Below are 57,671 nucleotides of genomic sequence, written 5' to 3'. Positions count from 1 at the left end.
AGCGGCGGCGTCAGCTTGTGCAGTTCGGGCATGCCGTTCGCCTTCGGACCCTGGAAGCGCACGACGGCGACGAAGTCCTTGTTGAGCTTGCCTTCCTTGAAGGCGTCCTGCAGTTCCTGCTGGCTGTGGAAGACGACGGCCGGTGCTTCAATGACGTGCCGGTCCTGCTTGACCGCCGAGATCTTGATGACGGCCTTGCCGAGATTGCCGCGGAGCATCTTCAGGCCGCCATTGGCCTGAAACGGCGCCTCGATGCTGGCGAGCACCTTGGGGTCGACGCTTTTTTCCGGCGCCGGTTCGCGCACGATCGTGCCGTCGTCGCCGAGGCGGGGATCGATGGTGTAGGCCTGCAGGCCATGGCCGAAGACGGTGCGCACGTCGTCGTGCAGCATGCCGTGCTTAAGCAGTTCCTTGATGAGGAAGCCCATGCCGCCGGCCGCGTGGAAGTGGTTCACATCAGCAAGGCCGTTCGGATAGACGCGCGCCAGCAGCGGCACCATTTCGGAAAGCTCGGCGATATCCTGCCAGGTTAGCTGGATGCCCGCTGCCCGCGCCATGGCGACGAGATGCAGCGTGTGGTTCGTAGAACCCCCGGTGGCATGAAGGCCGACGACGCCGTTGACGATCGAGCGTTCGTCGATCATCTCGCCAGCTGGCGTGAATTCGTTGCCCTGTGCGGTGATCGCCAGCGCCCGCTTGGCCGCCTCGCGCGTAAAGGCTTCGCGCAGCGGCGTGCCCGGATTGATGAAGGAGGAGCCGGGCATATGGAAGCCCATGATCTCCATCAGCATCTGGTTCGAATTGGCAGTGCCGTAGAACGTGCAGGTGCCTGGGCCGTGGTACGACTTCGATTCCGCCTGCAGCAGTTCGGCGCGTCCGACCTTGCCTTCGGCATAGAGCTGTCGCACGCGCGACTTCTCGTCGTTCGGAAGACCGGTCGTCATCGGGCCGGCAGGCACGAAGATGGCCGGCAGATGGCCGAAGGAGAGGGCGGCAATGACGAGACCCGGTACGATCTTGTCGCAGACCCCGAGGAAGAGCGCAGCATCGAACATATTATGGGAGAGGCCGACGCCGGCAGCCATGGCGATCAGGTCGCGGGAAAACAGCGAGAGCTCCATGCCCGGCTGTCCCTGGGTGACGCCGTCGCACATGGCAGGAACACCACCGGCCACCTGCGCGATGCCGCCGGCTTCCGCCGCTGCCTTGCGAATGATCGCCGGATAGTGCTCGAACGGCTGGTGCGCGGAAAGCATATCATTGTAGGAGGTGATGATACCGAGATTGGGTACGCGGTCGCCCGCGAGTGCGTCCTTCTCGGCGGGGGAACAGACCGCGAATCCGTGTGCGAGATTGGCGCAACCAAGGATCGAGCGGCTTACGCCCTTGGATGTCGCGTTGCGCAGGCGCTCCAGATAGAGTCCGCGCGTCGGTTTCGATCGTTCGACAATGCGGGCGGTGATCGCAGAAATGCGTGCATTAGCGGACATGGGAGGTATCCTGCCTTGGTTGCTCTTCAATGTTCGTTCGCGGCTTGCTGCCCGAAGGCTTATGGAGCCCAGTAGACTTCGACCGAGCTCGTTGCTCGCCGCAGGATGGCGCGGATCGGCATGTCTGCCTCTTCGCCGGCGCCCTCGGCCTTCGTCAGGACGCCCTTCTTGCTCTCGCCTTCGATATGAAGCACGAGCAGCCTTGCATCCTGAAGGCTGGAGAAGGTGAAGGTGAGCCGCGGCTCGCCCGCGCCGTCCGCCTCCATGGTAATGATACCACGCGGCGTCCCAGCGTCGAGGGCGACCTTCAGATTGCTGCCACCCGGGAAGAATGAGGCCGTGTGGCCGTCACCCCCCATCCCGAGGATCGCAACGTCAAAGGGATTGCTGATCGAAGCGGTCGCCTCCGTCGCAAGCTTCGCCGCGTCCTCGACCGACGCTGCCGCCTGGTACAGCGGCAGGAAGTGCGCGGCCTTCGCCTTGTTCTGCAGCAGGTTTTCGACCACCAGCAGATGGTTCGAGCGCGGATTGTCCGCAGGCACGAAACGTTCGTCGACCAACGTGATGGTCACTTTCGTCCAGTCGAGATCACGCGCCGAAAGCTCCTGGAAGAAGAGCTTCGGCGTCGAGCCGCCGGAAACGGCAAATGTCGCCGCTCCGCGTGCGTCGATGGCCGCGGAAAGCGACGCAGCGACTTTGTCTGCTAGGTTGCGAGCCAGTTCTGCGCCGTTGGCAAAAGCATGCATCGTCGCTGCCATCGTCTTTGATCCTACAGGTTGTCGTGCCAGGTGCGGCCGTCACGCTCGATGAGCGCGATCGATTGGCTTGGCCCCCAGGTGCCGGCGGTATAGCCCTGAACCTTCTGCCCGGTCGTTTCCCAACCCTTGAGGATCGGGTCCACCCACTGCCATGCAGCCTCCACTTCGTCGCGGCGCATGAAGAGCGTCTGGTTGGAACGGATGACGTCCATCAGCAGGCGCTCGTAAGCATCCGGGTTGCGCACCGAGAAGGACTCGGCAAAGCTCATGTCGAGCGAAACGTTGCGAAGACGCATGCCGCCCGGACCTGGATCCTTGATCATCAGTGACTGCTTGACGCCTTCGTCAGGCTGCAGGCGAATGATGAGCTGGTTCTGGTTGATACGGCCGGCGGATTGGTCGAAGACCGAGTGCGGGATCGGCTTGAAGGTGATGACGATCTCCGACATGCGACCGGCAAGACGCTTGCCGGTGCGGATGTAGAAGGGAACGCCGGCCCAGCGCCAGTTGCCGATCTCGGCCTTGATGGCAACGAAGGTTTCGGTGTTCGAAACGCCGCCTTCGAGCTCTTCCAGGTAGCCCTTGACTGGACCACTGCCGGAAGCGCCTGCGCGATACTGGCCGCGAACGGTGCTGGTCTCGACGTTCGATGCGTTGATCGGCTTCAATGCGCGCAGCACCTTCAGCTTCTCGTCGCGGACGGCTTCGGAGTCCATCGAGGAAGGAACTTCCATCGCGACGAGGCAGACGAGCTGCATGATGTGGTTCTGCACCATGTCGCGCAGTGCGCCTGCTGTGTCGTAGTAGCCAGCGCGTCCCTCGAGACCGACGGACTCGGCAACCGTGATCTGCACGTGGTCGATATGGTTGGCGTTCCACAGCGGCTCGTAGAGCGCGTTGGCAAAGCGCAGCGCCATCAGGTTCTGCACCGTTTCCTTGCCGAGGTAGTGGTCGATACGGAAGATCTGTTCTTCCTTGAAGACCTTGCCGATGGTGTCGTTCAGTTGCAGGGCGGAAGCGAGATCGCGGCCGATCGGCTTCTCGACAACAATGCGCGTCGACTTGGTGATCAGCTTGTGGTCATGGATCTTCTGCGAGATGTCGCTGAAGATGCCCGGCGCGACGGCGAGGTAGAAGGCACGCACGCGATCCTTGCCCTCATCCAGAAGCTTTTTCAGTTGATCCCAGCCGGCGTCCGAACGCGCATCGACAGGCACATAGTACAGGCGCTGCAGGAATTTCGCGACCTCGGCCTCGTCGTACTCACCCTTCTTGAGATGCTCCTTCAGGGCGTCCTGGGCAAACTTGCGGTATTCCTCGTTCGTAAGCGGGCTGCGCGAAGCGCCGATGATACGGGTCGGCTCGGAGAATTGCCCCTCGATCTGACGATGGTAAAGGGCCGGCAGCAACTTGCGTTCCGCAAGGTCGCCGCTGCCGCCGAAAACGACATAATCAAAGGGTTCAACGGGGATGATTTGGCTGCTCATGAGGATGTCTCTCAATCAGACGGGTTATTGGCTCTTTAATCTAATCGATTTAAAAAAGCCAGTGTGCGACGCAATGAATCTCTCGGAAAGAGGTTTTAGTTCGAATTGCCGCGCGATGAAATCCGCAATCTGACTAAAACTTGTCGCGCAGCGCAAACCAGGAGAGCGCCAGGAAAAGCAGCGGAGCACGCATGGCCGCACCTCCCGGAAATGCCGGAATATCCAGCGATTTGAAGAGCTCTAAATCCGCCGATCGTCCAAGCAGTGTTTCAGCATAGAGCTTTCCGCAATAATTGGACAGCATCACGCCATGCCCGGAATAGCCGCCGATGGACGTCACTCCAGGCATGACCTCGCGCACGAAGGGCTGCCGCGGCATAGTGATGCCGACCGAGCCCCCCCAGGCGTGCGTGATCTCGATATCCCGCAGCGCGGGGTAGATCTCCGCAATCTGTCGGCGGATGTGCTGCGTCATGTCGCGCGGGTTGTCGGCCGTATAGGCTTCCCGGCCGCCGAAGAGCAGCCGCCCGTCCCTGGACTTGCGGAAGTAGCGCACGACGAAGCGTGAGTCGGCCACGGCCTCGCCACCCGACAGCACCTCCGGATAGCGGTCGAGCGGAGCGGTGGCGCCGATGAAGGAGCGAATGGGCATCACGTGGCTTGCCGTCACCGGTTCGAGATTGCCGATGTAGCCGTCGCAGGCGATCAGTGCCCTGTCGGCGGTGATCGTGCCCCTCGGCGTCTCGATCATCACCTTGCCGCTGCTCTGACGAATCGCTGTCGCGCTCGTCATCTCGAAAACTTGCGCGCCGGCATTGGCCGCAACGCGGGCAAGGCCGATCAGCAGTTTCAGTGGGTGGATATGGCCCGTGCCGGTGTCGCGAACGCCGCAATAGTAGCGCGTCGAGCCAAGCCGTTCCTGGGTTTCGGCTTTGTCCATGAAGCGCATATGCGGGTAGTTGTAGCGCATAGCCGCGATCTCGGCATTTTCGTAGTAGTCCGGCTTGTAGCTCTCCTTGTGCGCCACGTTCATCTGCCCCGGCATGTAGTCCATGTCGATCTGATGGTCGGTGGCAAAATCCATGAGATGTTGTTTTGCGGCTTCGGCGAGATCGAACAGCGCGCGCGAACGCTCGTAGCCGATCTTGTCCTCAAGCTCTTCCGGCCACCAGCGCTGTCCGGTGCCGAGCTGGCCGCCATTGCGCCCGGAAGCGCCGTCGCCAAACCGGCACGCCTCGATGAGAACGACCGAGACGCCAGACCTGGCAAGGTTGTAGGCCGCCTGCAGCCCGGTATAGCCGCCGCCGATGATGGCGACGTCACAGCTCTTCGAGCCGTCCATTTCGGGGTAAGTCGGTCGCTCGCCGATCGTCGTTTGATACCACGAAATGCCGGGCGCAATCGGGCTCTGCCATCTCTCTTGCGATGTCATGACGCAGCCCTCCTTACACGTTCAGCAGAAGGAATTCGCGCTCCCAGGGACTGATCACCTGCATGAAGGTCTCGAACTCTCCGCGCTTCACGCCGGCATAGATGCCGAGGAACTCCTTGCCGAACACCTCCTCGAAAGCTTCCTCGTCTTCCATCAGCGCGACCGCTTCCAGAAGGCCGCGCGGCAGATCGATCGAGCCTTCGTTCGCCGTATCCTCGGTCGGCGCGGTCGGCTCGATGCCCTTGATGATGCCGAGCAGGCCCGAGGCGAGCGACGCGGCGAGCGCGAGATAAGGATTGGCGTCCGAACTCGGCAGGCGGTTTTCGACACGCCTTGCCTGCGGATCAGATACCGGCACGCGGAAAGCCGTCGTCCGGTTGTCGTAGCCCCAGGCATTGTTGACGGGCGCGGACATATCGGGCGTCAGCCGGCGATAGGAGTTTACGTAAGGCGCCAGCATCACCATGGAACTCGGCACGTATTTCTGCAGGCCGCCGATGAAGTGGAAAAATTCGCGCGACGCAGAACCGTCGGGGTTGGAGAAGATGTTCTTGCCGGTTTCCTGGTTCACGACCGATTGGTGGATGTGCATGGCCGAACCCGGCTGCCCCTGCATCGGCTTGGCCATGAAGGTCGCGTAGATGCCGTGCTTCATCGCGGCTTCGCGGATCGTGCGCTTGAACAGGAAGACCTGGTCGGCAAGCTCTATAGGGTTGCCGTGGCGCAGATTGATTTCCAGCTGCGCCGGTCCTTCCTCGTGGATCAGCGTATCGATCTCGAGGCCCTGCTTTTCCGAGAAGTGGTAGATGTCGTCGATCAGTTCGTCGAACTCGTTGATGCCGGCGATCGAATAGCCCTGACCGCCGAGGATCGCGCGGCCGGAGCGGCCCTTCGGCGGATGCAGCGGATAGTCCGGGTCGTCGTTCTTGGCAACGAGATAAAACTCGATCTCAGGCGCGACGATCGGCTTCCAGCCGCGGTCGCCGTAGAGCTTCAGTACGCGCTTAAGAACATTGCGAGGCGTGTAGGGAACCTCTTCACCATCCGCACTAACGATGTCGCAGATCACCTGCGCCGTCGGATCGGTTTCCCAGGGAACCACCGAAAGCGTCGAGAGATCCGGAACCAGCTTCAGGTCGCTGTCGCGCGGCTCGTAGCGGAAGCTTTCCGTCTCATCCGGATACTCGCCGGAGATGGTATGACGGTAGATCGCCGAGGGCAGGGCAAGCGAGGTGTTCGAGGTGAATTTCGAGCTCGGCATCATCTTGCCGCGCGGCACGCCGGCAAGGTCGGGGGTGATGCATTCGATGTCTTCGATGCCACGCGCCCGCAAGAACTGCGCTGCTTCCTTCCAGTTTGTCACGCCACGCAGGTGTCCGGGGTCCGGGGGGGTCTTCTTCGAGGCAGGTACGTTTCTGGCAGGCTTCAGCGTCGTCTTTTTTGGGGACATGACACACCGGTTTGGGTTGATCGTAAAGGCATCATAGCTGGAGTTTGGCAATTGGCGAGGGGGAGGGCACGTTGACTTTCGCCTCTTGATGGAAAAAGAAGACGGCTTTCGACAAGGGAAGTGGTTTTGCAGCGAAACAGCGATGTGATCGTCATCGGCGCAGGCGCCGCCGGCATGATGTGCGCCATTCGCGCCGCCCAGCGCGGCCGCACGGTCATTGTTCTGGACCATGCGAAATCGCCGGGCGAAAAGATCCGCATCTCCGGCGGCGGCCGCTGCAACTTCACCAACATAAACACCGCTCCGAAGAGCTTCCTCTCCGCCAACCCGCATTTCTGCAAATCGGCCCTGGCGCGGTTTACGCCGTCGGATCTCATCGCCATGGTCGATCGCCACCGGATCGCCTGGCACGAGAAGACGCTTGGTCAATTGTTCTGCGACGACAGCGCCAAGGACATCATCCGCATGCTGCTCGACGAGATGCAAGCCGCAGGTGCCGCCCTGCATCTGCGCACGGATATCGGCTTCGTTGAAAAGAGCGGCGAAGGCTTCCGCATCTCGACGTCGGAGGGCGCTTACGAATGCCGCTCGCTGGTCATGGCGACCGGCGGCAAGTCGATTCCGAAGATGGGAGCGACCGGCTTAGCCTATCGCGTCGCCGAGCAGTTCGGCCTTCCCATGGTGGAGACGCGGCCCGGCCTCGTACCGCTCACACTGGATCAGGCCACGCTCGAAAGCCTTTCCGAACTGTCGGGCATTTCCGCGCCTGCCGAAATCCGCCACGGCAAGACCGCATTCCGCGAAGCCCTGCTTTTCACGCACCGCGGTCTCAGCGGCCCGGCGATCCTCCAGATCTCCTCCTATTGGCGTGAGGGCGATGACATTGCCGTCGACATCGAGCCTGATGTCGATCTGTTGGAACACCTGAAGGCCGCGAAAAAGGCGAATGGCAGGCAATCCGCGCAGACCGCACTGGCCGAGATTCTGCCGAAGCGGCTGGCGCAATACCTGACCGAGCGGGAAGGCATCGCGGGTCACATGGCCGATCTTTCCGACAAGGTCTTGCTGCGCCTGGTCGACGCCGTGCAGAACTGGAAGATCAAGCCGTCGGGCTCGGAGGGTTATCGGACCGCCGAAGTGACGCTCGGCGGCGTCGATACGGCCGCACTCGATTCCCGCACCATGGCGGCGAAAGGCGTCCCGGGGCTCTATTTCATCGGCGAATGCGTCGATGTGACCGGCTGGCTCGGCGGCTATAATTTCCAGTGGGCGTGGGCTTCCGGCTTCGTTGCCGGCGAATCTTTGTAGGCAGGAAACAACCCGCTCGATTCAAGAGTTCTTAAGGAGGGTGCGCCATCCTGCCTCAATGACGGATGGAAAAGCACTTACTAAATAGAGCTTTACCAACAAGTCGTTTTGTTGGATTGTTATGTCAGAGATGAAGTGAGGTTCTGCAGATGAACAAGAACACTCGACGCGCCCGCGCCATTGCAATCGCTCAAGCCAAGCCCGACAACAAGCTCGTCGCCGTACGCTATTTCGCCATCTCTGCCAGTGCACTGGCCGCCGTCGTCGCTCTCCTCCTCGCACGTTGGTTCTGACATTCACAATCCATAGGTCAGCATGAGGCGCATTTGCGCGCCGGCCATCTCGCGGATAAATCGATTTGAACGCGGCTGTCCGTCCTTTTCGCTTATCCGAAAATTAAGACATCCTCTGCAAAACTCACTCGATGAATTTTGGGCGCTTCCGCGTTGGCGTGAGGCGAGCTGGCAATGAATGCCGACCGGACCTCGTGTCCGGGATTCCAATAGTTCCAATAAAGCAGCTCGATGCACTCGGTCGACGCCCCGCCAGGCGGCCGGCGGGAGGAGTGGTGTATGGAAGGCCGGAACCGCCATGTTGATTGATAGGATTCTTTCCCGTTTCAAGATCAAGACCAAGGTCATGATCTTTGTATTGCCCTTCGTCGTGAGCATCTCTGCCGTCGGCCTGACCGGCCTATATGCTTCCGGCTTGTTGCAGGGGCGTATGGAAATCTCCAACAGCGTCCTGCAGTCGCTGAGCGGGTTCAAGGATCTCTACGGCTCCATGGACGACTTCCTGCAGATCACCAGCCAGGAAGCACGTGACAAGCTTTATGGGGACATCAAGACACAGCAAAGCACGCTGAACGCCACGCTCAAGCAGATCGGTGACAATGGCGGCCGCGACAACCTTGTGGCCGCGACAGACGGCACTTCGGGGATCGCCGACACCGTTCGCAAGCTGTGGACCCTGCATGAGCAGGAGCTCGCTTTGCGCAAGTCGATCGACGACGCGCAGAAGGTGATGATCACAAGCCGCTTCAACGTGAACTACGATGCGCAGCAGCTTGAAGAAAACATCCGCAAGGACGAAGGCAACGCCACGGCAACGCTGCGCGCCGCCGATCGCCTGCTGAAGGGTGGCGATACACTTGCTACCGTTATGAGCGACTTCAACAAGGCCCAGTTGCCGGCCGACAAGCTGAAGGTCGTCACCGCCGCCATTGCTGCGATCACGAAGGCACAGCGGCTGATCGAAATTTCTGTGCCGCAGAACCAGAAGAGCATGACGCAGTCGCTGTCGCAGACGATCAGCGACGTGAAGGCGCAGGCAACTGCCGTCGACGCCGGCACCGATGAAGCGATCGCCAATCTCGGGCGGCTTGTCTCCCGCTTCCGTCAGATGTCGACCTATACGCAGTTGACAGCAACGCAGATGATGCGCGAGGCGACCACGACGTTCGTGGCGCTTGACAGCCGCATCGCCCAGACGAACTCAGTTCTCGAGGATACGCGTCGTTTGGAAAGCGCAATCTATTCACTGCAGCTCGTCTTGGGTGAATTCGCTGCCAAGCCGGGCAAGGAAAACCGCGTCCGCCTGCATCAGGAGATTGCGACGCTCGGCACCAACCTGAACACGCTGCTCGCCAGCGCGAAGGGTATGAACTTCGCGGAAGATATCGTCGCGGCCATGTCTCCGGCTCTTGCCTCGATGGACAAGGATGCCCAGAGCCTCGTCGATACGATTAACCAGCGCGTTGCCGACTACGCTTCCGCCCGCCAGCAGCTCGATGCCGTCTGGGGGCAGCTGACGACCTTTGCCGAACTGCAGAAGCAGAGCGCGGGCGCCGAGCGCACGCAGGCGAACGGCATTTCGGTACTGACGACCGGCCTTGGCATTCTGGTCTCGATCATCGGTGGTATCGCCCTGGTTCTGACGCTGCAGCGTCCGATCGGTCAGATCACCGCCGCGATGCGCCGCATTGCCGACGGCGCACTCGATACCAACATCTCGGGCGATCAGCGCCATGATGAAATCGGCGACATGGCTCGCGCGCTCGGCATCTTCAAGGAGAATGCAATCTCCAAGATCCGCATCGAGGAACAGAGCGATGAAGAGCGCGCCGCGGCCGAGCATGAGCGCCATCGCAACGATTCCGAGAAGCGGGAGATGGATCGCCAGATCGAGTTTGCGGTCAACGCGCTTGCCTCCGGTCTCGAGCGGATGTCGCAGGGTGACATTTCGACAACGATCGATACGCCGTTCATCGGGCGTCTCGAGCAGCTCCGCCAGGACTTCAACGGTTCGATGATGCGTCTCCAGGCAACCATGAGCCAGATCCGCGACAACGTCGAGATGATCCAGGGTAACGGCAACCAGATGGCTCAGTCCGCCGAAGATCTCTCCAAGCGTACCGAGCAGCAGGCTGCGTCGCTTGAGGAGACCGCCGCTGCGGTTGAACAGATCACGGTGACGGTCCGCTCCTCCGCAGAGCGTGCCAAGGACGCCGATCAGATCGTTCGACAAGCCAAGCGCAGCGCCGACGACTCGGCAGTCGTCGTCAGCAACGCCATCGACGCGATGGGCCGTATCGAAGATGCATCCCGCCAAATCGAGCAGATCATCGGCGTCATCGACGAGATCGCATTCCAAACCAATCTGCTGGCATTGAACGCCGGCATCGAAGCGGCGCGCGCCGGTGAGGCCGGCAAGGGCTTTGCTGTCGTCGCCATGGAGGTGCGCGAACTTGCGCAGCGCTCCGCCGCCGCCGCACAGGAGATCAAGGGCCTCATCAACAAGTCGACGACAGAGGTCAGCTCCGGCTCGCAGTTCGTACAGGAGACCGGCACGGTGCTCGCAAAGATCAGTGCCCAGATCGTCACGATCAGCCAGCACGTCGAGACGATCGCGCGTGCAAGCCACGATCAATCGAGCGCGCTGCAGGAGGTCAATGCGACCGTCAACCAGATGGATCAGATGACGCAGCAGAATGCCGCGATGGTCGAAGAGACGACAGCCGCGAGCCGCGAGCTTGCAACAGAAGCGGATCTGCTCCGGCGACTGATCCAGCAGTTCAAAATCGACGGTGACACGCAGGGCACGATCTATCGCGCCGCATAAGACGATCAAAAGTTATCGCCGAGCAAGACCCCGGATCGTTCGGGGTCTTTTTGATTTTTCGCGTTCCGCGCCCGGCGACGGCCGGCATGGGGCTCCATTTCAAATTCTTGACGATTGTCAACATTTTGAAGATTTTCTTTAAATTTTTCGAATTAGCCTGCGAGGCTCATGTCTCGGGGGGATATCTATGCTGCGCCTGTTCTCGGCTTCCATCGTTCGCCAGATCGTTGCCATCACGCTCGTACTACTCGTCTTCAGCACCGCGGCGATCGTCTGCGTCACCTACTACAATCTGAGCGCCTATGTGATGACGAGCGCCGTGTCCGACGCCAAGGATGCCAGCCGGACAATGGCCGTCCTCTACGGCGCCAGCGATCCGGCGGTGAAGATCGAGGTCAGCAACAACGCGCTCGCCGGCGTAACGGAAGAGAAGCTTCCCTCGCTTGGCGATCATGTTCTGGTCGATCGCACCGCGCAGTCGATTGCAGGGGTTGCCACCGTATTTGAACGCCAGGGCAGCGACTACGTCCGCGTTTCGACGAACGTGAAGAAGGAAAACGGTGACCGTGCCGTTGGCACGAAGCTCGCGGCCGATCATCCGGCGCAGGCGGCATTGGCGAAGGGACACGCCTACTACGGCCCGGCCGAGCTGTTCGGTCGCAAATTCATGACCAGTTATTTCCCGGTCAAGAATACAGCCGGTTCGAACGTTGGCATCCTCTTCATCGGCATCCCGATGGAGGTCTACTACAATAGCCTGCAGCAGCTGCTGACGCTGGTGGCGGGCGCTGGCGCGGCGGTATTGCTGCTCGTCGGCGTGGTCGCTTACTTCGCCATCCGGGCGTCCGTCAGGCCGTTGGAAGCGCTAACCGCTACCATCCATACGGTCTCTGCCGGAAATCTCGACGGGCCGATCCCCTGCGTGGAGAAGCAGAACGAGTTCGGCGCGATCGGACGCGCTCTGGCTCTCTTCCGCGACAATGCTCGCACCCGCCAGGCATTGGAAATGCAGGCTGCCGAACAGCGGCAGTTCAGCGATGACGAGCGTGCCCGCAACGATGCCGAGAAGCGCGCGCTAGACGGTCAGATCGACTTCGCCGTCAATCAGCTCGCCGCCGGCTTGGGGCGTCTGGCGCAGGGCGACGTCTCTCAGGCGATCCAGACGCCGTTTGTCGGTCGTCTGGAGCAGCTTCGCGTCGATTTCAATGCGTCGCTCGTTCGCCTGCAGGAAACGCTGGCGCGCATTCGTGACAACGCCGCTTCGATTCAGAACAATTCCGGCGCCATGCTGGCTTCCGCCGACGAGCTTTCGAAGCGCACGGAAGCACAGGCTGCCAATCTAGAAGAAACGGCGGCCGCCGTTGAGGAAATCACCGTAACAGTCACATCCTCTGCGGTGCGTGCACGCGAGGCGAACGATGCCGTATCCGTGACGAAGAAGAACGCCGATAGCTCCGGCGTCGTGGTCAGCGACGCGGTCGCGGCAATGGACCGCATCGAGGAGGCCTCGAAGCAGATCGAACAAATCATCGAAGTCATCGATGAGATCGCGTTTCAGACAAACCTTCTGGCGTTGAACGCCGGTATCGAGGCGGCGCGCGCCGGTGAGGCAGGCAAGGGCTTCGCCGTCGTTGCGCAGGAGGTGCGCGAGCTTGCGCAGCGCTCCGCAGACGCCGCGCGCGAAATCAAGAGCTTGATCGAGAAGTCGACGCGGGAGGTCCTGACCGGGTCCAACCTCGTGCAGAAGACCGGCTCGGTGCTCGCCGCGATCAGCCAGGACATCATCGCGATCAGCAGTCACGTCGAAACGATCGCGACGGCAAGCCAGGACCAATCGGCCGCTCTGCAGGAGGTCAATGGAGCCGTCAATGCGATGGACCAAATGACCCAGCAGAACGCCGCGATGGTCGAGGAAACGACCGAGGCGAGCCGCCAGCTCGCCACCGAAGCCGATGCGTTGATGGCGCTGGTTCAGCAGTTCCGCTTCGAAGCCACTCCCGATTATGACCGGGCGAGACACGCGGCCTGATCGCTGCGGGCGGATGAAGGCTTCGCTGTTCGGGAGCGAAGCGTTTTGGCGCTTAGCCTGGGAGCCGTGAGGAGGGTCGCAAAGCGGACCAAGCGGGAGCTGCCGACGCTCTCGTAGAATTCCTTTTCGGCTCTTGGCGTATACTTGTCGCGGCTGTCGTTCAGCAGATCTGCAATCTGTGCGATGGCGATTAGGGTAATCATGGCGATGTCCTTCTCTCTTGGGCATCGCCTTAGTTATTCCTCAAAATATGCTTTATAAACGCGAATTATCCCACTATGTTTTTCGTCAATGCAAAACACTCAGTGGGACTCTTTTCAGCTTTTTCTTCAGGTCGCCCGGTTTGGTGGGCTGACCGGTGCCAGCGCGTCGAGCGGGCTGAGCCCCGCTACGATCGGCCGTCGCATGCTCGATCTGGAACATGAGATCGGCAAGGCTCTCTTTGTCCGCAGTCAGACGGGCTACAGCCTCACGGTCGACGGCCAGGTGCTTCTGGATTATCTGCACGATATGGAGGCGGCGGCGCGCAAGGTCGACGGCTGGCGGCAGGCCGGAAGTGTCGGCGCAACGGTGAGGATTGCCGCCGGCACTTGGGTCGCGTGGCTTCTGACGGAGAATTTCGCTGCGATCCGCAAGCCCGGTGATGCCTTCGCCATCTCGTTGACCATCGGCGAAGCGCGCGCCAATCTCAATTACCGGGAAAGCGACATCGGTATCCGCGCCTTCGAACCGGAGGAAGGTAATCTTGCCGCCCGCCTGCTCGGCGAGGTGGCCTATGCGGTCTATACCAGGCGCAATGTCGACTCGACCGAGGATCGATGGGTGGCGGTCGCCGAAGAAGATGCGATCTCGAACTATCTCCGCTGGCCGCATCGCAACGCGGCCGGCTCGATCGTTGCGACCGTGAACCGGCCGCGCTCGCTGCCGGAGCTGGTGAGGGCATCTGCCGGCAAGGCGGTGTTACCGTGCTTCGTCGGCGACCTCGATCCCGAACTGCAGCGCCTCGGCGGCGAGCTGCCGGAATTGCGCCACCGGCAGTGGATCGTCATGAACAACGAAGATCGGCACCGGCCGGAAATCCGGACCGTTGCCGATCGCATGACGAAATTGCTGAAGAGCTATGTCGATCTCTTCGCGGGCAAGCGCTCCAGCCGAAGCTGAGAGCGCCGCCTGATCTCGCTCAGTTGCGCCCGGCGACGATGACGGGGATCAAAAGGTCTCCCCAGTTCCCGTCGCCGCCATGGTGTCTTGCCGAGCGGACAAGCTCGACCGATACGCCGGCATCGACCGCTTTCATGACCGACTGGTTCAGCCGGTGCAGGTCGTTGGCCAGCATGCGGATCGTCGTCTGCTGATCCGGCGTCATGCAGGTGGACTGTTCTTCAGCGCGTTCCTTGACGCGTGCAAGCGTAGGCATGGCATTCTCCTCCTTGGTGCAATCATTCTGCCGCTGGTTTGAACTGTGCGTGTTCGGTGGATTCCTTCATCGCCGTGGTCGACGAACGTCCGCCGGTGATGGCCATCGAAACGGCATCGAAGTAACCGGTGCCGACCTCGCGCTGATGCTTGGTCGCGGTGTAGCCGTTGATCTCGGCCGCGAACTCGGCCTCCTGCAGTTCGGAATACGCCGCCATCTGTCGCTCCTTGTAGCCCCGGGCGAGCTCGTACATGCCGAAGTTCAACTGGTGGAATCCGGCAAGCGTGATGAACTGGAACTTGTAGCCCATCGCACCGAGTTCGCGCTGGAATTTGGCGATCGTCGCGTCGTCCAGGTTCTTCTTCCAGTTGAACGACGGCGAGCAATTGTAGGCGAGCAGCTTGCCGGGATACACCTTGTGCACACCTTCGGCAAAGCGGCGGGCTTGCTCCAGATCTGGCTTCGAGGTTTCGCACCAGATGAGGTCGCAGTGCGGCGCGTAGGCGACGGCGCGAGCGATGCAGGGTTCGAGCCCGTTGCGAACCTGATAGAAGCTTTCGACCGTGCGGCCGGCATCATAATCGACAAAGGGTTGGTCGCGTTCGTCGATATCAGATGTCAGCAGCTTGGCGGCCTCGGCGTCCGTGCGGGCGATGACGAGCGTTGCGACCCCCATCACATCTGCGGCGAGACGAGCCGCATCGAGATTGCGGATATGTGCCGCAGTCGGGATCAGGACCTTGCCGCCGAGGTGGCCGCACTTCTTCTCCGACGCCAGCTGGTCCTCGAAGTGAACCCCGGCCACACCCGCTTCGATATAGGCCTTCATGATCTCGAAGGCGTTCAACGGGCCGCCAAAGCCTGCCTCCGCATCAGCGACGATCGGCGCAAACCAGGTCTCGACCGACAGGCCGTTCTGCTCGGACGTCTCGATCTGATCGGCGCGCTGCAGGGTCCGGTTGATTCGCTTGGCGAGTTCAGGGCCGGCGTTTGCCGGGTAGAGTGATTGATCCGGATACATGGCCGAGGCGGTATTGCTATCCGCGGCGACCTGCCAGCCCGAGAGGTAGATTGCCTTCAATCCGGCACGGACCATCTGCATCGCCTGATTGCCCGAGAGCGCGCCGAGCGCATTGACGAAATCATCCTGATGTAGAAGCTGCCACAGCCGCTTGGCGCCCATTTCCGCAAGCGTGTAACGCAATTCCACGGAGCCACGCAGCCGCCGCACGTCGTCGACCGAGTACGGCCGCTCGATGCCATTGAATCGCTCTGTTGAAACGTCTCGGTGCAGCTTGTCAAATGCTGTCATGTCATGCTCCTTGCAGATTGTGGATCAGTTTGGATGATTGACAGAATTTACAAAACACGGAAGAAAACCAGAGATATCTATAGAAACGAGGTGAGAAACGAGTTACGATGCAAAACGGTTGACAAGGTTGTTCTGTAAATTTGTAAATTATTGTAAATTCCGGTTCGCAGCGTTTTGTAAAGGATTGTTACATGGCGGAGCGCAAGATTTTTGCGGGACCGAAGGTCCGGCGCATTCGCAACGGCCTCGGCCTGACGCAGTCTGCGATGGCCGAGGAGCTTGGCATCTCTCCTTCCTATCTCAATCTTATCGAGCGCAATCAGCGGCCGCTGACGGTGCAACTGCTCCTGAAGCTGTCGTCGGTCTACAAGGTTGATCTGGAGGAGCTGAGGGACGAGAGCGGCGGCAGCCTCAATCAGCTCAGGGAGATTTTTGCGGATCCACTCCTGGCCGGCGAACTTCCCGGCGATCAGGAACTCGTGGAGGTCGCAGAAGCTGCGCCCAACGCGGCAAGCGGCATCATCAAACTTTATCGCGCTTATCGCGAGCAGGCGGCCCGCTTGTCGGATCTGACGTCGCTGACAGCAGGCGCGGGCCAGATGCCGCTCGCCGGTGCGCGGCTTCCGGCCGACGAGGTCCGCGATGTCCTCGAGCGGCGCTCGGCGTATTTCCCTGAGCTTGAAGATGCGGCCGAGGCCTTCTCGGCACGCTTTGCCGAGACGCGCGATCTCCCGACCACGTTCAAGGAGTGGCTGCGGGCGGAGCGCGGCATCAGCGTGCGCGTCCTTCCGGTGCACGTCATGCCGGGTCTGCGGCGCCGCTTCGATCGGCACTCGATGCGGCTCTTCGTTTCCGAACGCCTGTCGCCGGCCGATCAGGCGCATGAGATCGCCATCGAGGTTGCAACGCTCGCCTTGCGTGATGCGATCCTGGCGGAACTGGATGGCCTGGCGCTGTCGACGCCGGAGGCAAAGCGGATAGCGCGCTTCGAACTCTGTCGTCATGGCGCGCTGGCGCTTGCCATGCCATACGCGCCCTTTCTCGCTGCAGCCCAGGGCAGCCGATATGATGTCGATACCCTTCGCTCCCGCTTCGGCGTTTCCTATGCGCAGGCGGCAACCCGGCTGGTCATGCTGCAGCGACCCGGCGCATCTGGCATTCCGTTCTTCATGATTGAAATTGATGCCGCCGGTCACAGGCTGCGGCGGGCCGGAGCTCAAGGGTTCCCGCATTCGCGTTTCGGCGGCAGCTGTCCTAAGCTGAACATTCATGCCGCCTTCCTGCAGCCGGGCCAGATTCTTGCCGAAACGGTCGAAATGCCCGATGGCGCCAGCTATCTCACAGTCTCCCGGACGCTCGAGGGGCCGAACGTGGCGTTTTGCGAGCGCGTCAGGCGCACCGCTCTGCTGATCGGCTGCGAAGCTGCTGCCGGCGAAGCATCGGTCTACGGCCAGGTTGCAACGGCTCAGCGGCCGGTCGCGATCGGACCTGCTTGCCGCCTTTGCGAACGGCGCGGTTGCCTTGCGCGCGCCGAGCCGCCCGTCACACGGCCGTTGGGCCTCGATGAGATGGTTGCGGGCCTCAGCAGCTTCGATTTTCAATGACTGTGAAATGATTGAGACTGCTGGTTTTTGCGCTTGTCGGCTCCCGAAAACCTTTCTAGTCTGCCTGCAAAACCAGAGGGCAGGGCGTCCGCAGAAGCGGCGCCGAACAAGAAGAAGACAGGAGATATCATGAGGGCAACTATCGCAAGACTTGCAGCAAGCGCCGTTGTATTCGCGTTCGCCGCTGCGCCGTCCCTTGCGCAGGAGCGTGTGGTCAACGTCTACAATTGGTCGGATTACATTGACAGCTCCATCCTCGAGGACTTCACCCAGGAAACCGGCATCAAGGTCATCTACGACACCTTCGATTCCAACGAGACGGTTGAAACCAAGCTGCTTGCCGGCGGCACCGGCTACGATGTGGTCGTGCCGAGCGGCGATTTCCTGCAGCGCCAGATCCAGGCCGGCGTTTTCCAGAAACTCGACAAATCCAAGCTGCCGAACCTCTCCAATATGTGGGATATGATCCAGCAGCGCACCGCCATGTACGACCCCGGTAACGAATACGCGGTGGACTACATGTGGGGCACCAACGGGATAGGCTACAACAAGAAGAAGCTCGCCGAAATCCTTGGACCAGACGCAAAGGAACCGGGCCTTGAAGCAATCTTCGATCCGAAGGTCGCGGAAAAGTTCAAGGATTGCGGCATCTATGTCCTCGATGCACCGAAGGACGTCATGCCGTCGGCCTTGACCTATATCGGACTTGACCCCAATTCGAGCAAGCCGGCCGATCTGCAAAAGGCCGGCGAACTGCTGGAAAAGGTACGGCCCTTCGTTCGCAAGTTCCATTCCTCGGAATATATCAACGCCTTGGCTAACGGCGACATCTGCATCGCGTTCGGTTACTCCGGCGACATCTTCCAGGCTGCCAACCGTGCGACCGAAGCCAAGAACGGCGTGGAGATCGGCTATTCCATTCCGTCACAGGGCGCGCAGATGTGGTTCGACATGATGGCGATCCCTGCTGATGCCAAGCATGTTGCTGAGGCGCATGAATTCCTCAACTACTTGATGAAGCCGGAAGTCATCGCTAAGGCCAGCAACTACGTCTACTATGCCAACGGCAACAAGGCGTCGCAGCAGTTCATCGACAAGGCAGTCTTCGAAGACCCGTCGGTCTATCCGAGCGAGGACGTGATGAAGAAGCTCTATAGCGTCACGCCATGGGATCCGAAAACGCAACGCACCGCGACCCGGATCTGGACGAAAGTCGTCACCGGCCAGTAGTGAAATTCAGGCCCGGTCGGCAACGTCCGGGCCTTTTCTTGCGCCGATCGCAGGGGAACGTCGGCTTCCAAAATATACTTCGGGGCACACTATGAAGTCACTCGGCAATATCCGCCGCTCCTTTGCACCGTGGGCAGACCCTGTGTCGAAGCCCTTCATCTCGTTCAACAACGTCACGAAGCGGTTCGGCGATTTCACGGCGGTCGACGACCTCTCGCTGAACATCTATCATCGCGAATTCTTTGCCCTGCTGGGGGCCTCGGGATGCGGAAAATCGACCCTGCTGCGCATGCTTGCAGGCTTCGAACAGCTGACCTCGGGCGAAATCGTCCTCGACGGCACCGACCTCGCCGGAACGCCGCCGTACAAACGACCCGTCAACATGATGTTCCAATCCTATGCGCTTTTTCCGCACATGACGGTGGAGAAGAATATCGCCTTCGGTCTGCGCCAGGATGGCATGGCGAAGGAGGAGATCGCCGAGCGCGTCCTGCAGATGCTCAAGATGGTGAAGCTGGAGAAATTCGCTGCGCGCAAGCCGAACCAGCTATCCGGCGGCCAGCGCCAACGCGTTGCCCTGGCGCGGTCGCTCGCCAAGCGGCCGAAGGTGCTGCTGCTCGACGAACCGCTCGGCGCGCTCGACAAGAAGCTGCGCGAAGAAACGCAATTCGAGCTCATGGATCTGCAGCAAAACCTCGGCCTGACCTTTGTCGTTGTGACACACGACCAGGAAGAGGCGATGACCATGGCCGATCGCATTGCGGTCATGAGCCACGGAAAGGTGATCCAGGTCGCGACGCCGGCCGAGATTTACGAGGCGCCGAATTCCCGCTTCGTCGCGGACTTCATCGGCGACGTCAACATCTTCGACGGCAAGGTCGCCAGCGCGAACGACAGCACCGTCGAGATCGCCGTCGACGAGGATTTCTCGATCAGCGTCATCACCCCCGAAAAGCCGGCCATGGGCTCGTCGGTCGGTTTTGCGATCCGCCCGGAAAAGCTGAGAGTCTCACGCAAGCCGCCAGCCAATCCGAAGGTGAACGCGGCGTCTGGGGAGCTATGGGACATCGCCTATCTCGGCGATATGACGATCTTCCACGTGAAGTTGAAGAACGGCAAGGTGGTGAAAGCCTCGCTCCTGAATGCCCAGCGCGCCGTCGACGACCCGTTCGTCTACGACCAGGAAGTCTGGATCACTTTCGCAGAGGATGCCGGCGTCCTCCTCAAGGATTGAAAATGGGCAAGCTCGGTTCCGCCTTCTACAATCGCCTGGTCATAATCATTCCCTATGTCTGGCTGCTGCTGTTCTTCCTGGCGCCGTTCTTCATCGTCTTCCGCATCTCGCTGTCGACCACGGCAATCGCCATGCCGCCGTACGAGCCGGTGTTTTCCCTTGGCGACGGCTGGGTCGGATTCTGGGAGAAGGTGAGCACCTTCTCCTTCGAGAACTACAGCTATCTGATCGATGATCCGCTCTATATGAACGCCTACATATCGAGTCTGGTGATCGCCGGCATATCGACCTTTCTTACGCTGCTCATTGCCTATCCGATCGCCTATGGCATGGCCCAGGCTCCACGCACCATCCGCCCGACACTGCTGATGCTCGTCATCCTGCCGTTCTGGACGAGTTTCCTGATCCGTGTCTACGCCTGGATCGCAATCCTGAAGCCGGAGGGGTTGTTCAATCAGCTGCTGCTGTCGCTGCATGTCATCGACAGCCCGTTGATCATCCTGAACACGAATGTCGCGGTCTATATCGGCATCGTCTATTCCTATCTGCCGTTCATGATCCTGCCGCTCTATTCCTCGCTGGAGAAGATGGACGGCACCCTGATCGAAGCCGCGCAGGATCTCGGTTGCACGCCGATCACCGCGTTCTGGCGCGTCACCTTCCCGCTGTCGCTGCCCGGCGTCGTGGCCGGCTGCATGCTGGTGTTTATCCCGGCGGTCGGCGAATTCGTTATCCCCGACCTGCTTGGCGGATCGCAGACGCTGATGATCGGCAAGACGCTGTGGAACGAGTTCAACGCCAACCGCGATTGGCCGGTGTCCTCGGCGGTGGCGACGATCCTGCTGTTGATCCTGGTGATCCCGATCGTGTTCTTCCAGAACGCGCAGGCCAAGGCCGACGAGCAAGGGAGATAGACATGTTGAGATGGACCCGCTTCAACGTCGCCTCCGTCGCGCTCGGCTTCGCGTTTCTCTATCTGCCGATCGTTCTTCTGGTCGTGTTTTCCTTCAACGAGTCGAAGCTCGTGACTGTCTGGGGCGGCTTTTCGACCAAATGGTACGCCTCGCTCCTGCACAATCAGGCTTTGCTCGATGCCGCCTGGGTAACTGTTCGCGTCGGCATACTCTCGGCCACCGCGGCGACGATCCTTGGAACGCTCGCTGCAATCACGCTGGTGCGCTACACGCGCTTCCGCGGGCGGATGTTGTTTTCCGGCATGGTCTACGCGCCGCTGGTCATGCCTGAAGTGATCACCGGCCTGTCGCTTCTGCTGCTGTTCGTGGCGATCGGCCTCGACCGCGGCTTCTGGACGATCACACTGGCGCATACGACACTGACCATGTGCTTCGTTGCCGTCGTCGTGCAGTCGCGACTGCTGAGCTTCGACAGTTCGATCGAGGAAGCGGCACAGGATCTCGGCGCACCGCCGGTGAGGACCTTCTTCGAAGTGACGCTGCCGATCATTGCGCCTGCGGTGCTCTCCGGTTGGATTCTCGCCTTCACATTGTCGCTGGATGACCTCGTCATCGCGAGCTTCACCTCCGGTCCCGGAGCGACGACGCTGCCGATGAAGATCTACAGCCAGGTCCGCCTCGGGGTAACGCCCGAAATCAACGCAGTCTGCACCATTCTGATCGGGATCGTGGCGATCGGCGTCATTTGCGCCTCTTTGATCACGAAACGCCGCGAACTGCAGCGCGAGCGCGATGAGCGTGCAGCGGCAAACGCGCCGTGATTACTTAGTCGATCCCTGCTGCGTGACGGGAGCCGGCGAGATGACCGGCTCGGGCCAGGCGCCGCCAACGAAGAACGGCAGAGGCGGGAAGCTCGTTGACGCCGTCGGGTCCGTCGCTTCGATCGTTCCCGACAATGCCAATCCGTTCGATTGGTACGGGATGACGCCGGAAAGGATTAACGTCTGCTGCGGTCCCTCGATCCGTCCGCCGTGGATTGTCGCCGCGCCATCCGCGAGATCGGCGGCGATGTCGAACTTGTCGAAGGCGAAGGCTCGGTGGGATACCGCATTCAAAGGGAAGAAGTCGGCGCGCGCGGCCTCTTCGCGTACGGCCTCCGCATCGAAGCCCGGAAGCGAGCCCGAGCGCGCGCGGAAGGCGATCCTGCCGGTCACGTCGCCCGCGCCGGCCTTCCAGAGCGGCATTGTTGTCTTGAGCGACATGTCGAGAGAGCCGGTGGCAAGGGGAAGTGGTCCCTTTAGCTGAAGCCGCTCGATCAAGCCGGCAAAGTCGGCGCCGCGGATCGACAGTTGCAGCTTGCCGCCGCCGTCGAAATCCCCGCGCATCGCCTCTAGATGAGCGGACAGCGCGCCACCTTCAAACTGGCTGTCGCCGATGTCGAACTTCGCCTCGTTGCTGGAAACGATGATGCTCGCGCCGACATCCGAAAGCGTGAAAGGCTCGATCAGCGCCTGTTTCGCGGAAAGTCGGAGGTCGAGATCCAGCTTCTGCAGCGCACCGCCATCTGGTGGCCCGTTTGCTTCTCCGGCCGCCAGGCGAAGTATGAACGCATCGAACAGCGATCTGAAGTTCATCTGGTCGAAAGCCAGCGTGCCGCCAAGCTTGGCGCGTTTGCCTGGCGGAAAGGCCACGTCCATCACACCCCTCGCATTCGATCCGTTCATGCTCATGCTGACATTGTCGAAGCGAAATCCGTTCGGAACCGAAGCGACATCGGTCTCAATCGCGAAGGTCTTTAGGGTCGCGAGACCGGGCAGTGAACGGTCGGCCCATGTCAGAAGAGCAGGAACATCGCCGATGCTGAGGGACATGTTGCCGGCAAGGTCGAAGAAGTGCGAAATGTTCGCCAATCCCTGGAACCGTGCCGTGAGCAGGCTCGAGGTCAGCGATGCGCTCATTTCGGCCTTGTTGCCGCCGAAGATGAGCAGCGGGCTGGGGGACGAGAAATCGAGTTTGAGGTCCTGTCCGCTCGTCCGTGCGATCAGCACGGCAGTGATCGGACTCGATAGTTTGCGCCAGCTCACGTCGGCGGTCACGCCGTCGAAACGGTAGGTCCGGCCGCTTGCGACATCGGCGACATCGACCGTCCCGTCCTCAACGGTAATGGCGCCGACGCTGGCATCCAGTTTTTTGTCGAGGACCTCTCTCCCACCTTCTTCGCGTGCGCCTGCAATCGCCCGCGCCAGAAGCCCCTCATTGGTCCAGTCGATCACGCCGCTGCTTTCGCGGGTAAGCTGCAAGTTGGGGCGGAGAAGGTGGAACTCGTGGAAGCTCGCACGCCCCCTGATCGCATCAATTAGGCTGAACTCAGCAGATAGGCTTTCAATCGTTCCCAGGAGCTTGTTGCCGTTGCCTTGCTGATGAACCGAAATCTTGCTGAGGGTGATGCGAGGCGTCGGCCAGAATTCTATCACCGGTTTGCCGGCGATCTCCGCACGATAGCCGGCCCAATTGGAGAGCGCATCCTCAATGCCAGAGCGAACGAGGCCGGTGGAAATCAGGTAGGGGGCGGCGACACGAAGTGCCACGAAGATCGACAGCACGACAAGCAGGGTGACCGTGGCCAGCCTCGCAAAGCTCGGCAGCCAGCGGGTCACAGGCCTGATTTTTCTCCGCCATCGCGGTTGTCGTGACGTCCCCATACAATCCGCCAGTCTCTTCGGCCACTGCCCTAGTGCTCTGAAAGGCCGGATATATCAAATGCCGCCAGCTTGCAAATGCACGCCGCTGGCTGTGCTCGTCACTCCCTTTATAAGCTGATATTGCATGGTATATAGGCGAACGAACAGGAGGAGTGTCGAATGCGCGACGATAAGCCACTTTGGGTGCCCTCGCGAGCATCGATCGAGGCAAGTCCGATGTATGCCTTCATGCAGAAGTGCAATCGCGACTTTGGGCTCTCACTGGCAGGCTATGACGATTTGCACGCCTTTTCGGTCGCTGACAGGCAGCGCTTCTGGACATCAGTCTGGGAATTCTGCGGCGTCAAGGGCGAGCGCGGAACTTCTGCGCTCCTCAACGGCGATGCCATGCTCGATGCACGCTTCTTCCCCGACGCGACCCTGAATTTTGCCGAGAACCTGCTTTCCGGAGAAGGTGTAGGCGATGCACTGATCTTTCGGGGGGAGGACAAGGTTGCCGATCGCTGGAGCTGGGACAGGCTCCGTAGTCTGGTTTCCAGGCTACAGCAAGCATTCAAGGCAATGGGTATAGGTTCTGGAGATCGGATTGCGGCGATGATGCCGAACATGCCGGAAACGGTGGCCTGCATGCTTGCGGCCGCTTCGATCGGCGCAATCTGGTCGTCCTGTTCGCCAGACTTCGGGGAGCAGGGTGTACTTGATCGGTTTGGTCAGATCGAGCCGAAGCTCTTCATCACCTGCGACGCTTATTGGTATGGCGGCAAGCTGCAGGACGTGAAGGCCAAGGTGGCGACTGTGACAAAGCAACTTGGCGCCCCATGCCTCGTCGTTCGCTATGCCGGCGATGCCTCTGCCGTCGTCAACGAGACGCCCGGCGCGAAGACACTGGAAGACTTCACCGCGCCGTTCGAACCGCGTTCTGTCGAGTTTGTACGCCTGCCATTCTCGCACCCTCTCTATATTCTCTTCTCGTCGGGAACGACCGGCGTTCCGAAGTGTATCGTTCATTCCGCCGGCGGCACATTGTTGCAGCATCTCAAGGAACACCGGCTGCATTGCGGAATTCAGCCTGGGGAGAAGCTTTTCTATTTCACCACATGTGGCTGGATGATGTGGAATTGGTTGGTGAGCGGTTTGGCTGCGGGCGCCACGCTTTGCCTGTTCGACGGTTCACCTTTCGCGCCAGACGGCAACGTCCTCTTCGATTTTGCGGCAGCCGAGAAGTTTGCCGTCTTCGGCACGTCGGCGAAATATATCGACGCGGTTCGCAAGAGCGGGCTGACACCGCGCACGAGCCACGACCTATCCAGTCTTCGGCTGATGACGTCCACAGGCTCGCCGCTCTCGCCTGAGGGCTTCACCTTTGTCTACGAAGGCATCAAGCAAGACGTGCAGCTCGCCTCCATTTCGGGTGGCACCGACATTGTCTCCTGCTTCGTTCTCGGCAATCCCTTACAGCCGGTCTGGCGTGGCGAAATCCAAGGGGCGGGCCTCGGCCTGGCAATGGATGTGTGGGACGACGAGGGCCGGCCGGTGCGCCAGGAGAAAGGCGAGCTCGTCTGTACAAAGGCCTTTCCGTCGATGCCTGTGATGTTCTGGAACGATCCCGACGGCGCGAAGTACAAGGCGGCTTACTTCGAGCGTTTCGACAATGTGTGGTGCCACGGCGACTTCGCCGAATGGACCGAGCACGGCGGCATCGTCATCCATGGACGGTCCGACGCCACGCTCAATCCTGGCGGCGTCCGCATTGGAACCGCGGAGATCTACAACCAGGTCGAACAGATGGGCGAGGTCGCGGAGGCGCTCTGCATCGGCCAGGAATGGGATGACGATGTCCGCGTGATTCTCTTCGTGCGTCTGGCGCCCGGCGCAGCCCTTACCGACGAGTTGGTGAAGGCGATCAAGAACCGGATTCGCACCGGCGCCTCGCCACGTCACGTTCCCGCAAAGATCATCGCCGTCAGCGATATTCCCCGCACCAAGTCCGGAAAGATCGTCGAGCTTGCGGTTCGCGAGATCGTCCACGGCCGGGCGGTGAAGAACAAGGAGGCCCTCGCCAATCCGGAGGCGCTGGAACTCTTTGCGGGGCTTGCGGAATTGCGCGTGTGACCGACGGACCGCGCCGGCCGATTACAAGCTTTCACCTTTGAGAGATTGAAGGCTGCGGCAACCTTTCGTTAATAAACGTTGGTCAGAAGTAAATCTAACTTGGGGCTGCATATGAACGAGGCAGCCGGAGCCTGTGGCTCCCAAAACATGATGTTAGATTGCCTAAGCCCTTGTTGAACAGCACCCGAACTCTCAGGCAGCCTTTGGGCTGCCTTTTTTTGTGTGCGCCCTGCATGGGCGCACTCTTGTGGGTGCAAGTCCCACCGCCCGCGACAGGACAAACCGAATGCAGGCAAACCTCAACTCCTCGAACCGCCCGGTGCGGACGCGCATGCCGGGTGGTGTGGGAGGGGTGAAGCCCAGAGGCTTCCCCCAATCCCGATTCAGCCTGCCAGGACCCGCTGAGACGGGAAGGCGATCTCGACCAGCGTGCCTTCATTGGGTGCGGAGCTGATCGCGAAGATTGCCCGGTTAGCGTCGACCATCGCCTTGGTCAGCGGCAGGCCGAGCCCCGTGCCGTCGCCACGGTGGCGCGACTGTGCCGAAACCTGACGGAACGGCTTCATGGCCTGGTCGAGTTCGCTCCGGGTCATGCCGACGCCGGTATCGCGCAGTCGCAGTACGACGCTGCCGTTTGCCTCGTAGGAGGTGGAAACGACAATTTGCCCACCCGCCGGCGTGAAGCGTATAGAGTTGGAGAGGATGTTGAGCGCGATCTGCTTGATCGAACGAAGGTCGGCAACGACATCAGGCACGGCTTGGGAGAGGGCGGTGCGGATGATTACGCGCTGGCTGTTGGCCTGCGGCTGGAGCAGCGAAACCGCCTCGGAAACCGCCTCGTTGAGATCAATGGCACTGAAATCCAGGTCCATTTCACCGGCCTCGATCTTCGAGATGTCGAGCAGATCGTTGACGATATCGAGAACATGGCGTCCGGACCGACCGATGTCGTTGGCATATTCGACATAGCGCGGATGCCCGATCGGACCGAAACGCTCGGTTGCCATCATGTCGGAGAAGCCGATGATCGCATTCAGCGGCGTGCGGATTTCGTGGCTGACCCGCGCGAGGAAATCGGTCTTGTGTTCGTTGGCGGTCTCGGCTGCGCTCTTGGCGCTGCGCAGTTCGTCCTCCGTGCGTTTCCACTGGGTGATGTCGCGAATGACCGCGCAATAGCCGCTGGAGGAGGTGAGACGTCCCATCGTCATGAAGAGCGGCACGAAACCGCCGCCGGCCTCGCGGCCGATGACTTCCCGGCCATCGTTGAGCACGCTTGCGACACCGTGATCTGACAGACCGCCGAGGTAATCAAGCACAGCCTTCTGGCTCTCATGCGCAAAGAGCATGACGAACGGCTTCCCGCGGGTTTCTTCTTCGTCGTAGTTGAACAGCGCGCTCGCCGAGCGATTCATCGAGCGGATGTCGCCTTCGGCGCCAATTGTCACGACCCCGTCGGTTGCCGTCTCCAGGATCGAACGCAGTTCTTCGACTTCCACCTGCAGCTTGGCGACCTTCTCCAGCATCCTGTCGAAGGAGCGGGGCTCTGCGGGCGGTGCGGGACGCGCGGGAACCGCCGCGTCGATTGCTGCCGGCATCAGCGCGAGCATCAAGGCACTGCTTTCCTCCCAGCGAATGGACTGCAGCCGCGCCGTAACCGGAACGAGACTATCATCGACCGTTACCAGCATCATCGAGCCGGCACGGCTGGCACTTCCTTCGAGCTCGGAGCGCTGCAGCAGTGCATCGATACCGCCGACCTCGCTCAGTTCCTCCAGCGTCTTGTAGCCAGTCAGTCGCATGAATTCCGGGTTGGCGTGGATCAACTGGTCGCCCGCATGCACGAGGACGGCGACGGGCAACTGGTCGATCGTGGCGGCGGATAACCCGGTGGCCATTTTGGCGCGCGGCGGGATGAAGCTCGCCAGCATGTCCATTTGGCTGACGGTTTCTTCCAGCCCTTCGGTCACACCGTCGTCGGAGGCGGAGGTCGCATCGATCGTCTCAGGTTCGTCAGCTACACCCTGTGCCTCGTCGGTTTGTTCTACTTCGGACGAGGCGTCGATGATGTCGTCTTGGAACGCGGGTGAATCATCATCGTGCGTGCCGACCGTCGGCATCTCCATTGCCGGGAGGTCGCGGTCTTCAGTCTCGCTCACCGCAGGCTCGTCGTCGCGCGGTTCCGGCTCGCGGACGCCAAAGGCTTCGAGACGCTTGGCGATCTCGCGGAAATTTGCCTGCTCGGCGGAGGTGAGCTGCGGTCCGGCGCCGTGGAGTTGCACGATCTTGTCGGTCAGGCGGCGGCTTGGATTTTCGACGATCCGCAGGGCCGGAGGCTCTGCAGGTGGTTGTGGCTTTGTCGGCTCGGTCGTCGTCTCGATGTCAGTTTCGGCGGTTGCGGCCACTTCTGTAGGCGGCTCGGAAGCGGGGGCGACTGTCTCCGACATTGTCGGGTCGCTGGTCGCCACTTCATCGGCGAGCGCCGACAACGCGGTGTCTTCGGAGGCTTCGACCGGCTGATCAAGTGCTGCCACGTCATTGATGATGCCGTGCGCGCCAAGTGTCAGTCCGAGCGCCAAGGGATCTTCGGCGGCATCGGACAGGCGCACGACGCCGAAGCCGCGAAAGCCGTCGAATTCCCGGCTTCGGGTGTAAGTGGGTAGAGCCGCGAGGTCGACCGGCACAGCCAGGCTGGTTCCTTCGATCGGCCAGTTGATCGTCTTGCCCGACCAGGTGTCGCGGCGCGCCAGGGCTTCGCTGATCTTGCCTTCCGGATCGAGGTTGAAGAGCGCCGAAATATCGCTGAACGGAGTGCCGATGATGTCAGCCGCATGCGGCCCCACCGCCTCGGCAAATTCATTCGACACTTCGCTGAACCGTCCTGCCGCGTCGATCTTCCAGACGAAACGGGTTGCGCGACTGTTCGGATTGAAAACGAAGACGCCCGCCTTGGCGACCGTTTCGGGCTCCGACTGCTCTGTGTCAAGCGCGACGACGGCATCCTGATCGGCTGCCGCGACGTTTCCGGCAACTGGTGCCTCCGCCGGACTATCTTGGACTGCGGCGGCCACTGCTTCATCGTCTAGGGCGGTCACAGCGGGTTCATCCCTCAGGCCGTCCGTCGTGGTCTCGATTGCATGTGCCTCCGTGTGTTCTAGGGAGGACTGTTCGACTGCGTCGTCCGTCGCCACCGCCGGCAGCGGTTCGTCTTCCCGGCTGACCTCCTCAGGTGCTGGCTCAGCGTCCATCGCTGCTTCGGCGATTGCGACAGCTTCCGTGGTCATCGCTTCGGCTGCGTCGCTCTCATGGATGTCCTTTTCGGGAGGCTCTTCCATGTCTTCGATGCCGGCAATGGCATCGATCGCGTCGACGAAGCTTGCGGCGTGTGGCGCCTCGTTATGGTTAACGGCGGCTGTGGATAAGTCGTCTGTGGGCGCCGGCGCGTCGATCGGGTCGAGATGCCCGATGACGGTTTCAACGGCGAAAAGCAGATTGAGCACCGGCTCGTCACTGAGTCGTCCGACGGCCGCCGGAAGGTAGCCTTTGCCGGTGGCGACGGGTCGTTTCACCAATCGGTCGGCATGATCGCTGGCGAGCGTCGTCATGGCCTTGGCGGTCTGCTGCGTGACGCCGAGCGCGGCAAAGCCGGGCGAGGCGGCGATGATCTCGCCGTTAGCGCCAATCACGGCCATATGCGTATCGGGGTCGTCCAGTCCCTTGAGCATCTGTTGTGCGGAGGCTTTGATCGAGAGGGTGCGGGTCGCAATCGGCAGGGACAGAAGAACAGCTCGCTCGCCCGAGGAAAGGCGGATCAGTTCGACTGTCGCCTGTGCGGCAACGCGCTGGAAGCCCCTGGCAATACGGATCACGAAGTTGCGGCTGTCGCCGACATCTGCAAGCTGCCGTGCCGTCGCCTCGAGCTGGCGAAAGGTGATGTCGGCCCCGTCTATGCCTTGGTCAAGCAGGTCGTAGACTGCCGATTGCCCGAAGAGTTCGGCGCCGGCGCCGTTTGCCCAGAGCGCGCGGCCGAGATCTGCCGACAGCAGGACCATAGCTTCGCCACGCGAAAAACGTTCCCGCACGCGTGGATGCACGGCGATGTCGATGAACGGATATTGGACTGTGGGCATGATCGAACCTTCAGCTTCGGTCATTGTGAAATTAATAGTCTATTAATAACGATAGGCCGGAATTGGGTCCAGAACAGCGCCCGGTTTTCGGCTGGAAAGGTTAACGCGTTGTGCGTCGCACAAACATGTTGCAATGCACAAAAATCTGCGCTATATAATAAACATCTAACCTACGAGGCAATCACGCATGCCGAGGCAAAAGGAGCGCAAACCAATGGCTAGCATAAAGATGGACGACGTTTTTTCAATGTCGTCTCTTGACCCTTCCAAGTTCACTGAATCCTTCCGCGATTTCGCAGAAAAGGGCGCGCAGCAGTCGCGTGAAGCCTACACGAAGATGAAGACCGCTGGCGAAGAAGCGAGCAAGACGCTCGAAGCGACTGTTCAGACCGCCCAGGCAGGCGCCATTGAGATCGGCCACAAGGCGATCGACGCTCTGCGCACGAACGCTGAAAACTCGCTTACGCATATGGAAGCGCTGCTTGCAGTCAAGTCGGTCGCCGAACTCGTCGAGCTGCAGACCACCTTCTTGCGCAAGCAGGTCGAGCTGACGATCGAGCAGGCCAAGACCATGCAGGAAACCTCCAAGCAGGTTGCCGAAAAGCTCGCGAAGCCTTCCAAGGAAGCAGCTGAAAAGGTCATGGCCTCCTTCAAGACGGCCTGATTTTTCGACACGATACACGAAGGGGCTGGACCATTTGTCCGGCCTTTTTGTATATTGGGGAGAGATAGGGCTTGAATTAATTTGCAAGTCCTCGTATGTGACCCCCGTCGCGTCGGACGCGATTTGTGCGGTTGTAGCTCAGTTGGTTAGAGCGCAGGTTTGTGGCACCTGAGGTCGGAGGTTCGAGACCCCCCAACCGTACCATTCTTCTCCCTCTCGTAAATATGTGCATTCCCAATGCGAAGCTCATCGCGTTCGTTCGCGCGACCGGGACGACCAACTTGATCTCGACAGGCAGGCCGAGCGGAATGCTGACGAGGCCAATGACCACTCGGCCCGAAAGCATGTCCGACCCCGAAGACCTTGGCGAGGGTCGGAGGTCGCGGAAATCGCCTCGCGTCCCAATGTAGAGCCAAGCGTTGCCACCGCAGTCACTTTGTCGAGCGATCCGAGATGCGCCCGGATCGCCGTAAGAGCGCTCAGGGCGGCAGTTTCGGCCGCCTTTCGTCCATCCTTCGCCGATAGCGCGCGCCGACGCGACCGATGACTTGCGGCCGTGACCGACGACGGGCAACATTGCGCTCAGATAGAGGAGATTGCCGATCTTCACGCTTTCCACGTAATTGCCAAGGGCGTTAGCGCCGGAGGTAGCGTAATTCCGAGATCTTTCAGCCGCCGTTACTGCGCCAGCGGTGGACGCTTTGCCAGGCGTTGCCATTTGCCCAAATGTGCGCCGCCGTCGACGGTCAGCACCTCCCCTGTCATGCGCGGAACCTTCGTCAGAAACAGTACCGCATCGACGATTTCGTCGACGCTGGAGATGCCCGTCTTTGCCTGCAGCGGACACGGGATCAGGCTGCTGCCTTCAAATTGTTGCGAGGATCAGATTGCCAGCGGCGATCTCGTCCGCGTCCTTCCGGAATGGTCGCCGCCGACGGTTTTCACCTAGTCTCTCCCACCCGACGGTTTCTTCCGTCGAAGCTGCAGGTCTTCCTGGAGGAGCTGAAGCGCTGGAAAAGCCCGGGGGTGGACGCCGCTTCGATGACCGCGCTCGGGACTGACGGACGGACGCATGGGCCGTCCGCCAGGAAGCGTTTATCGATCAATACTTCGATGGAACATAAAGCTGCGGCGGCAATACCTTGCGCTCGTAGTCGGGATTGAAGACGCGGTCCGGCAGCGTGATTTCCTCGTGCGGAACATCGCCATAGGGGATCTGCCGCAGCAGGTGATCGATGCAGTTCAACCGCGCCCGCTTCTTGTCGTTGCCTTCGACGATATGCCAAGGCGCTTCGGGAATATTGGTGCGCGCGAAGGTCTCTTCCTTTGCCTTCGTATAGCCTTCCCAGCGGACGCGCGATTGCAGGTCCATCGGCGAGAGCTTCCACTGCTTCAGCGGGTCGTGGATGCGCACAAGGAAGCGCATCTGCTGTTCTTCGTCGGTAATGGAGAACCAGTATTTAACGAGCCTGATGCCCGAGCGGACGAGCATGCGCTCAAACTCCGGCACGTCGTTGAAGAATTGGTCGACCTGATCCTCGGTCGCAAAACCCATGACCCGCTCGACGCCGGAGCGATTGTACCAGGAGCGGTCGAAGAGAACGATTTCGCCGCCGGCAGGCAAATGCGGCACGTAGCGCTGGAAGTACCACTGCGTCTTCTCGCGGTCAGAAGGGGCGGGCAATGCGACGGCGCGAACGACGCGCGGATTGAGGCGCTGCGTGATGCGTTTGATCACGCCGCCCTTTCCCGCGGAATCGCGGCCCTCGAAGATCACGACGACCTTCTCCTTGTTGTAGACCACCCAATCCTGAAGCTTGATCAGCTCTGCCTGCAGCGACAGCAGCGCACGAAAATAGTCGAGCCGCGGAATCGATGCCGGGTGCGCGTTGCGGTAGATTTTGCGGATCGCGTCGGAGAGCGCCGGCTCCGAGAGCTCCAGCTCATAGTCCTCGTCGATGGTGTCGGCCAGTTCGGCCTCGAGCCAATCGGACTGGTTGTTGTCGGATATGTTGTTCATGGACGTTTCCCCTCGATGCGTTCGTGGCAAGATTTGAAATACAGTTACCTAGCCGGCCTCAGACCAATTGGCGCAAGACGACAAATAGAAGAAAGGCGATCATGATCGAGGCTGGCAGCGTCAGAATCCAGGCCATCATCATGTTCCTCACCGTCGACCACTGAAGCCCCGAGCCGTTCGTGGCCATCGTGATCGAGCCGACGAGCGTATGCGAGCTCGATGAGGGAAGGCCGAGATACCAGGTGCCGAGGTTCCAGACGATCGCTGCCAGAAGCAGCGCAAAGACCATTGCAAGGCCCGATCCCGAGCCGACCTGCAGGATCAATTCTACCGGCAGAAGCGCCAGGATGCCGAAGGCGACGGCGCCGCTCGACATCAGGACGCCGAGGAAATTGAAGAAGCCGGACCAGATGACGGCCAGTTCCGCCGGCATCGAGCGGGTATAGATGACGGTGGCAACCGCGTTGGCGGTGTCATGGAAGCCGTTTACAAATTCGAAGCCAAGGGCAATTAGCAGCGCGATCCCGAGCAGGATCCAGGGAACGGCAACTGCGCTCGTCAGGTCCCGGCCGAGAGCATAGGCAACATAGCCAAGTCCTACGAGAAGCAGGATCAAGAATACGGGGACGAACCATCTTCCTGAGCTTGTCCCCTCAAGTGGATGGCTGGGACGATCATGACGATGTTCTTCACCCTGAACTATTGTCATCTTCCGGCTCGCTCCCATCTCGACTGGTCCTTAGTCGGGTCTATTCCTCTAGAATGAACCTCCTGTGACATTGGGTGCGTGGCTCGTGCACTGAGTTTGAAGAATTGCTCGCTTTATACGTGCGTTCGTCAATGGATTAGACATAGTAAATTGCGATATCGCTATTGGGACGCGGCTCGGCCATGTTCTTGCCGCGCTTTGTTCATTCTTTGCTACTAAATCGATCCGCGGGGGCGTGATCTTCGGGCCACGCGTTCGCATGATCCTCTGACCTGGCGATATCGTTGGATCCGACCTATGTCAGCTGCTGCCAGACTTGCTTCGGAAAATGTCTTGCGCTTTCGAAGTAAATCCGGCGACGCTTCGGCTTTCGCCGATGCGCTTTGACCGAAGCCTCATCGCCCGAACCTTGTGGTCTCATTTGCCCAATTTCGATCGCAATGATTCGTCCTCAAGCCCATGCGGACGCCCAAAAATAGGTGACAAATCGCCGCGTGCGAGACGTTATTTGGACACATGGCTGCCTCTACGCTCGGGACGAGGCGGTCAGGCAAATATGCTTTGCTTACAAAGGGCAACGAAGTTTTGCGACCTTAACCGCGCTCCTGTCGCCGGGCTCTCGTCGATCACGGATTAACCATACTGCATTGCAATTCGTGATCGAGAGTGCCATTTTCCCGCCGGGGGCTAATTCAGAGTGATTTCAGAAGGAGACTTAAATGTCCATTTCGCTCAGCAATCTGGATGCATCCAAGGCTACCGCCGTTTCGGCCATGAATGTAGCCGCTGCTGTACGTGCCGCTCGTGAGGCAGTCGGCTATAGCGTCGATGACCTCGCAGTGACCTGCGGCCTGGTCGTCAATGAGATTGAGGAAATCGAGGGTGGCGAGGATGCTGATCCCGCCAAGCTCAAGCGGATCGCCGCTGCATTGCAGGTGCCGCTCTCATCGTTGGTTCCGATGTGATCATGACCTCAGGGCCGGGCAGGCATTTGCCCGCCTGGCCTTGCCTCTCCTTCAAAGTGCCTGAAACGACCTCCTTCATTTCCTTTTAACTATCCCCTCCGAACAGGCTGAATGCTTTTGCCCCGCAAAGGGTAGTTTTACCGTCGCTGATTGTGCGGTGCGTTAGCAATTTCATAGCAAATGTCCCTCGAAGAGCCGAGCGCCTGTGCGCTGCGGCGGATTCCTGTATCGGGGAGGTAGAATGAGCCGGGTTCGTCGCATTGGCGCCACGCGGATTGATTTGAACGAATTTATCAAGCGCGGCGCGCTTGCCGTCCTTTCCATTCTCGCGGTCTTGCTGCCGATCCTGAAGGTCAGCTTCACCAGCGAACCGGGCGATATCGTTCTCGGGGATTTTCAGCTGCTCGGCGGGGCCGCTTATCTCTTGCCGGTGGCATTTCTCTGCGGCCTTGCGACCGTTGTCATCGATGGCATGCGGGCACACGCTCGCTTCATCGACATGGCCGGATTGATCATTGCGTTCGTGGCTGTCTCACGCGGCGCATATGCTCTCGGCTCAAGCCTTATGCAGGATGCGGCGTCAGTTGATGAACCTTCGCAAAGGTTGGATCAATTGGCGCAAGTCTCCTTGTCCTACGGCAGCATTCCCTTGCTGCTGGTGCTCGTCGGCGCTTTTTGGCAATTGCGGACGTCCTGGCGCAACTGAGCCGCATGCCTGGCGGATGGAACCGCTCCCGCTCCCTAGACGTTCCGTCGATAGGAGAAATATACATGTCTAAAACGCTTCTATATGGTGCGACCAAGGTGGACGAAGACAATAGCGCTTATTCCGCCATCGCAAGCCTCGAGCAATTCCAGTGGCGCAACCGCGTCCTAGTCGTCTTCGCCGACGAGAAAAACGCGCGAGCTGCGCGCCAGGAAAATCAGCTTCTCGCCAATCGCGATGCTTTGCAGGAACGCGATATCGTCATTCTCAAGATTGCCGGCGGCAGTGTGAGGGTCCTCTTCGGAGCCGGCGAAAATCTCGATGCTGCGGCGATTGCAGGCGAAGTGGGCGATCCCACCGTCGGAGAGTTCGCGGCTTTTCTCGTGGGCAAGGACGGGACGGTGAAGCTCAAGGTCAGCGAGCCTATCACCAGAGGCGAACTGTTCGCCATCATCGATGGCATGCCGGTGCGCGCAGCAGAAGTTGCCGCAGAGAAGCAGCAGACGAGCGAAGAGCCTGAGACGCGCCACTGATCCTTGTACTGCTGAGCCGACATCACAGGAATATGTGGCGCTCGGCAGCGACGAGTTCCTGCAGGAAATCGGAAACGGTGCGTACCCGCACGAGTTCACGCGCACTTTCGTGAAACGTCGTCCAGTATGCCCGTCGGATCGAAATATCCGGCAGAATGCGTACCAGTTGGGGATGCTGCCGGGCAATATAATCGTGCAGGATCCCGATCCCGGCGCCCGAAAGTACAGCTTCCGTCTGCCCGGTCGCCGAGGAAATCTCGAAGGAGGCGTTCCAGTTGCGCATCACCTCGCCGGTGAAGTTCAGCGATTGGGAAAAGATCAGATCCTCGACATAGCCGATCCTCCGGTGCTGCTTCAGGCCCTCTGCGTCAGCAGGCAGGCCGTTGAGCTCGGCATAGCTTCGCGAGGCGTAGAGACCAAGCGTGTAGTCGGTAAGCTTGGCCGAGACGAGGCGGCCCTGTTCGGGCCGCTCCAGCGTGATGGCGATATCCGCCTCACGCTGCGACAGCGAGAAGGACCGCGGTACCGGCACGAGCTGGATCTTCAGTTCCGGATGGCGTTCGATCAGGCGGCCCGTGCGGGGCGCGAGAAAGGAAACGCCGAAACCGTCAGGCGCCCCGACACGCACCGTCCCCGCGATCGCCGTATCGGTGCGGCCGAGATTGGCCTGCACGGACAGCATTTCGGTTTCCATCCGCTCCGCAGATGCGAGGAAAACTTCGCCCTCCGCCGTCAGCTCGCAGCCGTTTGTGCGGCGGACGAAAAGGCGGCTCTTCAGCGCCTCTTCCAACGAGGTGAGCCGCCGTGAGAGCGTGGCGTGGTTGAGCCCCAACCTTTTTGACGCGGCAAGGATTTGCCCGGTACGAGCAACCGCGAGGAAGATGCGGACGTCGTCCCAGTTCATGGCTTTGCTCGCATCATGACGGGTTCGACATCGACCAATGTCAGCGACGTCACCATCCCGGCGGTTCCGCTCTTATATTTGAGGAAATGCGGCGTCCTCAGATGCACTTCGTACGCCTTCGAGCTCGCATAGACTTCAAGGATGCGGATTTTGTGCGGACTATCCTTGATGGAGACCGCATTCAGGGAAAGGACGCCGTCCTCCAATGTGACAGATGCCTCGATCTCCTCAGCCAATAGAGCGCGATAGGCCTCAAGCTGGTCCGGATCGATCTCGAGCTCCGCCATTCTGACGACAAGTTTGCCGCTCATTGAAGTACGGCCTCCTCTTGAGTTAGGCTTGCCCGCTGCATGCCGGGCCAAGCCTCGGAATAGAACTTGGGAGAAGCATCGGCTCTGGTGGCTGAGCTTCAATTCATGCGCAACGGTTGCTTATCTTAGCTCATTGATTTGTGCAAATTGAAGTGCGATTGTTGGCCATCCAAAAAACAGGAGGAGCACCTATGCGTGAGATTGGTCATTTCATCGGCGGTAAGCATGTCGCTGGCACCAGCGGCCGCACCAGCAACGTCTTTAATCCGGCAACCGGCGAAGTTCAGGCGACTGTGGCGCTGGCAAGCGTCGAGGATTTGCGCGCCGCCGTCGAGAACGCCAAGGCCGCTCAGCCGAAGTGGGCAGCCACGAACCCGCAGCGCCGCGCCCGCGTCTTCTTCAAGTTCGTCGAGCTGCTGAACAAGCACATGGATGAACTCGCGACGCTTCTGTCCACCGAGCACGGCAAGACTGTCGAAGATTCCAAGGGCGACATCGTCCGTGGTCTTGAAGTCTGCGAATTCGTCTGCGGTATTCCGCATCTGCAGAAGGGTGAATTCACGGAAGGCGCCGGCCCTGCTATCGACATGTATTCGATGCGTCAGGCGGTCGGTATCGGTGCGGGCATCACCCCGTTCAACTTCCCGGCCATGATCCCGATGTGGATGTTCGCGCCGGCAATTGCCTGCGGCAACGCTTTCATCCTGAAGCCGTCCGAGCGCGACCCGTCCGTACCGCTTCGTCTTGCAGAACTGATGATTGAGGCTGGCCTCCCGGCAGGCATCCTGAACGTGGTCAACGGCGATAAGGCTGCGGTCGACGCCATCCTGACGGATCCGGATATCGGCGCGGTCTCCTTCGTCGGTTCCACGCCGATTGCCCGCTACGTCTATGGAACGGCTGCCATGAACGGCAAGCGCGCACAGTGCTTCGGCGGCGCGAAGAACCACATGATCATCATGCCCGACGCCGACATGGACCAGGCCGTCAACGCTCTGATGGGCGCAGGCTACGGCTCTGCCGGCGAGCGCTGCATGGCGATCTCGGTCGCCGTCCCGGTCGGTGAGGATACGGCCAATCGCCTGGTCGAGAAGCTGGCGCCGAAGATCGAGTCGCTCCGGATCGGTCCTTACACTGACGAGAAGGCCGACATGGGTCCGCTCGTCACCAAGGAAGCCTATACCCGTGTCAACGGGCTTATCGACCGTGGCGTGGAGCAGGGTGCAAAGCTCGTCGTCGATGGCCGCGGCTTCAAGCTGCAGGGCTACGAGGACGGCTATTTCGTCGGTGGCACGCTGTTCGACCATGTCACGCCTGACATGGATATCTACAAGACCGAGATCTTCGGGCCGGTCCTCTCAGTCGTTCGCGCCAAGAACTACGAGGAAGCCCTGGATCTGCCGATGAAGCACGAATATGGCAATGGCGTCGCGATCTACACCCGTGATGGCGATGCCGCCCGTGACTTCGCCTCGCGCATCAATATCGGCATGATCGGCATCAACGTTCCGATCCCGGTTCCGCTTGCCTACCATTCCTTCGGCGGTTGGAAGGCATCGAGCTTCGGCGACCTCAACCAGCACGGTTCGGACTCGATCAAGTTCTGGACCAAGACGAAGACGATCACCGCACGCTGGCCCTCGGGTATCAAGGACGGCGCCGAATTCGTCATGCCGACGATGAAGTAAGCGAACAACGACGTTATTGAATTGGGGGCTTAGGCCCCCAATTTGCGCTTTTAAGTTGTTGAATTCGAGCGTGCGCGCTTCTCAATCCGCGACCGAATAGCTAGGGTCCGACCTCGAGCCGTCAGTACGACTGGCCGGGGGTAGGGAAAACACATGCTCTTTAAGAATCAAATGCTGGCGGAAGCCCCAGCGAACCCGTTTGTACGCGCGAAATTCACCGGCAGTGCGTCTGAATATTTCGGTATCTGGATCGTCAACGTACTTCTGACAATCGTCACGATCGGCATTTATTCCGCCTGGGCGAAAGTTCGGCGCAATCGATACTTCTACGGCAATACGGTCCTGCTCGGGCGCGCCTTTGAATACCACGCGACGGGCAAGCAGATTTTCCTTGGTCGAGCCGTTGTCTTCGTAGGCCTGGTGATCATCAACGTGATTACCACGATCAACCCGCTTCTTTCGCTTGTCACAACGCTCGTCATTCTGGTTGCGCTGCCGTGGCTGATCATGCGCGGCCTGCGGTTCAATGCCCGCGTTGCCAGCTACCGGAACGTCCGGTTTGATTTCGTCGGCGGTGCCGGAGGGGCGTTCGCCACAGTCATCCTCGGAAGCCTGCTGGCTGTCGTGTCGTTCGGCCTGCTCGCACCGTTCTCGAGCCGCTGGCTGAATCGCTATGTCTTCAACAATCTTCGCTACGGCGATCGGCCCTTCCATACGGATCCGCGGATCGGCTCGCTTTACGGTGCACTCCTCATCCCGGCTTTGATGGTTCTGCTTGGCGGTGTCGTGTTGGGAGTGATCGGCTTGGGCGCCTTGGGTGCCGCCGCTCCATTGCTTGATGACGGAGCAGCGGATGATCCTCAAACGGGCGCCGCGATTATCGGCCTTGTCTATCTCGCGCTGTTTGGCGTGTTCATCGTCTATGGCCTGGCGGCACTCGTCTATCGGGCTGCGGTTCACAACATCGTCTGGTCATCCATGACCATCGACGGGCGCCATCAGCTGAAAAGCGATCTCGGTCGCAGGCGCTATGCCTGGATCGCCATTTCGAATCTGCTCGTCATAATCTGCACGCTTGGTCTCATGCGGCCATGGGCTGCGGTGCGCCTGGCGCGTTATATCGTCGAGCACACGGCAATTCGGGTCGAGGGAGAAATCGGTGATGTCGCGACGGCCATCGAGGCAACCGGAGCGGCAGTGGGCTCGGAATACCTCAGTATGGAGGGGTTCGATTTTGGCTTCTGACAGCGAAGTCATCGCCCGCGGCGACTGGTATCCGGCACATTCCAGTCGGTCGGCCGCCGCCGCATTGGTGCCGCGAACCGGCGAACTGATCGCTATTGGCGCGGATGGGGTGGCGCTTTCCGTAAGTGTCGTCTCCGCCTTGTCCTTCAGTTCGCGCGTTGGCGCCATTCCGCGCCGGATCATCTTTGCCGACGGCTCCGTTTTTGAAACCGCGGATAACGACGCAATAGACCACTATCTCCGCTCGAGTGGGCACAAATCCGTCAGCTGTGCCTATCGCCTTGAGAAACTCCATCCGCGCATCCTGGTTTTCGCGCTTCTCGTCATCTTGCTGGGCGTTGGCATCTATCGCTACGCGCTTCCGGCCCTTGTCGAACTGGCAGTCCTCGTGACGCCGCCGATCGTGCCGGAACTGATCTCGTCCGGCGCACTCAGCACGCTCGACAAGACCGCTCTCGCGCCGACCCGCCTTTCCGAGCACAGGCAGAAGATCATTGTGGAGCGGTTCGAGCGCGTTGCCTCGGGAGCAGAGGGTGAGAGCTACAAGTTGAACTTTCGCGTAGGCGGCCTGATCGGACCAAACGCGTTTGCGTTGCCTGACGGGAACATCGTGATCACCGACGAACTGGTGGCGCTTGCCGGCGGGGACGACGAGATGCTCGCCGCTGTCCTGGCGCACGAGGTCGGTCATGTCGAAGGCAAGCACAGCCTGCGGCAAATCTATCGTGCGGCGGGCGTGGCCGGTCTGGTCATGCTGATCGCCGGCGATGTCGGCTCCGGCGTCGAAGATGTCTTGACGCAAGGCGGCGGATTGCTGGCGCTATCTTACTCTCGCGCGGCGGAGAGCGAGGCGGACAGGCGATCGGTCGATCTCATGCGCAACGCAGGAATGGACCCGGTTGCGCTTGTTCGCTTCTTCGACGCGCTCGAAGAGAAGCTCGCGGATCATTCCAGAACAAGCATGCTGTCCACCCATCCGGGAACGCCGGACCGCAAGGACGCCATTCTGAAATATCGGGCGGGTTCGGACTGAAAAAACGTCGCGGCAATCCGTCTCACATAAGGTGAATAATTTCATATTTTGGAATTGTTCAAAACTACCAAAACCACTATATAGACCACTGTAACTGACGATTCTGGAGATCGGCATGCGATTGACCAAGCAGACCAACTATGCGGTTCGCATGTTGATGTATTGCGCTGCCAATGATGGGCAGCTGAGCCGGATTCCGGAGATTGCCAGGGCATACGGCGTTTCTGAACTCTTTCTGTTCAAGATCTTGCAGCCTCTTAACAAGGCCGGCCTGGTCGAGACGGTTCGCGGCCGCAACGGCGGTGTGCGGCTCGGCAAACCGGCGAAGGACATTAGCCTCTTCGACGTGGTTCGCGTCACGGAAGATAGCTTCGCGATGGCCGAGTGCTTCGAGGACGACGGCATGGTCGAATGCCCGCTTGTCGACAGCTGCGGCTTGAACTCCGCCTTGCGCAAGGCGCTCAACGCCTTTTTCGACGTGCTGACGCAATATTCGATCGACGATCTCGTCAAGGCGCGACCGCAGATCAACTTCCTGCTGGGCCTGACGGGCGATCGTGAACCTCGTCGCAAGCCGACGATTGCCGCTCCGGCGGCCTAACCCGCGATGACGAATTTTTGATGCGACCGTGGCAGCGTTTCGTGCCGCGGTTGTTCTGTTTTAGGGGAGTTTGGTGCTAAAAATTCGCGCGTGGCGTGTGCAACAATGCTCTTGCCGACGCGAAATTATACCAAATGCGACAGGAATCGAGTTTATCCAGTCCGTTTATTTCTAAATGCGGCCCATTTTTGGCGGAAAATTACTAAAGTTGTCCATCTGGAAAAATTTTCCACTTCGGTCGTTGATTTCAGCAAATAAATGTCGTTCCATCTGCCGTCATTCCGGAGGGTTTCCGGGATCTCAAAGAAAAGAACAAACCTGGGAAACGATATCATGAAAAAGATGTCTGTCTTGTTGGCCGCGACGGTCCTGGCTTCGGCCATGGCATCCGCAGCCTGGTCCAAAACGCTCGTTTACTGCTCTGAGGGCTCGCCGGAAGGCTTCGATCCCGGCATTTACACTGCAGGCACCACTTTCGACGCTTCCTCGCGCACGGTCTACAGCCGTCTCGTCGAGTTCCAGCACGGCAAGACCGAAATCGAGCCGGGCCTGGCCGAAAGCTGGACGGTTTCCGACGACGGTATGGTCTACACTTTCAAGCTCCGTCCGGGCGTCAAGTTCCAGACGACCGAGTTCTTCACGCCAAGCCGCGATCTGAACGCTGACGACGTCGTCTTCTCGTTCGAGCGCCAGTTGAAGGCTGATAGCCCGTGGGCGAAGTATGTCGCCGGCGTTTCCTACGAATATGCGGCAGGCATGGGCTTCCCCGACCTCATCAAGTCGGTCGAGAAGGTCGACGACCTGACCGTCAAGTTCACGCTGAACCATCCGGAAGCACCGTTCCTCGCTGACCTCGCAATGGACTTTGCCTCCGTTCTGTCGAAGGAATATGCCGACAAGCTGCAGGCTGACGGCAAGATGGAGCAGATGAACCAGATGCCGCTCGGCACCGGCCCGTACACCTTCGTCGCCTACCAGCCGGATGCCGTCATCCGCTACAAGGCCAACGAAACCTACTTCAAGGGCAAGGAAAAGATCGACGATCTCGTTTTCGCGATTACCCCGGACGCTTCCGTCCGTGCCCAGAAGCTGAAGGCCGGCGAATGCCACATCATGCCGTACCCGAACGCGGCTGACATCAAGGACCTGCAGACCGACTCGAGCCTGAAGGTTCTGGAACAGCCGGGCCTGAACGTCTCCTACCTCGCCTACAACACGCTTCAGGCTCCGTTCGACAAGGCCGAAGTGCGCAAGGCGCTGAACATGGCGATCAACAAGCAGGCGATCGTCGAGGCCGTCTTCCAGGGCGCCGGCCAGGTTGCCAAGAACCCGATCCCGCCGACGATGTGGTCGTATAACGACGCCATCAAGGACGACGCCTACAACCCGACCGAGGCCAAGGCCCTGCTCGAAAAGGCTGGCGTCAAGGATCTCAGCATGAAGATCTGGGCAATGCCGGTTTCGCGTCCCTATATGCTGAACGCACGTCGCGCCGCTGAACTGATGCAGGCTGACCTCGCCAAGGTCGGCGTCAAGGTCGACATCGTTACCCACGAATGGGCTGAATACCTGAAGCTCTCCAAGGACAAGGCCCGCGACGGTGCCGCGATCCTCGGCTGGACGGGTGACAACGGCGACCCAGACAACTTCCTTGATACGCTGCTCGGCTGCGAAGCCGTCGGCGGAAACAACCGCGCGCAGTGGTGCAACAAGGAATTCGACGACCTCGTGAAGAAGGCCAAGAAGACCGCTGACGTCGCTGAGCGCACCAAGCTCTACGAACAAGCTCAGGTCGTCTTCAAGAAGGAAGCTCCGTGGGCGACGATCGATCACTCCACGGAATTCGTGCCGATGAGCGCCAAGGTTTCCGGCTACGTGCAGGATCCGGTTGGTGTTCACCGCTTCGACGGCGTTGATATCGCCGAGTAATCAAAATTATGCAAAGATGCCCGGCAATCCCGGGCTTGGCCGGCGGTCAGGTTTGATACCTGACCGCCGGAACACTATGGACACTTGCCAATGTTGCGATTTCTCATCGGACGCCTCGCGATCCTGATCCCAACCTTCATCGGCGTTTCGCTCATCGCCTTCTCGTTCATCCGTCTGCTGCCCGGCGATCCGGTCATGCTGATGTCGGGCGAACGCGTGATGGCGCCGGAACGTCATGCCCAGGTCATGCATGATCTCGGCCTCGATCGTCCGGTCTACGTGCAATACCTGGATTACCTCGGCAATGTGGTGCAGGGTGATCTTGGTTCGTCGATCGTCACCAAGCGCCCGGTTCTGCAGGAGTTCGGTTCGCTGTTTCCGGCGACGCTCGAGCTCTCGCTCTGCGCCATTCTGTTTGCCATCGTGCTGGGCATCCCCGCTGGCATCTTCGCAGCCGTCAAGCGGGGAACATGGTTCGACCAGGGCGTGATGGGCGTGGCCCTTGTTGGCTATTCGATGCCGATCTTCTGGTGGGGGCTGCTGCTCATCGTTCTCTTCTCGAATACGCTGCACTGGACCCCTGTGTCGGGCCGCATCTCGCTGATGTATTTCTTCAAGCCGGTCACCGGCTTCATGCTGATCGACAGCTTGCTGTCCGGCCAGGCCGGCGCATTCAAGTCGGCTTTCGTTTCGTTGATCCTGCCGACCATCGTTCTCGGAACCATTCCGCTTGCCGTCATCGCGCGGCAGACACGCTCGGCCATGCTTGAAGTGTTGGGCGAAGATTATGTTCGCACCGCACGCTCCAAGGGCCTCGCACCGATACGCGTCGTCGGCCTGCATGCGCTGCGCAACGCCATGATACCGGTTGTGACTTCGATCGGTCTGCAGGTCGGCGTCCTGCTCGGCGGCGCAATCCTGACGGAAACGATCTTCTCCTGGCCGGGTATCGGCAAATGGATGGTCGATGCCGTCTTCAAGCGCGACTACACCGTCGTTCAAGGCGGGCTGCTGCTGATCGCCGGCATCATCATGATCGTCAATCTGATCGTCGACCTCATGTACGGTCTCATCAACCCACGTATTCGTCATTAGGAGCGGCTTATGAGTGTGATAACCACCAAGTCGACCCAACCGTCGGGGCTCTCTGAGTTCTGGTACTACTTCTCTCGCAACAAGGGCGCCGTCATCGGCCTCGGCATCTTTCTGCTGGTCCTTTTTATGGCGGTCTTCGCGCCGTTGATTGCCCCGCATGATCCGAACGTTCCTTTCGACGGCATGCAGCGTGTGCCGCCGGTGTGGTCGGAAAAGGGCAATTCGATGTTCCTGCTCGGAACGGATGCCGTCGGTCGCGATATGCTTTCGCGCCTGATTTATGGCACGCGCTTCTCGCTGTTCATCGGCCTCGTCGTCGCATCGCTGTCTGCCGTCGCCGGCGTACTGCTCGGCCTCGTTGCCGGCTATTTCCGCGGTCGCGTCGACACCTTCATCATGCGCGTCATGGATATCATCCTGGCCTTCCCGTCGTTGCTGCTGGCCCTCGTGCTGGTCGCCGTCCTGGGTCCCGGCCTGCTGAACGCCATGATCGCCATCTCGATCGTCAATCAGCCGCATTTCGTGCGCCTGACGCGCGCCGCCGTGATCAGTGAGCGCGAGAAGGAATATGTCGTAGCGTCACGCGTGGCCGGCGCCGGTACGTTCCGTCTCATGTTCAAGACGATTCTGCCGAATTGCTTGGCGCCGCTGATCGTCCAGGCGACGCTCGCATTCTCTGCCGCAATCCTGGATGCCGCAGCTCTCGGCTTCCTCGGCATGGGTGCCCAGCCCCCGACGTCAGAGTGGGGCACAATGCTTGCCGACGCGCGTGAATTCTTCCAAAGCTCGCCATGGCTCGTTACTTTCCCGGGTCTCTGCATCCTCATCACCGTTCTCGCCATCAACCTGATGGGCGACGGTCTTCGCGATGCGCTTGACCCCAAACTGAAGAGGTCCTGAGATGGCACTTCTTGAAATTGAAAATCTCGCCGTCGAATTCCAGACGTCTACGGGTCCGTTTCGCGCCGTTGATGGTGTGTCGCTCAAGGTCGATGCCGGTGAAGTTCTTGCAATCGTTGGGGAATCTGGCTCCGGTAAGTCGGTCTCGATGCTCGCGGCGATGGGGCTTCTGCCGTGGACGGCAAAGGTGACGGCCGACAAGATGCTCTTCGATGGCCGTAGTCTGCTTGGCATGTCGGCAAGCGAACGACGCAAGATCATCGGCAAGGATATGTCGATGATCTTCCAGGAGCCGATCGCCAGCCTCAATCCCTGCTTCACGGTCGGCTTTCAGATCGAAGAGGTTCTGCGAATCCATCTGGGTCTCGACAAGGCTGCGCGACGCAAGCGCGCGATCGAGCTGTTCGAGGCGGTTGGCATTCCCAACCCTGCCGAACGGCTCGGCCATTTCCCGCATCAGATGTCGGGTGGGCAGTGCCAGCGCGTCATGATCGCCATTGCGATCGCCTGCAATCCCAAGCTTCTGATCGCCGACGAACCGACGACTGCGCTCGACGTGACCATTCAGAAGCAGATCCTCGATCTCCTGATGCGGCTGCAGGCGGAGCATCGGATGGGCCTCATCATGATTACGCACAATATGGGCGTCGTCGCCGAGACGGCCGATCGGGTGATCGTTCAATACAAGGGCCGCAAGATGGAAGAGGCCGACGTCCTGTCGCTCTTTGAGTCCCCCAAGAGCGACTATACCCGGGCACTGCTTGCCGCCCTGCCGGAGAACGCCACCGGCGACCGGCTGCCGACCATCGGCGAGATTTTCAAGGGAGCGGCCCAATGACGCCAGTCCTCGAAGCAAAGAATATTGTCCGCAACTATTATCTGCCGGGCGGCCTCTTCAAGAAGGAGAGAACCGTGCATGCCGTCAAGGGCGTCAGCTTCAAGGTGGAGCAGGGCAAGACGCTGGCGATTGTCGGCGAAAGCGGTTGCGGCAAGTCTACCCTTGCCCGCATCGTCACCATGATTGATCCGGCGAGTGGCGGAGACCTGTTCATCGATGGCAAGAAGGTCGATATCGCTGCGGGCGATATGACACCGGAAATTCGCCGCAAGGTCCAGATCGTCTTCCAGAACCCATACGGTTCGCTCAACCCGCGCAAGAAGATCGGCGACATCCTGATGGAGCCCCTGATCATCAACACCGATACGCCCGCCGCTGAGCGGCGCGAATTGGCGATGGCGATGCTCAAGAAGGTCGGCCTGCAGGAGATCCATTTCAACCGCTATCCGCATATGTTCTCCGGCGGCCAGCGTCAGCGCATCGCGATCGCCCGCGCTCTGATGTTGGAGCCGAGGCTCCTGGTTCTCGACGAGCCGGTGTCCGCGCTTGATCTCTCGGTCCAGGCACAGGTGCTCAATCTGCTCGCGGACCTGCAGGACGAACTGAACCTCACCTATGTCTTCATCAGCCACGACCTGTCGGTCGTCCGCTACATGGCCGACGATGTCATGGTGATGTATTTCGGAGAGGCTGTGGAATACGGCACGCGGGATCAGGTTTTCAATGATCCGCAGCACAGCTACACGAAGACATTGTTTGCGGCCACGCCGCGCGCCGATGTCGAAACCATCAGGGCGCGTATTGCTCGCAAGAATGCCGCCCTGGTAGCTTCGTAGTCACGCCAGCGTTGGCGGCACCGGTGCTGGAGTGATGAGCGAGATGAGCGATGCCAGAGACAATGGGGCCCCTTACGCCATCATCGTCATGGGGGTCAGTGGTTGCGGCAAATCCTCCATTGGCCTGAGTATTTCGGAAGCCCTCGCCACGCAATTTGTCGAGGGCGACCAGCTTCATCCGACATCGAATGTCGAGAAGATGTCGAAAGGCATTCCGCTGACGGATGACGACCGCATGCCTTGGCTCGACCTGATCGGTCAAACGATGAAAGCGTCGCTTGATCGCGGGCAGGGTGTTGTCGTTTCCTGTTCGGCGTTGAAGCGCATTTATCGCGACCGGCTGCGCAAGGCGGTGAATGGCGATCTGTTTTTCGTCTATCTGTCGGGCTCGAAGGAGCTGTTGACGAAACGAATGGGCGAGCGCAAGGGCCACTTCATGCCCCCATCGTTGCTCGAAAGCCAACTCGCGACACTCGAAGTGCCAACCGGTGAGCCTGGCGTCGTGACCGTCGATATCGACGATACGATCGGAGGGATCGCGCAGACGGCGCTCCGCGGTCTCAAGTCTTTCGGAATCGCTTAGACCAGGATGATCTTAGGCCGATGGCCCAAAACCTGAATCCTGATTTGGATAAAAGAGATAGAGCGGGATTTCAGCGGAAAAAAGCTCACACTTTCGGCATCCCGCGCTCGCCGTCGGTCCGTAGCAGGACTTTCTCCTCGAACAAGAAATACGGCCGCAGGCAAACCCCGATGACGTTGCCGGCAGATGACGCCACTGCCCAGCGATAACCGGTATGCAGGCGTTGCTTATGGGTTGAAGCGCTGCGGCGAATAGGCAGAAATGTTGATGAACGGCGCCCCGCCGGTGATCACTTCCGCTAGGACGCGGCCGGTGACCGGCCCGAGCGTCAACCCGTGATGTGCGTGGCCGAATGCGAACCATAATCCGTCGTGTCGGGGCGCCTTTCCAATGATGGGCATCATATCAGGCGTGCAGGGGCGGGCGCCCATCCATGGCTCCGGATCAAGCCTTTCGCCGAGCGGAAAGACCATTCGTGCCACCTTCTCGGCACGGTCGAGCTGCACGGGTGTCTTCGGCGCATCCAGCGCGGCGAATTCAGCACCAGTCGTCAGCCGGATGCCGCGGCTCATCGGTGCAAGGAAGTAACCCCGCTCAGCATCGAGCGTCCAGTTGTTGAGGGTCGCATTGTTTGCTGCGGCATAGTGCATGTGATAGCCGCGCTTGACGCCGAGCGGGAAGGCGTAGCCGAGCCGACGTGTCGCAATTGCGGCCCAGGGGCCGAGCGCCAGGACCACATCCTCCGCGTCCAGCGGGCCTTCGCTGGTCACCACCCGCCAGCTCGCGCCGGAGCGACCAAGGGAGTTGGCGTCACCGGTGACACACCTGCCGCCGAGACTCTCGAAATAGGAGCGATAGGCCATCGTCAAGCCATGCGGGTCGAGCACCGACCATGGATCACGCCACCGCAGGCCGCCGAGGAAATCTCCCTTGATATGGGGTTCGAGCCGCGCCACGGCGGTGGCGTCCAACTGCTCGTGCATGACGCCGAACTCGGCCCGCAGCCGCTCGGCCTCGGCGAATTCGGCATCGCGCCGGCCGGCCGTGCGGAAGATTTCCATCCAGCCATCCTTGCGGATCAGATGCTGCGCATTGGACGCTTCGATCAGATCGTTGTGCTCGGAAATCGAGTGCTCGATGAGCGGGGCATAGGCGCGGGAGATCATCTCGTGGCGCTTGGCATTGGAATTCCACCAGTAGCGGGCGAGGAAGGCAAGCTGTCCGGGCAGCGCCTTGAGGTGATAGTGGGCGTCGATACGGTTGTTGAAGGCGTAGCGTATCAAAAGGCCGAGCTGCTGCGGAAAGCCGTATGGCACGACGCCTTCGCGCTGAATGAGACCGGCGTTGCCGAACGAGGTTTCATTGCCTGGCGCCTTGCGGTCGATCAACGTCACCTGCAGCCCCCTGCGCTGCAGGTGAATGGCCGTCGAGACGCCGACGATGCCGGCGCCAAGTATAATTGCGTTCTTTGTCATTGCCGGGCAGTCCACTTATTGCAAGCAATGAAAATGCCGCTCCGACGCGCTGCACGCAAACGAAAAATCTCGTTTCATTTCAAAAACATTGTCGTTTTCAGCGCCTCGTTTTCGGCTTTGATGCGGACATAAAGCACTGCCGCGTTGAGCACCGAGAATATCGCCGCGTAGACGGGCATCCCGAAGGCCAGAGGAAGCACGGCGATCTCGCCTGCCACGACAGCATAATTCGGATGGGCCATGAACCGGTAGGGGCCGCTGCTGACAAGTGGAGCGCTCTGCAGCACGATGATGCGTGTCGTCCATCGCCCCTTGAGCGTGCCGATGACCCAGAGCCGGCCTGCCTGTAGAACGATGAAAATGGCAAACCATATCGGGTCGACCGGGCGGCCCATCGCCAGCAACCACAATCCGGCGATCCAGCAGCTATGCAGGGCCACCATGTAAGGATAGTGCTGCGGCGCGACCTCCTTCGCACCGCTGCTCAGAAGCACCTGCGTATTGTGGCGGGCAAGGGCAAGTTCCGCGAGGCGCTGTGCCGTCACGAAGGCGAGGAGTGCAACGGAGGGCCACATCATGCGACTCTCTTCAAGGTCACGCAGCTTGCGGTAAAACCCGGCCCCATGGCGACCATCGCGCTGCGCTCAGGCAGCCCTGCCTTCAGGGCACGCTCGAGCACGAAGAGAATCGTGGGCGACGACATATTGCCATATTCGGCAAGTACCGCGCGCTCGTGATCCAGAGTTCCTGATTCAAGCGACAGCGCGCTTTCCAGGGCTGCAAGCACCCTTGTGCCGCCGGGATGGCAGATGAAGCGATCTATATCACGTCGCGAGAGGCCGTTGCGCGCCAATATCCCGTCAACGGCCGGGCCGAGTTCCGCCTCGGCAAAGGGCGGCAGCGATTGGGCAAGAACCACGCCGAAGCCGGTGTCGTCGATCTTCCAGCCCATGATGCCAAGCGTATCGGGGAAAAGATGTTCGCCCGTCGACTCGACCTCAGCCTTGCCCTCCGGTCCCGCCCGGAGAATGCAGGCGGCGGCGCCGTCGCCGAAAAGCGCCGTGGCGATGATGTTCGCGCGCGTCAACTCGTCCAGCCGAAACGCCAGCGTGCAAAGTTCGACTGTGACGAAAAGCACTGTCTTGCCCGGCCGATCCCGGGCAAACCGCGAGGCAATGGCGAAACCGGAAACACCGGCCGCGCAGCCGAGCCCGAACACGGGAACGCGTTCGATGTCCGAGCGAAAGCCCATCCTCTGCGCGAGCTGTGCATCGAGGCTCGGTGTCGCAATCCCGGTGGAGGAGATGGTGACGATGCAGTCGACGTCGCGTCCCTGCAGGCCCGCTTGCTTCAATGCATTGGTGGTTGTCTCGAAAAACAGGCTGCGCGCCACCTCGCCATAGGCTTCCATGCGGTCCTGCCAGCCATGCGGCTCGATGAACCATTCGAGGGGACGCGCGGCATAGCGTTTCCGGATGCCCGCATTGTCAAAGACGCTGGCGAGATGCGAAAAGTCCCTGAAGCGGGACGAGAACAGGCGAGCGGAGGTCTCCGCTGCTTCCTTTTGTGTAATGACATGCTCGGGCGTCGCGACGGCAAGACTCAGTAATTTCACGGTATCGCTCACGGAATACTCCTTCTGACCGGCGCGTGAGCGGCTAACACCTCAGACCTGCATTTATTCGTTGGCGCCGGGACCGCGCGACGAGAAAAAGAAGAGCAGCCATCGAATAAAGTTCCGGGCAACGGTGTTCATTCGGCGCCAACGTCATTTTCCTAGGAGATATCCCATGACGATCGCGACTGTTCGCATTGCTTCCATCCTGGTCGGCGGCTGCATTGCCGCATTTGCGCTTTCCGCCCCTGCTTTCGCGATAGGCGGCGGTGGCAGCGGCGGTAGCGGCTCAAGTGGCGCCGGTAGTTCTGGCGGCAGCAGCGGCACGATGCCGACCTGCAAGAAGGGCCAGATGTACGACAAGAGGACGAAGAGGTGCGTCAAGCAGAGCAGCGCCAACGTGACGGAAGAAAACCGCACGGACTATGCCTATTCGCTGGCGAAGGCCGGACGCTATGAAGAAGCGCTTGCCATGCTCGATACGTTGAAGAACCCGAATACTGCCGAGGCCCTGAATTATCGCGGCTACGCCACCCGCAAGCTTGGCCGCACGGATGAAGGAATTTCCTACTACCTGAAGTCTGTCGAACTTGATCCCAAGTATGCGCAGGTGCGCGAATATCTCGGCGAAGCATACGTCGTCAAGGGGCGCCTGGATCTCGCCAAGGAACAGCTCGAAACGATCAAGGCGATCTGCGGCACGGAATGCGAGGCGTATCGCGATCTCAACGAAGCGATCCTCAAGCCCTAGAAGCTGTGACCCTGACGAGAAGCGGGAATGTGCAATCTCGGTTGAACGGGAACTACCAAATGCCGGTCGCGTACACCACATTTCCTGCCTATAGTCGCGCAATACCAAAGCCGCCGGTGCAACCGGCGGCTTTGGAAGGAAAACCCGTGGCGGAGGCTCTCATCGCAAGCGAAGCCGATATCAGAAGCGGCCTGGCGGACAATCTGTTGCGGCTTTGGCGCTATGGCCTTGTGCTCTCGCATCGCCGCGACGTTGCCGACGATCTCGTGCAACAGACCTGCCTGCGCGCCCTCGAGCGCGTCGAGCAGTTCGAGGCAGGAACGCGGCTGGACCGCTGGCTGTTCTCCATCCTGCATTCCATCTGGCTGAATGAGATCCGGTCACAACGTGTGCGCCTCGGTCAGGGCTTCGTCGATGCAGACGAGGCCTTGGTCGTCGATGGCGCTCGCGACACGGAAATGCATGTCATGGCAAACCAGGTTCTGCGGCTGGTCAATGCGCTGCCGGATGCGCAACGGGCCGCGGTCTTCCTCGCCTATGTGGAGGGTCTTTCCTACAAGGAGGTGGCAAGCGTTTTGGATATCCCGATTGGCACCGTGATGAGCCGCCTTGCCGCCGCGCGCGCCAAGATCGCAGCCAGCGTCTCGGGAGAGGGGGCCACATGAACGACAAGAACCCAATCCCCACCGATGAGGAATTGACGGCCTATATCGACGGTGAACTGTCGGAGATCGAAGCATCGCGCATCGAAGCGCTTCTCGGTTCGAACGAGCGTGTGGCCGCAAGATTGGAGTTCCTGTCGCAGAGCAGCCTTGCGTTCAAGCAAGCTTTCGAGTCGCTGCTTGCCGCAGCACCCAAGGCAGAGCTCGATGCCATGCTTGGCATTGTGCCGGTCGCCGCAAAGCCCGCGCGCTCCAGTCGCCGCGGCTTCCTTGGCGCGCTTGCTGCCTGCCTCGTCGCCGGTGTCGTGGCCGACCGGGCCTTCATCGGGATACGCAATCGCGTTCATGCCCCTGATGAAAGCAGCGAATGGCGCGCTATCGTTGCAGAATACATCGCCCTCTATACAGCGGATACTTTGGCCGGCCCGTCGCCGTCCGATGACGCGCAGGCTGAACAACTTGCCCGCTTCGACGATAAGCTTGGGCTTTCCCTGTCACCCGAAGCCGTGTCGCTGCCGGGCATCGAGTTCAAGCGCGCCCAGCTGTTGCAGTATGACGACAAGCCGCTGGCGCAGATTGCCTATCTGGACCCGGAGACGGGCCCGTTGGCACTCTGCATCGTGCGCTCGGATGTTGGCATGAAGGAGCCTGACGTCGAAGGCCGGCACGGCATGAACGTTGTCTACTGGTCAAACGCAACGCACGCCTTCATGTTGATCGGCCGCATTCCGATCGACCTCATGCAGGAACTTGCGGAGGATGTCAGGAAAAACACTTCGGCATGAAGGGATGAGGGAGGCGGCGAAAAAGGGACTGCCCAAACCCGCCATTATTTGAGACAATTGCCTGGGGAGGACTGCCTCTACGGCTCGCTCAGCCGGTTTCGAAACGGTATCTCGTCGAAACATCCTTGGATCCTGCCCCGTCCGCAGCGGTCAGTCGGCTGTCGGCAAGCATCTAGCGAACATTTTTCATTGTTCAGCAAACGCGAGCCAGGAGCACTGCACATGGTAACGTGGAAACCCGATCCAAGCTTTTATCCGTCACCGCGAATGGCCATGAAGGCCGCGCCGGAGACTCTCGCCTACGTCGTCGCCTTCGATCCGGCGCGAGCGGTTCCCGACGAGCTCGCGGTCGTCGATGTCGATCCGAAATCGCCTTCTTACGGACAGATCGTAAATACTCTCGCGATGCCCAATGTCGGCGACGAATTGCATCATTTCGGCTGGAACGCCTGCTCGTCCTGCCTATGCCCGAACGCACCGCATCCGCACGCCGAGCGCCGTTATCTGGTCGTGCCGGGACTGAAATCTTCGCGCATCCATATCATCGACACCAAACCGGATGGCAGGAATCCGTCCATCGTCAAGGTGATCGAACCCGGCGAAGTGGCCGAACGGACCGGTTACTCCAGGCCACATACCGTTCACTGCGGACCGGAAGGGATCTATGTTGCCGCACTTGGCAATGCCGAAGGCAAAGCCCCAGGCGGCGTTTTTCTGATGGATCACGAGACCTTCGAGGTCCGCGGCCAGTGGGAAATGGATCGGGGGCCACAACAACTTTCGTATGATGTCTGGTGGCATCTTGGCCACGATACGCTCGTCACCAGCGAGTGGGGCACGCCGGATACCTTCGAAAATGGTCTCGTCCCCGAAATCCTGCTCGGCGCGAAATACGGCCGCCGTCTGCATTTTTGGGACTTGCACAAGCGCAAGCACCTGCAGACGATCGATTTCGGCGACAAGTATCAGCTCTTATTCGAACTCAGACCCGCGCACGACCCGACCAAAGCCTATGGGTTCGTCAACTGCGTGCTCAGTCTTGAGGACCTCTCCTCCTCGATCTGGGTCTGGCACCGCGACGGCGAGAAATGGGGGGTGACAAAGGTGATCGACATTCCGGCGGAGCCGGCCGATGCCGACCAATTGCCGCCGATGCTCAAGGGTTTCAATGCCGTGCCGCCGCTGGTCACCGACATCGATCTTTCAATGGATGACAGATTTCTCTACGTGTCCTGTTGGGGAACTGGTGACCTTCATCAGTACGATGTCTCCGATCCGTTCAAGCCGAAGCTGACAGGCAAGGTGCGGATCGGCGGTATCGTCTCGCGTGCATCGCACCCAGGGGCGAAGAATGGCGCGCTGAACGGCGGCCCGCAGATGGTCGAGATCAGCCGCGACGGTCGCCGCGTCTACTTCACCAACTCGCTCTATGGCGCGATCGACGAGCAGTTCTATCCCGATGGCGTCTCTGGCTGGATGGTGAAGCTTGACGCGCAACCGGACGGCGGCATTGCCTTCGACGAGAAATTCTACGTCGAATGGCCGAAGTCGCATCGCCCGCACCAGGTCCGCCTCCAGGGTGGCGATTGCTCGTCAGATTCCTATTGTTATCCGTAGGGAGCGAGGCGCAGGCGATGAGGCGCCCATGAACGAGCTCTGGCCCTGGATACTGCTGGCGGGACTAGGCGCCTTTCATGGTCTCAATCCGGCGATGGGATGGCTGTTCGCCGTCGCGCTTGGCGTTCATCGGCAGAGCTCCGCCGCGGTGGTTCAGGCAGTGCCAGCGATCGCTCTCGGACACGCCGTATCGATCGCACTGGTGGCCGGAGCCGTGGTCGCGGCCGGTCTGTTCGTGAACCAGGATGCGGTGCGCACGGCCACCGGAGGCGCGCTGATTGCATGGGCTATCTGGCATCATGCTTTTGGACACCGGCACCGCGTTCGCATCGGTTTGCGCACGGGGCTCGCCGGTCTTGCGTTCTGGTCGTTCCTGATGGCGACGGCCCATGGTGCGGGGCTCATGGTCCTGCCGGCCTTGATACCCCTCTGTCTCACCGAGTCGCCATTGGGCGAAATCGGCAGCGTTGGGTCCGCGGCGATGACGATCGCAGCGGTCGGCGTCCACACCCTTGCGATGTTGGCGGTCACAAGCCTCGTTGCCCTGGCGGTCTATCGCTGGGTCGGGCTCGAGATACTGCGCAGCGCCTGGATCAACGTGGATCTCGTATGGACGCTGGTTCTGCTTGGTACCGGTGTCGTGCTGCTGATCGTCGGGTGAAGGGGCCTCCTATCCCGTCGATGTGGTCACCTCGGTCGCTGTGCGTTTCCATGCCACCTGCCCCACGCGACAAATGAGGTTCTCGACGTCGTGGCGGACCGTCATGGATGACTGCCCTCGCTCGCCACCGGCGGCGCCCTGCGTGCCCATCACCTGTGGGCTACAGTTCTGGGCATCAGGTCGCTATCGACGCTAAAACGTGATCCGCACGCCCGAAAAAACAAGGAATTAAGGGAATTTAGCGAGAATTGGCTGAAGAGCATGAATTCTCACATGATTTCAAAGGCTTATCTAAATCGCCTTTGAATTCCCTCTGTTTTTCCGTCGCGAGCGACCGTGGATGCCACCTTTGTGCCCAGGGTTAGGGCGTCAGTCAGCAAGAGGATTGAGCGGCAATAATTTCCGCTTCTGGGGCCATCCGGACCTTCCGCGGTCTTATATATCTGCTGCGGAAGCAACAGGCTTTTGCCGTATTCCTCGAACGTCTCACCTGGCAAACGAGACCCACGGGTATGCAATGGATGAGGTTGTTCCGGTCCCCTCAATGAAGTTCCAGGCATTCGATGAGTTCGATCCGGCCCTTGCCCTTGATTTCTACGAAGCCCAAAGAGCGCCCACGACCCCGCTCGCGAATGCGAAGCCAGGTGGCCCCGCTCGTCGCCACAGTCCCAGGGTTAGCATATGCCGCGATCCGCGAGGCCACATTGACAGTGTCGCCCCACAGGTCGAACACGTATTGCCGCTGCCCGATGATCCCGGCCACGACTGGCCCGAACTGGACGCCGACTCGAACCTCCCATTTCGGCTCGATGCGGCGCGATGCCGTCACCATGTCGAGTCCGCATTGCAAGCTGGCAAAAACCGGATCTGGCACGCTATTAAACAGGCCGGCCGTAGCCATAAAGGCGTCGCCGATCGTCTTGATCTTCTCCATCTCATGCTGGCGCACGATTCGTTCGTATTCGCCGATCAGCGCCTGAAGATCCTCCACCACTTTCTCCGGTGGATTTTCGTCGCAATAGGATGTGAAGCCAACAATATCGCAGAATAGCACCGCGACTTCGTTATATCGGCGGGGTCGGACCTCATTAGTTGCTTTGAGCTCGCGCACCGCGCCGGGGGGCAGGATGGCGTACAGAAGCTCGTCCGCTCGGCGCTTTTCGTTTTCGATTTGCTGCGTGTATACCGCCTCTTGGTCGCGCAGCTTCTTCTTTTCCAGGCAGGCGGCTACGCGGGCACGCAGCAGGACCGCGTTGAACGGTTTGGCAAGATAATCCTCGGCGCCGAGGCCGACGCAGCGCGCCACGCTCTCGATTTCATCGACCGCCGATATCATGACAACCGGAATGTTGCGCAGAGTTGTATCGGCCTTCAGGTGCTCGAGCACCTGGTAGCCGTCCATTTCCGGCATCGTAATGTCGAGCAGCACGAGATCGAATGGCCTGGTCGCCAACAGTTTGAGCGCTTCCCGTCCATTGCTGGCGCACACCACATTCCGGTAGCCTTCTCGCTTCAACCGCTCGGTCAGCGTAAAGCGATTGTCCTCGTTATCGTCAACGACGAGCAGCGCGGGAGCAACCTCGCTCATTGCGTCGACTCCTTTGGAAGTCGGGCCTTGATCTTTCCAAGCAGGCGCGTGAAGTCGACGGGCTTGGTATCGTAGTCGTCGCACCCGGCTGCCAGTGCTGCTTCGCGGTCGCCGGCCATTGCGTGCGACGAGAGTGCGATCACGGGAATATCCCGCGTCTCAGGCAATGCTTTGAGACGTCTTGTCGCCTCCCAGCCGTCCAGGACGGGGAGGCTTAAGTCCATCAGGATCAGCGCAGGCGCGTCCGATCGCGCACGCGCTACACCCTTGATCACCGTCGGTGGCGACGATCACCTCGTAGCCTTTGCGCCTCAGCCGCGCGGACAGCATGTAGATGTTGTCCTCATTGTCTTCGACATAAAGGATCCTAATCACAATGGCGATCCTTGTCAGGCGAGTTTCGTTTGACGATGTATCTTGCAACCATCTTGCGCAACTCCTCATGAAGCTCGTTGCGGCTGAAGGCGGCCTTGGCGAGCACGCGCTCGACCCCACCACTGAGGCGCCGGTGTTCCTTCTCGTCAAGGGTCGCCGCCGTCACAACTACGACGGGCACCACCTTGAAGGCAGGCTGCTTGCGCAGTTCGATAAGGAACTCGAAGCCATCCATTTCCGGCATGATGAGGTCCAGAATGATCAGATCCGGAGGCGTGTGGATGAGACGGTCCAGGGCGGCCCGGCCATTCTCGGCCTCGTCCACGTCGCAACCCTCGGTGCTCAATATGCGACGCCATTGCTGGCGCGTGTTCTCGTCATCTTCGACGATCAGAACACGAAGCGCCGCACCACGTGCAGCGGACCAGTATTTCGTGATTAATTTCTGGAGCGCATCGCGGTCGATCGGCTTCATCATGTAATCGGCGGCACCGAGTGCGTCCCCCCGGTTGCTCTCATCGGCCATGGTCAGAATCACCACGGGAATACTCGCGAGCTCAGGATCCGCCTTCAGTTCCTGCAGGACGCTCCAGCCGTCGCAGCCCGGCATCAGCACGTCAAGGGTGATGAGCGCTGGCTTCACCTGCCGGGCCAGATTAAGGCCTTCCGCACCGTCCTTGGCCGTCACTACATCGCAACCCTCGCGGACGAGAAACCGGCGCAACTGGTCCCGCACTGTCTCATCGTCATCAACGACGAGAACGACGTTAGAGACGAGGCGAACACCATTATCAGCGGCGACAAGAGACGACCTCTCCTGCGTTGAGGTTCCGTCGATTGCCAACGGCAGCCACAC

47 protein-coding genes, 1 tRNA gene and 5 pseudogenes (2 of these 53 cut by a window edge) are annotated in these 57,671 nt (G+C 60.2%); 31 read left to right on the top strand and 22 right to left on the bottom strand.

Translation table 11 applies throughout. The annotated features are described in order from the left end of the window. The 5 genes from edd to BSG20_RS01355 form a co-directional block, all read right to left on the bottom strand. On the bottom strand, window positions 1–1,490 hold the 5' portion of the coding sequence (gene edd, locus BSG20_RS01375; protein ID WP_072370885.1) for a phosphogluconate dehydratase. 331 nt of this gene lie to the left of the window's left edge; 1,490 of the gene's 1,821 nt are visible here — the first part of the coding sequence; its start codon is at window positions 1,488–1,490; its stop codon lies beyond the left edge, outside the window. A 59-nt stretch (window positions 1,491–1,549) separates the two neighbouring features. Then, the gene (gene pgl, locus BSG20_RS01370) at window positions 1,550–2,248 is read right to left on the bottom strand and encodes a 6-phosphogluconolactonase (RefSeq protein ID WP_072370883.1); all 699 of its coding nucleotides are present in this window, start codon (window positions 2,246–2,248) and stop codon (window positions 1,550–1,552) included. A gap of 11 nt (window positions 2,249–2,259) precedes the next feature. Further along, complete coding sequence (zwf, locus tag BSG20_RS01365; RefSeq protein ID WP_072370880.1) at window positions 2,260–3,735, bottom strand: glucose-6-phosphate dehydrogenase; 1,476 nt, start codon at window positions 3,733–3,735, stop codon at window positions 2,260–2,262. A 133-nt stretch (window positions 3,736–3,868) separates the two neighbouring features. Further along, window positions 3,869–5,167, bottom strand: a complete 1,299-nt coding sequence (locus tag BSG20_RS01360) for an NAD(P)/FAD-dependent oxidoreductase (protein ID WP_072370877.1) — start codon at window positions 5,165–5,167, stop codon at window positions 3,869–3,871. A gap of 13 nt (window positions 5,168–5,180) precedes the next feature. After that, window positions 5,181–6,617 (bottom strand): glutamine synthetase family protein, encoded by a 1,437-nt coding sequence (locus BSG20_RS01355; RefSeq protein WP_072370874.1) that lies wholly within the window; start codon window positions 6,615–6,617, stop codon window positions 5,181–5,183. A 126-nt stretch (window positions 6,618–6,743) separates the two neighbouring features. Here BSG20_RS01355 and BSG20_RS01350 point away from each other — a divergent pair, with 126 nt between their 5' ends. The 5 genes from BSG20_RS01350 to BSG20_RS01330 all read left to right on the top strand — a co-directional run bounded on the left by BSG20_RS01350 (window position 6,744) and on the right by BSG20_RS01330 (window position 14,235). Then, window positions 6,744–7,925 carry a BaiN/RdsA family NAD(P)/FAD-dependent oxidoreductase gene (locus tag BSG20_RS01350; RefSeq protein WP_177309796.1) on the top strand — a complete coding sequence of 394 codons (1,182 nt, stop codon included), beginning with the start codon at window positions 6,744–6,746 and terminating at the stop codon, window positions 7,923–7,925. Between the two features lie 149 nt (window positions 7,926–8,074). Beyond that, complete coding sequence (locus BSG20_RS36265; RefSeq protein ID WP_167371538.1) at window positions 8,075–8,218, top strand: hypothetical protein; 144 nt, start codon at window positions 8,075–8,077, stop codon at window positions 8,216–8,218. Window positions 8,219–8,516: 298 nt separating this feature from the next. Next, window positions 8,517–11,045 (top strand): methyl-accepting chemotaxis protein, encoded by a 2,529-nt coding sequence (locus BSG20_RS01345; RefSeq protein ID WP_072370868.1) that lies wholly within the window; start codon window positions 8,517–8,519, stop codon window positions 11,043–11,045. Window positions 11,046–11,232: 187 nt separating this feature from the next. Further along, window positions 11,233–13,074, top strand: coding sequence for a methyl-accepting chemotaxis protein (locus BSG20_RS01340; protein WP_072370865.1), 1,842 nt, complete (start codon window positions 11,233–11,235; stop codon window positions 13,072–13,074). Window positions 13,075–13,365: 291 nt separating this feature from the next. Next, the gene (locus BSG20_RS01330) at window positions 13,366–14,235 is read left to right on the top strand and encodes a LysR family transcriptional regulator (protein ID WP_072370859.1); all 870 of its coding nucleotides are present in this window, start codon (window positions 13,366–13,368) and stop codon (window positions 14,233–14,235) included. A gap of 19 nt (window positions 14,236–14,254) precedes the next feature. On the opposite strand, the gene BSG20_RS01325 is transcribed toward BSG20_RS01330, so the two are convergent. Continuing rightward, entirely contained in the window at window positions 14,255–14,491 is a 237-nt protein-coding gene (locus BSG20_RS01325; protein WP_007530190.1) for an SMc00767 family acetate metabolism repressor, read from the bottom strand. A 22-nt stretch (window positions 14,492–14,513) separates the two neighbouring features. Continuing rightward, on the bottom strand, window positions 14,514–15,803 hold the full coding sequence (gene aceA, locus BSG20_RS01320) for an isocitrate lyase (RefSeq protein ID WP_072370856.1): 1,290 nt from the start codon (window positions 15,801–15,803) through the stop codon (window positions 14,514–14,516). Window positions 15,804–15,994: 191 nt separating this feature from the next. Between aceA and BSG20_RS01315 the strand changes: the two genes are divergently transcribed. The 5 genes from BSG20_RS01315 to BSG20_RS01295 all read left to right on the top strand — a co-directional run bounded on the left by BSG20_RS01315 (window position 15,995) and on the right by BSG20_RS01295 (window position 21,606). Next, window positions 15,995–17,407 carry a helix-turn-helix domain-containing protein gene (locus tag BSG20_RS01315; protein ID WP_072370854.1) on the top strand — a complete coding sequence of 471 codons (1,413 nt, stop codon included), beginning with the start codon at window positions 15,995–15,997 and terminating at the stop codon, window positions 17,405–17,407. A 129-nt stretch (window positions 17,408–17,536) separates the two neighbouring features. Further along, window positions 17,537–18,637 carry a polyamine ABC transporter substrate-binding protein gene (locus tag BSG20_RS01310; protein ID WP_072370851.1) on the top strand — a complete coding sequence of 367 codons (1,101 nt, stop codon included), beginning with the start codon at window positions 17,537–17,539 and terminating at the stop codon, window positions 18,635–18,637. 91 nt (window positions 18,638–18,728) lie between these two features. After that, entirely contained in the window at window positions 18,729–19,871 is a 1,143-nt protein-coding gene (locus tag BSG20_RS01305) for an ABC transporter ATP-binding protein (protein WP_072370848.1), read from the top strand. Between the two features lie 2 nt (window positions 19,872–19,873). Beyond that, window positions 19,874–20,785, top strand: a complete 912-nt coding sequence (locus BSG20_RS01300; RefSeq protein ID WP_072370845.1) for an ABC transporter permease subunit — start codon at window positions 19,874–19,876, stop codon at window positions 20,783–20,785. A gap of 2 nt (window positions 20,786–20,787) precedes the next feature. Next, a complete protein-coding gene (locus BSG20_RS01295; RefSeq protein ID WP_037114085.1) occupies window positions 20,788–21,606 on the top strand; it encodes an ABC transporter permease in 819 nt (272 codons plus the stop codon). Here the strand turns inward: BSG20_RS01295 and BSG20_RS01290 are convergent, their stop codons facing one another. Continuing rightward, window positions 21,607–23,487: an AsmA family protein gene (locus BSG20_RS01290; RefSeq protein ID WP_072370841.1), complete on the bottom strand. Its 1,881-nt coding sequence runs from the start codon at window positions 23,485–23,487 to the stop codon at window positions 21,607–21,609. 159 nt (window positions 23,488–23,646) lie between these two features. Here BSG20_RS01290 and BSG20_RS01285 point away from each other — a divergent pair, with 159 nt between their 5' ends. Next, on the top strand, window positions 23,647–25,599 hold the full coding sequence (locus BSG20_RS01285; protein WP_072370839.1) for an acetoacetate--CoA ligase: 1,953 nt from the start codon (window positions 23,647–23,649) through the stop codon (window positions 25,597–25,599). Window positions 25,600–25,982: 383 nt separating this feature from the next. On the opposite strand, the gene BSG20_RS01280 is transcribed toward BSG20_RS01285, so the two are convergent. Next, window positions 25,983–29,726 (bottom strand): PAS domain-containing sensor histidine kinase, encoded by a 3,744-nt coding sequence (locus BSG20_RS01280; protein ID WP_072371119.1) that lies wholly within the window; start codon window positions 29,724–29,726, stop codon window positions 25,983–25,985. Window positions 29,727–29,940: 214 nt separating this feature from the next. Here BSG20_RS01280 and BSG20_RS01275 point away from each other — a divergent pair, with 214 nt between their 5' ends. Continuing rightward, window positions 29,941–30,390: a phasin gene (locus BSG20_RS01275; protein WP_072370836.1), complete on the top strand. Its 450-nt coding sequence runs from the start codon at window positions 29,941–29,943 to the stop codon at window positions 30,388–30,390. 127 nt (window positions 30,391–30,517) lie between these two features. Then, window positions 30,518–30,594: transfer RNA gene (locus BSG20_RS01270), tRNA-His, on the top strand. A gap of 61 nt (window positions 30,595–30,655) precedes the next feature. On the opposite strand, the pseudogene BSG20_RS37200 reads toward BSG20_RS01270, so the two are convergent. From BSG20_RS37200 to BSG20_RS01250, 4 genes and pseudogenes are all read right to left on the bottom strand, one after another. Further along, window positions 30,656–31,108, bottom strand: a pseudogene (locus BSG20_RS37200) (RidA family protein); the annotation flags it as partial. Beyond that, window positions 31,105–31,230: pseudogene (locus BSG20_RS37195) on the bottom strand (3-oxoacyl-ACP reductase); the annotation flags it as partial. The pseudogenes BSG20_RS37200 and BSG20_RS37195, both read right to left, overlap by 4 nt. Window positions 31,231–31,492: 262 nt before the next feature. After that, complete coding sequence (gene ppk2 / locus BSG20_RS01255; protein ID WP_072370831.1) at window positions 31,493–32,410, bottom strand: polyphosphate kinase 2; 918 nt, start codon at window positions 32,408–32,410, stop codon at window positions 31,493–31,495. 61 nt (window positions 32,411–32,471) lie between these two features. After that, window positions 32,472–33,119: pseudogene (locus BSG20_RS01250) on the bottom strand (inorganic phosphate transporter); the annotation flags it as partial. Window positions 33,120–33,838: 719 nt separating this feature from the next. Between BSG20_RS01250 and BSG20_RS01245 the strand changes: the two are divergent. From BSG20_RS01245 to BSG20_RS01235, 3 genes are all read left to right on the top strand, one after another. Continuing rightward, window positions 33,839–34,084: a helix-turn-helix domain-containing protein gene (locus tag BSG20_RS01245; RefSeq protein ID WP_024312958.1), complete on the top strand. Its 246-nt coding sequence runs from the start codon at window positions 33,839–33,841 to the stop codon at window positions 34,082–34,084. Window positions 34,085–34,325: 241 nt separating this feature from the next. Continuing rightward, on the top strand, window positions 34,326–34,790 hold the full coding sequence (locus tag BSG20_RS01240; protein ID WP_072370828.1) for a hypothetical protein: 465 nt from the start codon (window positions 34,326–34,328) through the stop codon (window positions 34,788–34,790). Window positions 34,791–34,855: 65 nt separating this feature from the next. After that, the gene (locus BSG20_RS01235) at window positions 34,856–35,323 is read left to right on the top strand and encodes a DUF4174 domain-containing protein (protein ID WP_072370825.1); all 468 of its coding nucleotides are present in this window, start codon (window positions 34,856–34,858) and stop codon (window positions 35,321–35,323) included. 22 nt (window positions 35,324–35,345) lie between these two features. On the opposite strand, the gene BSG20_RS01230 is transcribed toward BSG20_RS01235, so the two are convergent. Both BSG20_RS01230 and BSG20_RS01225 read right to left on the bottom strand, forming a co-directional pair. Then, entirely contained in the window at window positions 35,346–36,227 is an 882-nt protein-coding gene (locus tag BSG20_RS01230) for a LysR family transcriptional regulator (RefSeq protein ID WP_072370822.1), read from the bottom strand. After that, window positions 36,224–36,538, bottom strand: coding sequence for a putative quinol monooxygenase (locus BSG20_RS01225; RefSeq protein ID WP_072370819.1), 315 nt, complete (start codon window positions 36,536–36,538; stop codon window positions 36,224–36,226). Before BSG20_RS01225 ends, BSG20_RS01230 begins: the two co-directional genes overlap by 4 nt. 191 nt (window positions 36,539–36,729) lie before the next feature. Between BSG20_RS01225 and BSG20_RS01220 the strand changes: the two genes are divergently transcribed. From BSG20_RS01220 to BSG20_RS01175, 10 genes are all read left to right on the top strand, one after another. Further along, complete coding sequence (locus tag BSG20_RS01220; protein ID WP_072370816.1) at window positions 36,730–38,226, top strand: CoA-acylating methylmalonate-semialdehyde dehydrogenase; 1,497 nt, start codon at window positions 36,730–36,732, stop codon at window positions 38,224–38,226. A 153-nt stretch (window positions 38,227–38,379) separates the two neighbouring features. Next, window positions 38,380–39,471, top strand: a complete 1,092-nt coding sequence (locus BSG20_RS01215) for a YjgN family protein (RefSeq protein WP_072370813.1) — start codon at window positions 38,380–38,382, stop codon at window positions 39,469–39,471. Further along, window positions 39,461–40,504, top strand: coding sequence for a M48 family metallopeptidase (locus tag BSG20_RS01210; protein ID WP_072370810.1), 1,044 nt, complete (start codon window positions 39,461–39,463; stop codon window positions 40,502–40,504). The genes BSG20_RS01215 and BSG20_RS01210 overlap by 11 nt, the downstream gene beginning before the upstream one ends. Before the next feature lie 115 nt (window positions 40,505–40,619). After that, complete coding sequence (gene rirA, locus BSG20_RS01205; RefSeq protein ID WP_072370807.1) at window positions 40,620–41,105, top strand: iron-responsive transcriptional regulator RirA; 486 nt, start codon at window positions 40,620–40,622, stop codon at window positions 41,103–41,105. 333 nt (window positions 41,106–41,438) lie between these two features. Beyond that, window positions 41,439–43,034: an ABC transporter substrate-binding protein gene (locus BSG20_RS01200; RefSeq protein ID WP_072371116.1), complete on the top strand. Its 1,596-nt coding sequence runs from the start codon at window positions 41,439–41,441 to the stop codon at window positions 43,032–43,034. Window positions 43,035–43,124: 90 nt separating this feature from the next. Further along, window positions 43,125–44,129, top strand: coding sequence for an ABC transporter permease subunit (locus tag BSG20_RS01195; protein ID WP_037114015.1), 1,005 nt, complete (start codon window positions 43,125–43,127; stop codon window positions 44,127–44,129). A 9-nt stretch (window positions 44,130–44,138) separates the two neighbouring features. Next, window positions 44,139–45,029, top strand: a complete 891-nt coding sequence (locus BSG20_RS01190) for an ABC transporter permease subunit (protein ID WP_072370804.1) — start codon at window positions 44,139–44,141, stop codon at window positions 45,027–45,029. Between the two features lies 1 nt (window position 45,030). Next, entirely contained in the window at window positions 45,031–45,867 is an 837-nt protein-coding gene (locus BSG20_RS01185) for an ABC transporter ATP-binding protein (protein ID WP_072370801.1), read from the top strand. Beyond that, window positions 45,864–46,703 carry a dipeptide ABC transporter ATP-binding protein gene (locus tag BSG20_RS01180; RefSeq protein ID WP_072370797.1) on the top strand — a complete coding sequence of 280 codons (840 nt, stop codon included), beginning with the start codon at window positions 45,864–45,866 and terminating at the stop codon, window positions 46,701–46,703. The genes BSG20_RS01185 and BSG20_RS01180 overlap by 4 nt, the downstream gene beginning before the upstream one ends. Before the next feature lie 43 nt (window positions 46,704–46,746). Then, on the top strand, window positions 46,747–47,286 hold the full coding sequence (locus tag BSG20_RS01175; RefSeq protein ID WP_072371113.1) for a gluconokinase: 540 nt from the start codon (window positions 46,747–46,749) through the stop codon (window positions 47,284–47,286). 227 nt (window positions 47,287–47,513) lie between these two features. On the opposite strand, the gene BSG20_RS01170 is transcribed toward BSG20_RS01175, so the two are convergent. The 3 genes from BSG20_RS01170 to BSG20_RS01160 form a co-directional block, all read right to left on the bottom strand. After that, on the bottom strand, window positions 47,514–48,761 hold the full coding sequence (locus BSG20_RS01170; protein ID WP_072370794.1) for an NAD(P)/FAD-dependent oxidoreductase: 1,248 nt from the start codon (window positions 48,759–48,761) through the stop codon (window positions 47,514–47,516). 74 nt (window positions 48,762–48,835) lie between these two features. Continuing rightward, a complete protein-coding gene (locus BSG20_RS01165) occupies window positions 48,836–49,339 on the bottom strand; it encodes an isoprenylcysteine carboxyl methyltransferase family protein (protein WP_072370791.1) in 504 nt (167 codons plus the stop codon). After that, window positions 49,336–50,388, bottom strand: coding sequence for a type III polyketide synthase (locus tag BSG20_RS01160; RefSeq protein WP_072370788.1), 1,053 nt, complete (start codon window positions 50,386–50,388; stop codon window positions 49,336–49,338). Before BSG20_RS01160 ends, BSG20_RS01165 begins: the two co-directional genes overlap by 4 nt. A gap of 163 nt (window positions 50,389–50,551) precedes the next feature. On the opposite strand from BSG20_RS01160, the gene BSG20_RS01155 reads away from it, so the two are divergent. From BSG20_RS01155 to BSG20_RS01135, 5 genes are all read left to right on the top strand, one after another. Continuing rightward, window positions 50,552–51,127, top strand: a complete 576-nt coding sequence (locus tag BSG20_RS01155) for a tetratricopeptide repeat protein (RefSeq protein ID WP_072370785.1) — start codon at window positions 50,552–50,554, stop codon at window positions 51,125–51,127. Between the two features lie 59 nt (window positions 51,128–51,186). Next, window positions 51,187–51,792: an RNA polymerase sigma factor gene (locus BSG20_RS01150; protein ID WP_072370782.1), complete on the top strand. Its 606-nt coding sequence runs from the start codon at window positions 51,187–51,189 to the stop codon at window positions 51,790–51,792. After that, the gene (locus BSG20_RS01145) at window positions 51,789–52,574 is read left to right on the top strand and encodes an anti-sigma factor family protein (RefSeq protein WP_072370779.1); all 786 of its coding nucleotides are present in this window, start codon (window positions 51,789–51,791) and stop codon (window positions 52,572–52,574) included. The genes BSG20_RS01150 and BSG20_RS01145 overlap by 4 nt, the downstream gene beginning before the upstream one ends. A 222-nt stretch (window positions 52,575–52,796) precedes the next feature. Further along, on the top strand, window positions 52,797–54,191 hold the full coding sequence (locus BSG20_RS01140) for a selenium-binding family protein (RefSeq protein ID WP_072370776.1): 1,395 nt from the start codon (window positions 52,797–52,799) through the stop codon (window positions 54,189–54,191). A 28-nt stretch (window positions 54,192–54,219) separates the two neighbouring features. After that, complete coding sequence (locus BSG20_RS01135) at window positions 54,220–54,852, top strand: hypothetical protein (RefSeq protein WP_093040993.1); 633 nt, start codon at window positions 54,220–54,222, stop codon at window positions 54,850–54,852. 541 nt (window positions 54,853–55,393) lie between these two features. Here BSG20_RS01135 and BSG20_RS01130 read toward each other — a convergent pair. The 4 genes and pseudogenes from BSG20_RS01130 to BSG20_RS38590 form a co-directional block, all read right to left on the bottom strand. Beyond that, entirely contained in the window at window positions 55,394–56,440 is a 1,047-nt protein-coding gene (locus BSG20_RS01130) for an adenylate/guanylate cyclase domain-containing protein (protein ID WP_072370716.1), read from the bottom strand. Then, window positions 56,437–56,815: pseudogene (locus tag BSG20_RS01125) on the bottom strand (response regulator). Before BSG20_RS01125 ends, BSG20_RS01130 begins: the two are co-directional and overlap by 4 nt. Next, window positions 56,808–57,290: a response regulator gene (locus BSG20_RS38595; RefSeq protein WP_342030071.1), complete on the bottom strand. Its 483-nt coding sequence runs from the start codon at window positions 57,288–57,290 to the stop codon at window positions 56,808–56,810. The pseudogene BSG20_RS01125 and the gene BSG20_RS38595 overlap by 8 nt, the downstream one beginning before the upstream one ends. Next, window positions 57,264–57,671 (bottom strand): annotated as a pseudogene (locus BSG20_RS38590) (ATP-binding protein) (its annotated part continues 312 nt past the right edge of the window); the annotation flags it as partial. The gene BSG20_RS38595 and the pseudogene BSG20_RS38590, both read right to left, overlap by 27 nt.

The organism is Rhizobium tibeticum (assembly GCF_900110205.1).
GTDB lineage: Bacteria > Pseudomonadota > Alphaproteobacteria > Rhizobiales > Rhizobiaceae > Rhizobium > Rhizobium tibeticum.
This window is presented reverse-complemented; position numbering and strand designations above follow the sequence as displayed.

Bases quoted from the DNA above. Each gene is read 5' to 3' on its own strand.
- BSG20_RS01355 (WP_072370874.1), bottom strand. From the start codon at position 6,617: ATGTCCCCAAAAAAGACGACGCTGAAGCCTGCCAGAAACGTACCTGCC.
- BSG20_RS01130 (WP_072370716.1), bottom strand. From the start codon at position 56,440: ATGAGCGAGGTTGCTCCCGCGCTGCTCGTCGTTGACGATAACGAGGAC.
- BSG20_RS01225 (WP_072370819.1), bottom strand. From the start codon at position 36,538: ATGAGCGGCAAACTTGTCGTCAGAATGGCGGAGCTCGAGATCGATCCG.
- BSG20_RS01175 (WP_072371113.1), top strand. From the start codon at position 46,747: ATGAGCGATGCCAGAGACAATGGGGCCCCTTACGCCATCATCGTCATG.
- BSG20_RS01245 (WP_024312958.1), top strand. From the start codon at position 33,839: ATGTCCATTTCGCTCAGCAATCTGGATGCATCCAAGGCTACCGCCGTT.
- BSG20_RS36265 (WP_167371538.1), top strand. From the start codon at position 8,075: ATGAACAAGAACACTCGACGCGCCCGCGCCATTGCAATCGCTCAAGCC.
- BSG20_RS01135 (WP_093040993.1), top strand. From the start codon at position 54,220: ATGAACGAGCTCTGGCCCTGGATACTGCTGGCGGGACTAGGCGCCTTT.
- BSG20_RS01330 (WP_072370859.1), top strand. From the start codon at position 13,366: ATGCAAAACACTCAGTGGGACTCTTTTCAGCTTTTTCTTCAGGTCGCC.
- BSG20_RS01275 (WP_072370836.1), top strand. From the start codon at position 29,941: ATGGCTAGCATAAAGATGGACGACGTTTTTTCAATGTCGTCTCTTGAC.
- BSG20_RS01180 (WP_072370797.1), top strand. From the start codon at position 45,864: ATGACGCCAGTCCTCGAAGCAAAGAATATTGTCCGCAACTATTATCTG.
- BSG20_RS01305 (WP_072370848.1), top strand. From the start codon at position 18,729: ATGAAGTCACTCGGCAATATCCGCCGCTCCTTTGCACCGTGGGCAGAC.
- pgl (WP_072370883.1), bottom strand. From the start codon at position 2,248: ATGGCAGCGACGATGCATGCTTTTGCCAACGGCGCAGAACTGGCTCGC.
- BSG20_RS01285 (WP_072370839.1), top strand. From the start codon at position 23,647: ATGCGCGACGATAAGCCACTTTGGGTGCCCTCGCGAGCATCGATCGAG.
- BSG20_RS38595 (WP_342030071.1), bottom strand. From the start codon at position 57,290: ATGAAGCCGATCGACCGCGATGCGCTCCAGAAATTAATCACGAAATAC.
- BSG20_RS01195 (WP_037114015.1), top strand. From the start codon at position 43,125: ATGTTGCGATTTCTCATCGGACGCCTCGCGATCCTGATCCCAACCTTC.
- aceA (WP_072370856.1), bottom strand. From the start codon at position 15,803: ATGACAGCATTTGACAAGCTGCACCGAGACGTTTCAACAGAGCGATTC.
- BSG20_RS01300 (WP_072370845.1), top strand. From the start codon at position 19,874: ATGGGCAAGCTCGGTTCCGCCTTCTACAATCGCCTGGTCATAATCATT.
- BSG20_RS01215 (WP_072370813.1), top strand. From the start codon at position 38,380: ATGCTCTTTAAGAATCAAATGCTGGCGGAAGCCCCAGCGAACCCGTTT.
- BSG20_RS01310 (WP_072370851.1), top strand. From the start codon at position 17,537: ATGAGGGCAACTATCGCAAGACTTGCAGCAAGCGCCGTTGTATTCGCG.
- BSG20_RS01190 (WP_072370804.1), top strand. From the start codon at position 44,139: ATGAGTGTGATAACCACCAAGTCGACCCAACCGTCGGGGCTCTCTGAG.
- BSG20_RS01290 (WP_072370841.1), bottom strand. From the start codon at position 23,487: ATGGGGACGTCACGACAACCGCGATGGCGGAGAAAAATCAGGCCTGTG.
- BSG20_RS01340 (WP_072370865.1), top strand. From the start codon at position 11,233: ATGCTGCGCCTGTTCTCGGCTTCCATCGTTCGCCAGATCGTTGCCATC.
- BSG20_RS01325 (WP_007530190.1), bottom strand. From the start codon at position 14,491: ATGCCTACGCTTGCACGCGTCAAGGAACGCGCTGAAGAACAGTCCACC.
- BSG20_RS01145 (WP_072370779.1), top strand. From the start codon at position 51,789: ATGAACGACAAGAACCCAATCCCCACCGATGAGGAATTGACGGCCTAT.
- BSG20_RS01155 (WP_072370785.1), top strand. From the start codon at position 50,552: ATGACGATCGCGACTGTTCGCATTGCTTCCATCCTGGTCGGCGGCTGC.
- BSG20_RS01345 (WP_072370868.1), top strand. From the start codon at position 8,517: ATGTTGATTGATAGGATTCTTTCCCGTTTCAAGATCAAGACCAAGGTC.
- zwf (WP_072370880.1), bottom strand. From the start codon at position 3,735: ATGAGCAGCCAAATCATCCCCGTTGAACCCTTTGATTATGTCGTTTTC.
- BSG20_RS01240 (WP_072370828.1), top strand. From the start codon at position 34,326: ATGAGCCGGGTTCGTCGCATTGGCGCCACGCGGATTGATTTGAACGAA.
- BSG20_RS01360 (WP_072370877.1), bottom strand. From the start codon at position 5,167: ATGACATCGCAAGAGAGATGGCAGAGCCCGATTGCGCCCGGCATTTCG.
- BSG20_RS01150 (WP_072370782.1), top strand. From the start codon at position 51,187: ATGCCGGTCGCGTACACCACATTTCCTGCCTATAGTCGCGCAATACCA.
- BSG20_RS01295 (WP_037114085.1), top strand. From the start codon at position 20,788: ATGTTGAGATGGACCCGCTTCAACGTCGCCTCCGTCGCGCTCGGCTTC.
- BSG20_RS01220 (WP_072370816.1), top strand. From the start codon at position 36,730: ATGCGTGAGATTGGTCATTTCATCGGCGGTAAGCATGTCGCTGGCACC.
- BSG20_RS01315 (WP_072370854.1), top strand. From the start codon at position 15,995: ATGGCGGAGCGCAAGATTTTTGCGGGACCGAAGGTCCGGCGCATTCGC.
- rirA (WP_072370807.1), top strand. From the start codon at position 40,620: ATGCGATTGACCAAGCAGACCAACTATGCGGTTCGCATGTTGATGTAT.
- BSG20_RS01140 (WP_072370776.1), top strand. From the start codon at position 52,797: ATGGTAACGTGGAAACCCGATCCAAGCTTTTATCCGTCACCGCGAATG.
- BSG20_RS01185 (WP_072370801.1), top strand. From the start codon at position 45,031: ATGGCACTTCTTGAAATTGAAAATCTCGCCGTCGAATTCCAGACGTCT.
- BSG20_RS01165 (WP_072370791.1), bottom strand. From the start codon at position 49,339: ATGATGTGGCCCTCCGTTGCACTCCTCGCCTTCGTGACGGCACAGCGC.
- BSG20_RS01280 (WP_072371119.1), bottom strand. From the start codon at position 29,726: ATGCCCACAGTCCAATATCCGTTCATCGACATCGCCGTGCATCCACGC.
- BSG20_RS01235 (WP_072370825.1), top strand. From the start codon at position 34,856: ATGTCTAAAACGCTTCTATATGGTGCGACCAAGGTGGACGAAGACAAT.
- BSG20_RS01170 (WP_072370794.1), bottom strand. From the start codon at position 48,761: ATGACAAAGAACGCAATTATACTTGGCGCCGGCATCGTCGGCGTCTCG.
- ppk2 (WP_072370831.1), bottom strand. From the start codon at position 32,410: ATGAACAACATATCCGACAACAACCAGTCCGATTGGCTCGAGGCCGAA.
- BSG20_RS01200 (WP_072371116.1), top strand. From the start codon at position 41,439: ATGAAAAAGATGTCTGTCTTGTTGGCCGCGACGGTCCTGGCTTCGGCC.
- BSG20_RS01230 (WP_072370822.1), bottom strand. From the start codon at position 36,227: ATGAACTGGGACGACGTCCGCATCTTCCTCGCGGTTGCTCGTACCGGG.